At 60.8% G+C, this 57671-nt stretch carries 52 protein-coding genes, 1 tRNA gene and 5 pseudogenes (2 of these 58 only partly in view); 27 read left to right on the top strand and 31 right to left on the bottom strand.

All coding sequences use genetic code 11. The features are described from left to right. Window positions 1-935, bottom strand: partial view of a pyrroloquinoline quinone-dependent dehydrogenase gene (locus RX331_RS13715; RefSeq protein ID WP_317257060.1) — the 5' end (the start) only. Its footprint begins 1099 nt before the window's first position; the window shows 935 of its 2034 coding nt (coding positions 1-935); it begins with the start codon at window positions 933-935; its stop codon lies off the left edge, out of view. Window positions 936-991: 56 nt separating this feature from the next. Beyond that, window positions 992-2452: a caspase family protein gene (locus tag RX331_RS13710; RefSeq protein ID WP_317257059.1), complete on the bottom strand. Its 1461-nt coding sequence runs from the start codon at window positions 2450-2452 to the stop codon at window positions 992-994. 226 nt (window positions 2453-2678) lie between these two features. On the opposite strand from RX331_RS13710, the gene RX331_RS13705 reads away from it, so the two are divergent. After that, window positions 2679-3086: a hypothetical protein gene (locus tag RX331_RS13705; RefSeq protein WP_317257058.1), complete on the top strand. Its 408-nt coding sequence runs from the start codon at window positions 2679-2681 to the stop codon at window positions 3084-3086. On the opposite strand, the gene RX331_RS13700 is transcribed toward RX331_RS13705, so the two are convergent. Next, a complete protein-coding gene (locus RX331_RS13700; protein ID WP_317257057.1) occupies window positions 3083-4876 on the bottom strand; it encodes a ShlB/FhaC/HecB family hemolysin secretion/activation protein in 1794 nt (597 codons plus the stop codon). The genes RX331_RS13705 and RX331_RS13700 overlap by 4 nt on opposite strands. Before the next feature lie 130 nt (window positions 4877-5006). On the opposite strand from RX331_RS13700, the gene RX331_RS13695 reads away from it, so the two are divergent. From RX331_RS13695 to RX331_RS13680, 4 genes are all read left to right on the top strand, one after another. Then, a complete protein-coding gene (locus tag RX331_RS13695; RefSeq protein ID WP_317257056.1) occupies window positions 5007-6113 on the top strand; it encodes a FecR family protein in 1107 nt (368 codons plus the stop codon). Between the two features lie 76 nt (window positions 6114-6189). Then, window positions 6190-8916, top strand: coding sequence for an EAL domain-containing protein (locus RX331_RS13690; RefSeq protein ID WP_317257055.1), 2727 nt, complete (start codon window positions 6190-6192; stop codon window positions 8914-8916). 174 nt (window positions 8917-9090) lie between these two features. Next, a complete protein-coding gene (locus RX331_RS13685) occupies window positions 9091-10287 on the top strand; it encodes a GNAT family N-acetyltransferase (RefSeq protein ID WP_317257054.1) in 1197 nt (398 codons plus the stop codon). After that, the gene (locus RX331_RS13680; protein ID WP_317257053.1) at window positions 10288-11232 is read left to right on the top strand and encodes a cupin-like domain-containing protein; all 945 of its coding nucleotides are present in this window, start codon (window positions 10288-10290) and stop codon (window positions 11230-11232) included. It begins immediately after the preceding gene. A gap of 9 nt (window positions 11233-11241) precedes the next feature. Here the strand turns inward: RX331_RS13680 and RX331_RS13675 are convergent, their stop codons facing one another. Together RX331_RS13675 and RX331_RS13670 are read right to left on the bottom strand one after the other, a co-directional pair. Beyond that, window positions 11242-11880 (bottom strand): NIPSNAP family protein, encoded by a 639-nt coding sequence (locus RX331_RS13675; RefSeq protein WP_317257052.1) that lies wholly within the window; start codon window positions 11878-11880, stop codon window positions 11242-11244. Window positions 11881-12042: 162 nt separating this feature from the next. Further along, on the bottom strand, window positions 12043-12708 hold the full coding sequence (locus RX331_RS13670) for a DsbA family oxidoreductase (RefSeq protein ID WP_317257051.1): 666 nt from the start codon (window positions 12706-12708) through the stop codon (window positions 12043-12045). Between the two features lie 164 nt (window positions 12709-12872). On the opposite strand from RX331_RS13670, the gene RX331_RS13665 reads away from it, so the two are divergent. Beyond that, window positions 12873-13667: a thioesterase family protein gene (locus RX331_RS13665; protein WP_317257050.1), complete on the top strand. Its 795-nt coding sequence runs from the start codon at window positions 12873-12875 to the stop codon at window positions 13665-13667. Here RX331_RS13665 and RX331_RS13660 read toward each other — a convergent pair. Both RX331_RS13660 and RX331_RS13655 read right to left on the bottom strand, forming a co-directional pair. Beyond that, on the bottom strand, window positions 13655-14476 hold the full coding sequence (locus tag RX331_RS13660) for a helix-turn-helix transcriptional regulator (RefSeq protein WP_317257049.1): 822 nt from the start codon (window positions 14474-14476) through the stop codon (window positions 13655-13657). The genes RX331_RS13665 and RX331_RS13660 overlap by 13 nt on opposite strands. Window positions 14477-14529: 53 nt before the next feature. After that, on the bottom strand, window positions 14530-15351 hold the full coding sequence (locus RX331_RS13655; RefSeq protein ID WP_317257048.1) for a helix-turn-helix transcriptional regulator: 822 nt from the start codon (window positions 15349-15351) through the stop codon (window positions 14530-14532). Window positions 15352-16252: 901 nt separating this feature from the next. Here RX331_RS13655 and RX331_RS13650 point away from each other — a divergent pair. The 4 genes from RX331_RS13650 to RX331_RS13635 all read left to right on the top strand — a co-directional run bounded on the left by RX331_RS13650 (window position 16253) and on the right by RX331_RS13635 (window position 20567). Then, window positions 16253-18040 carry a ThiF family adenylyltransferase gene (locus RX331_RS13650; RefSeq protein WP_317257047.1) on the top strand — a complete coding sequence of 596 codons (1788 nt, stop codon included), beginning with the start codon at window positions 16253-16255 and terminating at the stop codon, window positions 18038-18040. Continuing rightward, complete coding sequence (locus RX331_RS13645; RefSeq protein ID WP_317257046.1) at window positions 18037-18513, top strand: Mov34/MPN/PAD-1 family protein; 477 nt, start codon at window positions 18037-18039, stop codon at window positions 18511-18513. The genes RX331_RS13650 and RX331_RS13645 overlap by 4 nt, the downstream gene beginning before the upstream one ends. A gap of 577 nt (window positions 18514-19090) precedes the next feature. After that, window positions 19091-19543 (top strand): hypothetical protein, encoded by a 453-nt coding sequence (locus tag RX331_RS13640; protein WP_317257045.1) that lies wholly within the window; start codon window positions 19091-19093, stop codon window positions 19541-19543. Beyond that, complete coding sequence (locus RX331_RS13635) at window positions 19536-20567, top strand: serine/threonine-protein kinase (protein ID WP_317257044.1); 1032 nt, start codon at window positions 19536-19538, stop codon at window positions 20565-20567. The genes RX331_RS13640 and RX331_RS13635 overlap by 8 nt, the downstream gene beginning before the upstream one ends. A 124-nt stretch (window positions 20568-20691) precedes the next feature. Here the strand turns inward: RX331_RS13635 and RX331_RS13630 are convergent. Then, window positions 20692-21218: pseudogene (locus RX331_RS13630) on the bottom strand (IS110 family transposase); the annotation flags it as partial. 213 nt (window positions 21219-21431) lie between these two features. Here RX331_RS13630 and RX331_RS13625 point away from each other — a divergent pair. Further along, a pseudogene (locus RX331_RS13625) lies at window positions 21432-22453 on the top strand (IS110 family transposase). Window positions 22454-22728: 275 nt separating this feature from the next. Here the strand turns inward: RX331_RS13625 and RX331_RS13620 are convergent. Beyond that, window positions 22729-23619, bottom strand: a complete 891-nt coding sequence (locus RX331_RS13620; protein WP_317258117.1) for a LysR substrate-binding domain-containing protein — start codon at window positions 23617-23619, stop codon at window positions 22729-22731. 139 nt (window positions 23620-23758) lie between these two features. On the opposite strand from RX331_RS13620, the gene RX331_RS13615 reads away from it, so the two are divergent. From RX331_RS13615 to RX331_RS13595, 5 genes are all read left to right on the top strand, one after another. Further along, on the top strand, window positions 23759-24508 hold the full coding sequence (locus tag RX331_RS13615; protein ID WP_317257043.1) for a glucose 1-dehydrogenase: 750 nt from the start codon (window positions 23759-23761) through the stop codon (window positions 24506-24508). A gap of 19 nt (window positions 24509-24527) precedes the next feature. Further along, on the top strand, window positions 24528-25373 hold the full coding sequence (locus RX331_RS13610) for a transketolase (protein WP_317257042.1): 846 nt from the start codon (window positions 24528-24530) through the stop codon (window positions 25371-25373). Then, complete coding sequence (locus tag RX331_RS13605) at window positions 25370-26380, top strand: transketolase family protein (protein WP_317257041.1); 1011 nt, start codon at window positions 25370-25372, stop codon at window positions 26378-26380. The genes RX331_RS13610 and RX331_RS13605 overlap by 4 nt, the downstream gene beginning before the upstream one ends. A gap of 168 nt (window positions 26381-26548) precedes the next feature. Next, window positions 26549-27574 (top strand): TRAP transporter substrate-binding protein, encoded by a 1026-nt coding sequence (locus tag RX331_RS13600; protein WP_317257040.1) that lies wholly within the window; start codon window positions 26549-26551, stop codon window positions 27572-27574. A gap of 5 nt (window positions 27575-27579) precedes the next feature. Then, entirely contained in the window at window positions 27580-29463 is a 1884-nt protein-coding gene (locus RX331_RS13595; protein WP_410708193.1) for a TRAP transporter large permease subunit, read from the top strand. A gap of 628 nt (window positions 29464-30091) precedes the next feature. On the opposite strand, the gene RX331_RS13590 is transcribed toward RX331_RS13595, so the two are convergent. The 4 genes from RX331_RS13590 to RX331_RS13575 all read right to left on the bottom strand — a co-directional run bounded on the left by RX331_RS13590 (window position 30092) and on the right by RX331_RS13575 (window position 32843). Further along, window positions 30092-30164, bottom strand: a tRNA-Met gene (locus RX331_RS13590). 257 nt (window positions 30165-30421) lie between these two features. Further along, entirely contained in the window at window positions 30422-32203 is a 1782-nt protein-coding gene (locus RX331_RS13585) for an SIR2 family protein (RefSeq protein WP_317257038.1), read from the bottom strand. A gap of 71 nt (window positions 32204-32274) precedes the next feature. Further along, entirely contained in the window at window positions 32275-32541 is a 267-nt protein-coding gene (locus RX331_RS13580; RefSeq protein WP_317257037.1) for a pyocin activator PrtN family protein, read from the bottom strand. After that, window positions 32541-32843, bottom strand: coding sequence for a hypothetical protein (locus RX331_RS13575; protein ID WP_317257036.1), 303 nt, complete (start codon window positions 32841-32843; stop codon window positions 32541-32543). The genes RX331_RS13580 and RX331_RS13575 overlap by 1 nt, the downstream gene beginning before the upstream one ends. Window positions 32844-33308: 465 nt before the next feature. Here RX331_RS13575 and RX331_RS13570 point away from each other — a divergent pair, with 465 nt between their 5' ends. Together RX331_RS13570 and RX331_RS13565 are read left to right on the top strand one after the other, a co-directional pair. Then, complete coding sequence (locus tag RX331_RS13570) at window positions 33309-33632, top strand: hypothetical protein (protein WP_317257035.1); 324 nt, start codon at window positions 33309-33311, stop codon at window positions 33630-33632. After that, window positions 33629-33802 (top strand): hypothetical protein, encoded by a 174-nt coding sequence (locus RX331_RS13565; protein ID WP_317257034.1) that lies wholly within the window; start codon window positions 33629-33631, stop codon window positions 33800-33802. Before RX331_RS13570 ends, RX331_RS13565 begins: the two co-directional genes overlap by 4 nt. A 216-nt stretch (window positions 33803-34018) precedes the next feature. Here the strand turns inward: RX331_RS13565 and RX331_RS13560 are convergent, their stop codons facing one another. Beyond that, entirely contained in the window at window positions 34019-36025 is a 2007-nt protein-coding gene (locus RX331_RS13560) for a hypothetical protein (protein ID WP_317257033.1), read from the bottom strand. A 212-nt stretch (window positions 36026-36237) separates the two neighbouring features. Between RX331_RS13560 and RX331_RS13555 the strand changes: the two genes are divergently transcribed. After that, the gene (locus RX331_RS13555; RefSeq protein ID WP_317257032.1) at window positions 36238-36480 is read left to right on the top strand and encodes a hypothetical protein; all 243 of its coding nucleotides are present in this window, start codon (window positions 36238-36240) and stop codon (window positions 36478-36480) included. An 824-nt stretch (window positions 36481-37304) separates the two neighbouring features. Here RX331_RS13555 and RX331_RS13550 read toward each other — a convergent pair. From RX331_RS13550 to RX331_RS13520, 7 genes are all read right to left on the bottom strand, one after another. Beyond that, a complete protein-coding gene (locus RX331_RS13550) occupies window positions 37305-37571 on the bottom strand; it encodes a hypothetical protein (protein ID WP_317257031.1) in 267 nt (88 codons plus the stop codon). A 2-nt stretch (window positions 37572-37573) separates the two neighbouring features. Beyond that, window positions 37574-37909: a hypothetical protein gene (locus RX331_RS13545; RefSeq protein ID WP_317257030.1), complete on the bottom strand. Its 336-nt coding sequence runs from the start codon at window positions 37907-37909 to the stop codon at window positions 37574-37576. Window positions 37910-38016: 107 nt separating this feature from the next. After that, complete coding sequence (locus tag RX331_RS13540) at window positions 38017-38685, bottom strand: hypothetical protein (RefSeq protein ID WP_317257029.1); 669 nt, start codon at window positions 38683-38685, stop codon at window positions 38017-38019. Beyond that, window positions 38678-39022, bottom strand: coding sequence for a hypothetical protein (locus RX331_RS13535; RefSeq protein WP_317257028.1), 345 nt, complete (start codon window positions 39020-39022; stop codon window positions 38678-38680). Before RX331_RS13535 ends, RX331_RS13540 begins: the two co-directional genes overlap by 8 nt. Further along, a complete protein-coding gene (locus RX331_RS13530; RefSeq protein WP_317257027.1) occupies window positions 39015-39596 on the bottom strand; it encodes a hypothetical protein in 582 nt (193 codons plus the stop codon). Before RX331_RS13530 ends, RX331_RS13535 begins: the two co-directional genes overlap by 8 nt. 1 nt (window position 39597) lies before the next feature. Beyond that, entirely contained in the window at window positions 39598-39864 is a 267-nt protein-coding gene (locus RX331_RS13525; RefSeq protein WP_317257026.1) for a hypothetical protein, read from the bottom strand. Window positions 39865-39881: 17 nt separating this feature from the next. Further along, the gene (locus tag RX331_RS13520) at window positions 39882-40694 is read right to left on the bottom strand and encodes a terminase small subunit (protein ID WP_317257025.1); all 813 of its coding nucleotides are present in this window, start codon (window positions 40692-40694) and stop codon (window positions 39882-39884) included. Window positions 40695-40708: 14 nt separating this feature from the next. On the opposite strand from RX331_RS13520, the gene tnpA reads away from it, so the two are divergent. From tnpA to tnpC, 3 genes are all read left to right on the top strand, one after another. Next, entirely contained in the window at window positions 40709-41110 is a 402-nt protein-coding gene (gene tnpA / locus RX331_RS13515; RefSeq protein ID WP_317252346.1) for an IS66-like element accessory protein TnpA, read from the top strand. Further along, window positions 41107-41454: an IS66 family insertion sequence element accessory protein TnpB gene (tnpB, locus tag RX331_RS13510; protein ID WP_135176416.1), complete on the top strand. Its 348-nt coding sequence runs from the start codon at window positions 41107-41109 to the stop codon at window positions 41452-41454. Before tnpA ends, tnpB begins: the two co-directional genes overlap by 4 nt. Before the next feature lie 93 nt (window positions 41455-41547). Continuing rightward, on the top strand, window positions 41548-43140 hold the full coding sequence (gene tnpC / locus RX331_RS13505; protein ID WP_317258116.1) for an IS66 family transposase: 1593 nt from the start codon (window positions 41548-41550) through the stop codon (window positions 43138-43140). 46 nt (window positions 43141-43186) lie between these two features. Here tnpC and RX331_RS13500 read toward each other — a convergent pair whose 3' ends face one another. Together RX331_RS13500 and RX331_RS38785 are read right to left on the bottom strand one after the other, a co-directional pair. Then, window positions 43187-44644: an IS4 family transposase gene (locus RX331_RS13500; RefSeq protein WP_317252632.1), complete on the bottom strand. Its 1458-nt coding sequence runs from the start codon at window positions 44642-44644 to the stop codon at window positions 43187-43189. 80 nt (window positions 44645-44724) lie between these two features. Beyond that, window positions 44725-44853 (bottom strand): terminase small subunit, encoded by a 129-nt coding sequence (locus tag RX331_RS38785; RefSeq protein ID WP_410708192.1) that lies wholly within the window; start codon window positions 44851-44853, stop codon window positions 44725-44727. A 386-nt stretch (window positions 44854-45239) separates the two neighbouring features. Between RX331_RS38785 and RX331_RS38780 the strand changes: the two genes are divergently transcribed. Beyond that, window positions 45240-45560: a DUF6804 family protein gene (locus tag RX331_RS38780; protein ID WP_410708191.1), complete on the top strand. Its 321-nt coding sequence runs from the start codon at window positions 45240-45242 to the stop codon at window positions 45558-45560. Here RX331_RS38780 and RX331_RS13495 read toward each other — a convergent pair. Continuing rightward, complete coding sequence (locus RX331_RS13495; protein WP_317257024.1) at window positions 45557-46024, bottom strand: hypothetical protein; 468 nt, start codon at window positions 46022-46024, stop codon at window positions 45557-45559. The genes RX331_RS38780 and RX331_RS13495 overlap by 4 nt on opposite strands. Before the next feature lie 63 nt (window positions 46025-46087). Further along, the gene (locus RX331_RS13490; RefSeq protein WP_317257023.1) at window positions 46088-46819 is read right to left on the bottom strand and encodes a hypothetical protein; all 732 of its coding nucleotides are present in this window, start codon (window positions 46817-46819) and stop codon (window positions 46088-46090) included. A 52-nt stretch (window positions 46820-46871) separates the two neighbouring features. On the opposite strand from RX331_RS13490, the gene RX331_RS13485 reads away from it, so the two are divergent. Next, window positions 46872-47129, top strand: coding sequence for a hypothetical protein (locus RX331_RS13485; RefSeq protein ID WP_317257022.1), 258 nt, complete (start codon window positions 46872-46874; stop codon window positions 47127-47129). 355 nt (window positions 47130-47484) lie between these two features. Here the strand turns inward: RX331_RS13485 and RX331_RS13480 are convergent, their stop codons facing one another. After that, complete coding sequence (locus tag RX331_RS13480) at window positions 47485-49428, bottom strand: DUF5906 domain-containing protein (RefSeq protein WP_317257021.1); 1944 nt, start codon at window positions 49426-49428, stop codon at window positions 47485-47487. A gap of 6 nt (window positions 49429-49434) precedes the next feature. Next, complete coding sequence (locus RX331_RS13475) at window positions 49435-49884, bottom strand: hypothetical protein (protein WP_317257020.1); 450 nt, start codon at window positions 49882-49884, stop codon at window positions 49435-49437. 1026 nt (window positions 49885-50910) lie between these two features. On the opposite strand from RX331_RS13475, the gene RX331_RS13470 reads away from it, so the two are divergent. Beyond that, complete coding sequence (locus RX331_RS13470) at window positions 50911-51918, top strand: hypothetical protein (protein ID WP_317257019.1); 1008 nt, start codon at window positions 50911-50913, stop codon at window positions 51916-51918. A 230-nt stretch (window positions 51919-52148) separates the two neighbouring features. Here RX331_RS13470 and RX331_RS13465 read toward each other — a convergent pair whose 3' ends face one another. Together RX331_RS13465 and RX331_RS13460 are read right to left on the bottom strand one after the other, a co-directional pair. Then, window positions 52149-52670 (bottom strand): hypothetical protein, encoded by a 522-nt coding sequence (locus RX331_RS13465; RefSeq protein WP_317257018.1) that lies wholly within the window; start codon window positions 52668-52670, stop codon window positions 52149-52151. Between the two features lie 369 nt (window positions 52671-53039). Next, window positions 53040-53519: pseudogene (locus tag RX331_RS13460) on the bottom strand (metallophosphoesterase family protein). 146 nt (window positions 53520-53665) lie between these two features. Between RX331_RS13460 and RX331_RS13455 the strand changes: the two are divergent. Then, window positions 53666-54585: pseudogene (locus RX331_RS13455) on the top strand (IS3 family transposase); the annotation flags it as partial. A gap of 258 nt (window positions 54586-54843) precedes the next feature. On the opposite strand, the gene RX331_RS13450 reads toward RX331_RS13455, so the two are convergent. Then, window positions 54844-55866 carry an IS110 family transposase gene (locus RX331_RS13450; RefSeq protein ID WP_317257017.1) on the bottom strand — a complete coding sequence of 341 codons (1023 nt, stop codon included), beginning with the start codon at window positions 55864-55866 and terminating at the stop codon, window positions 54844-54846. Window positions 55867-55933: 67 nt separating this feature from the next. On the opposite strand from RX331_RS13450, the pseudogene RX331_RS13445 reads away from it, so the two are divergent. Then, window positions 55934-56177, top strand: a pseudogene (locus tag RX331_RS13445) (integrase core domain-containing protein); the annotation flags it as partial. A 1475-nt stretch (window positions 56178-57652) separates the two neighbouring features. On the opposite strand, the gene RX331_RS13440 reads toward RX331_RS13445, so the two are convergent. Then, window positions 57653-57671: the 3' portion of a hypothetical protein gene (locus tag RX331_RS13440; protein ID WP_317257016.1), read on the bottom strand. Its footprint extends 683 nt past the window's final position; the window shows 19 of its 702 coding nt (coding positions 684-702); its start codon lies beyond the right edge, outside the window — the gene reads right to left on this strand; its stop codon occupies window positions 57653-57655.

Here is a 57671-nt window from a genome sequence, read left to right as displayed (position 1 = left end):
CAGACATCGTGATGCACGGTCTGATACGACCATACGAGCTCACCGGTCTCGGCGCGCAGCGCCACCACGGAGTTGGCGTGCGCGTTGTTGCCGGGCCGCTTGCCGCCCCAGAAATCCGGGCTCGGCGAGGACGTCGGCAGGAATACGAGGCCCCTCTCCTCGTCCGCCGACATCGGCGCCCAGACATTGGCGTGGCCGGCGCTGATGCCGCTGCGATCAAGCGGATCAAAGCTCCAGCGCGCGTGCCCGGTACGCGCATCGAAAGCGCGCACGGTGCCATGAGGCGCATCGACCCGGCGATTGTCCGCGATCGCCGAGCCGACGATGACGGTGTCGCGCGCCATCACCGGCGCCGACGTGAGCTGGAATTCGCCGGGCCATTCCAGCGGCATGCCGATGTCGATCTTGATCTCGCCATTGGCACCGAAATCGGCGCAAGGCGCGCCGGACCGCGCATCGAGCGCGATGACGCGCGCATCATTGGTGCCCATGAAGATACGCGCGCGGCAGACGGCGCCGTCGGCCGCCTTGGCATCGACCCAATAGGCGACGCCGCGGCAATTGTAGCGGTTGGCCGGGCGCTGATTGGTCGAAATTTTCGGATCGAACCGCCACTTCTGCGCCCCGCTGGCCGGATCGAGCGCGATGACTTCGTTGAACGGCGAGCAGAAGATCAGGCTGTCCTCGACCAGCAGCGGGGTCGCCTGAAACTTGGAGCGCCGTATCGCCTCGGGCGGCCGGCTGTCGAGATCGCCAGTGCGAAATTCCCAGGCGCGGACGAGGCTGTCGACATTATCGGGCGTGATCTGGGTGAGCGGCGAAAACCGCGATCCGCCGCGATCGCCGCCCCAATGCTCCCAGGCCGGCGCCGGAAGCGAAACACAGACGCATAATATGACAACGAAGAAAGCAAGCAGACGAACTGGATTTCGCATTCCACCCCCCGCAAGCGCGTCGCAACGCTTGCGGGATCAATTATCCTATCGCTACCTCAGTAGCCACCCCTGCGATAGCCGTCACCATGCTGGCCGCCGCCATAGTGGCCGCCGCGGCCGCCGCCAAAACCACCGAGACCACCGAGACCGATGCCGATACCGATGCTGACCGGCGGCGGTGGCGGCGCATCGTAGACGACGCGCGGCGGCGGACGGCGGACGACCACCTCGTCATCATCGGGATCGCTCCGGCGCGGCGGCTTGCGATCGGCCCGCTTCTTCGGAGGATCGGGTTCGACGCGCCGAACCGGCGCATTGACCTTGATCGGCTGCTGCTGCGGCGGCTGCGCGTTGCAGGGACAGGTCAGCGCGACGTTTTGCGGGATCGCGGCGTTGGCGGCCGCGACAGCCGGCGTGAACTCGGGCCGGTTGCGCAGCCGCTGTTCGAGCTTGCGGGCGGTCGCGCTGAGATCGGTGTCGGGGAATTTCGTCAGGAAGGAGCGATAACCCGACGCGGTGTTGATCAGCACGGCATCGTTCCACGCCACCATGCGACGGTGCCGGACCAGCCATTCGCGTGCCAGCCGCCCGAGCGCCGTCTGCGGATAAAGGCCGGCAAACGCCTCATAGGCCTCGTCGGTGCCGTCAGCCACGATCAATTCGTTCGCCGCCTCGACCGGCTTGCCGTTCAGGTCGCGCGTCCACTCGGCCACCGTCTTCTTGGGTGCCGCGGCGGGCTTCGGTGCGGCGACCGACGTGCCTACAAATCGGAAATCCTCGGTCAGCGAAGAGCTGTCCCACGGGGTCTGCCGCCCCTCGGTGACCTTGTTCACTGCAAGACGCACCCGCTTGAAGGTCTCCTCGATCGGAATGTTCTGCTCCCGGCCCGCCGCCAGCAGCGCAGTCGTATACGGGCTGTTGGAACCGCTGCCGTCCTCTGCAACCGCACCGGGCGAGGTCGAGAACGACAGGAACGTGCCGGGCGCACCGACCTTGGCGTCGACCAGCGCAAGGCCGCTGCCGGCCGTCTTCAGTTCCGGGAATGGATTGTTGCGGCAGGCGTCGAGCATCAGGATTCGCATCCGGCTCGGCACCGAGGTCAGCGTATTCAGGATGTCGTTGAGGCGAACCGCCTGGAGCGGAATGTCGGCCTCGCGCTTGGCGTCGATATCGACCGGAATCAGGAAATTCTCGCCGTCGACCTGCAGGCCGTGGCCGGCATAAAACACCAGGGCAACGGTGTCGGCGCCCTTGGCCGCCACCTTGCCGGCGAATTCGCTGACCGCCTCGCGGATCTGATTCTGCGAAAGGTCGGAGGCGGTCGACACTTCGAAGCCGGAATCGGTCAACAATTGCGTGACCGCCCTGGCGTCATTGGCGGGATTGGGCAGCGCCGGCACCGAGCGGTAGGCGGACTGGCCGATCACCAGCGCGAGACGGCCCTCGGCGAAGGCCGGGTGTGCTCCCAGAACAAGCGCGGCGGGAATCATCAGCTTGAGCAGCGCGTGACGGAACATGATGCCAGCTCCAGACAATACAGGTTAGCGATTGGTCACGGCCTTGCGGCCAAAGGTTCAGGCCGGCCGCGCAATGAGAGGTGTGACAAGAAGCCCGATTCAGCGGCGATGTTGTCGCAGGCCCAGGTCCTGCGAAGTGATGTGAATCACAGTCGCGGGATCGTTATGTTGACAGGACCGCAATGGCCTGTCCGGAACGCTGCCTTCGGGCTAAGAACAACCTTGGATGCGGCGGATCGGGTTTCACATAGCGCTGGTAGCGGGCGCAGCGCTGGCGCTTGCGGGTTGCGGCTTTGCCGACACCCGCTCGCCGGTGCCAGAATTCATGCGCGCCAAGGCGCCCGAGCCGGCTCCGCTCGAGCCGCCGCCCAACGTCAAGCGCTTGCTGAAAGAAAAGCTGGACTCGGTATTCGTGGCGGCCTCGCAACCGAGCGATGTCCGCGTCTCCGAGCCGCGTCCCAACCTCCGCGGCCCCGGCTGGACCGCATGCGTCAAGGCCGAGGTGGTTTCGGTGACCGGCAAGCCGCTGGGCACGCAGACCTATCGGATCGAGATTTCCGACGGGGTGATCGCCGATCGCCGGCAGATCGAGCCGGAAGATACCTGCACCAGCGAGAACTACGAACCGATCTAGAGGCAGCGGGTCGCTGCGCGGACCGGACAAAGCTTCAGCGCGCTCGACAGCGAGAACAGCACGCGTGCGCCGCGGGTCGGATTGTCCGGCGCGCGATAGCTGAGCGGCATCGCGACGCCGATGTCGGCCTGCAGGCCGTCGAGCATGAAGAAGCGGACGCCGGCGCCGGCCGAGACGAGCGTGATGCCATCGCTGGGGCGATACCCGTCATTCCAGGCAACGCCGCTGTCGACGAAGCCGTAGAGCTGATAGCCGCTGAGATATTGCAGGCTAGTCTTCTGGTCGAAGCGCAGTTCGACGGAACCCGCAAGGCCGTTGTCGCCGCTGATCTCGGCGCTGCCATAGCCGCGCCCGAACGCGAAACCACCGAGATAGAATTGCTGCGAGGTGAACAACGGGCCGGATGCGGCTTGGCTGGCCGCGGCCAGTTTCAACGACCAGGCATCCGCCAGCGCCTGGTAGCGCGTGAACCAGAAGTTCAATGCGGAGAAATTGCCGGATGCGCCGACGCGCGACAGATAGTCGTCGCCGCGGTGCGACGCACCGAAGATATCGAGACCCTGGCGATAATTCACCGTCAGATAATTGGTGCCGCCGAAATTGTCCTGCAGGCGGTAGTCCGCCGTCAGGCTCGCCGTGCGGATGCGATCGGCATAGATCGGGCCGAAGACGTCGTTTTCGTTGGCATTGGTGAAGCCGGCGGCCGCAGTGAGCGTCAGCGCGGATTTCTGCGACTGCAAGGGCACGACGCTGCCGCGTATCTCGAACGATTCAGTCTTGATGTTGTCGCTGTAGAGGTGACGGTAGTCACCGGGCCAGACCTCGCTGTAATAGCCCGACGCGCCGATGCGGGCGCCATCGGTGCCGACCGGCATATCGTAAGATAGGCGGCCGAACGCAAGCTGGCGCACATCGCCGGGCGTGGTCGAGAGATTGACCACAAACGAGTCACCTGGCGTCAGATAGGAATTGAACGCGGCCGTGCCGTAGCTTTGCCACGGACCGACCGACGACGATCCCAGATTGTCGAAGCCGAACGACGTGAAGACGTGCCAGGTTTTAACGGAGAGGATCAGGCGGAATTGGCCGCTCGCGGTGCCGATCTCCTCGATCGCGGTGTCCTCGATCCGCACGCCGGGCCGGCCGTTGATCAGCAGCAATTGTCGTTCGAGCGTCGCGAGCCGCGACGGCCGTTCCGCCAATACAGCGTCCAGCATCGAGCGGACGCCAAATTGTCCGGCAGCATCTCCTTTCAGCGTCAGATCCGTGATGCTCCCTTCAATGACCTGAATGCGCAGCCGCCCACTCTGGATGTCCTGCGGCGGAACAATTGCCCGGCTGAGGTGAAAGCCAGCGGCGCGATAGGCGTCGCTGACCGCACCGGCGATCGCCGCCAGATCTGCCTGCGATACTTTTTTTCCGAGATAGGGTTGATACGCGCTCACCAGCCTGCCCTGCGGTATCGCAATGGCGCCGCTGATCGCGACATGCCGCAGCACAAAAAGCGGCTTGGACTCCCCCTGCCGGTCCGCTCCTGCGAATTGCGCCGATGGCAGTCGAGGCCGTCCACTCGCGCCCTGGCTCGTTTGTTGATCCTCGAAGCGCTTTTCGGTCTGCCTCGGATCATAAGCTGGCTGGTTTGCGTGCTGCGCATGTGTCGGAAGACACGCGGCAGTCCACAAACCGAGGCTGAGCAGCGGCAGGCAATATCGGACGACGACGGTTGCACCCGCGCTTCTCCGTACATCTACGGAGAGGAACCTCTTCTCATGCGCGGAACTGCTAGCCATCTGATTTTTAATAGTTTTTTATGGTTAATGGATGGTTAACGCGTCCCGCGCAGTACACGCTTCTCGCTCACTCAATCTTGAAACATTTCCGATAGCATGCCGGGACAAAGCGGTAATCGGAGAGAGTTTGATGCGTGCGATTCCTCACGTCGCAAGAGCCTTGGCGGCGGCTTTCATCCTGTCGACGGCCCCGGCCGCTTTCGCTGCCGATGGCGACGCGTGGACGGTCAGCAAGTTCTCGGGCGAGGTTTGGGTCGGCGGCTCGGGCGTGCAGCAGGCATCGCTGAAGCAGGAGGACGTGCTGAAGCCGGGCCACACCGTGCGCACCGGCCGCAACGGACGCGTGCTCCTGAGGCGCGGTGAAGAATTGATCATGGTCGCGCCGAATTCCGAGATCGGCATCCCCAGCGAGAAGAAGGACGGGCTCGCGACCACGATCGTGCAAAAGGCCGGGTCGATCCTGCTCGACGTCGAAAAGCGCAATGTCAAGCATTTCGAGGTCGAGACGCCCTATCTCGCCGCCGTGGTGAAGGGCACGCAATTCCGCGTCACCGTCAACGCCGGCAAGACCACTGTCGACGTGATCCGCGGCCAGGTCGAAGTTTCCGATTTCAAGTCGGGCCAGATCGCCCAGGTGATGGCGGGCCAGCATGCGACGGCCTTCGCCAACGGCAAGCCCGGCCTGTCGCTGGGCGGCACTGGGACGTTCAGCCCGATCGAGCAAGGCAAGCCCCGCGCGCCGTCGATCGAGCGCATTCCGGTGCCGCGCAACGGCTTCGCCGCGCCACGCCATGCAGCTAACGGGCAGAACATCGCGCCAAGCCGGACTGCCGTCGCGCATTCGCAAGGACATGGCGTGACCCGCATCTCATCCTCGATCGGAGAAGTCCGCCTCAACGTTCACCGCGTGACCAATGGTCTGGCTCATGACAAATCGGCAGCTCATGGCGGCGGGCGCAAAGCCGCCGGGAGCGAGACGGTCTGGAGCTCGTCCGATGGCAGCACATCCACCAATAGCCCGGCCAATAGCGCCAACAGTGCGGCAGGCGTAGCCGGCACTTCCAGCGTCAGCGCTGCGATAGCGACTTCCAGCGGCTCCGACGGCGGCGGGAACGGCAAAGGCAACGGGAATGGGAATGGGAACGGTGCCAATGGCAACGGCAAGGGTAACGGCAACGCCAATGGGCACGGGAACGGCAATGGGCATGGCAACGGCAATGGCCGAGGCAGAAGTTAGAGCCAACCACAACTGAAGCCCCACGCACGCCATTGTCGATGGCGTCACATCTCGAAGCACCAGAATGGTGAGCTAAGTGAAACGATACCGCGCGCATGTGTTCGCGATGATTGCATTGGCAATCGTCGTGTTGGGCGGATGGCATAACGGCCTGCGCCATGACTTGGCCGATCTGAGATTTGCCTGGCAGTCGCGCCAGGCCAGCGGCGATGTCGTCGTCATTGCAATCGACGCCCCGTCGATCGACAAGGTCGGCGTCTGGCCGTGGCCGCGCCAGCTTCACTCCGAACTGCTGCGGCAGCTGCAGAAGGCGGACGCGAAGGACATCGCGCTCGACGTCGACTTTTCCACGCCATCGGACGCCGCATCCGACCGCAACTTCGCCGAGGCCTTGGAGAGCGCGGGCGGATCGATCGTGCTGCCGTCCTTCCAACAGCCCGGCGCCGACAGGAAGCAGCTTCACGTTAACCGCCCGCTGCAGCAATTTGCCGAACATTCATGGCCTGCGCTGGTCAATGTCGAGGTCGGGCCGGACGGCCTGGTTCGCCGTTATCCGTTCGGCGAGAAGATCGATGGCAAGTTCGTGCCCTCGATGGCAGCCGTGTTCGCCGGACAATATGCGGAAAAGCGTGCACCCTTCCTGATCGACTTCAGCATCCGGACCACCGGGATTCCCAAACTATCCTACGCCGACGTCCTGCGCGGCGATGAAGCGACGCTCCGCAAGCTGACCGGCAAGAAAGTCATCGTCGGCGGTACCGCGCTCGAGCTCGGTGACCGCTTCAGCGTCCCCAACGGCGTGATTCTGTCCGGCCCGGTGCTGCAGGCGCTTGCCGTGGAATCGCTGCTGCAGAACCGCGCGCTGCAATGGACCTCGGGCATCGTCACGGCGGCCGGCCTCGCGCTGCTCGTTCTCGTCATGCTGGCAACGTGGCGCCGCCTGTCCGCCGGCAGGCGGATGACGCTGCTCCTTGCGATGGCCGTCGCGGTGGAAGCCGCCGCATTCCTGTTGCAGGCGATACTCCCGATCATTCCGGACACCGCGCTGTTTCACATCGCTATCGTGATCTACATCGCCGCCGTCGCGCTCGACGAAATCGATATTCGCAATCTGCTCGGCCGGGTCGCCGAAAGCCGCTTCCAGCGCGTAGCGATGTCGCTGGGCGACGGGCTGATCTGCACGGATTCCCGTTACATGATCACGGAATGGAATCCCGGTGCGACGGCGATTTTCGGCTACCAGCCCGAAGAAATGATCGGCCGTCCCTTCGACGAGATCTGCTCCCGGGGCGAAACCGTCGCAACCGCCGCCTTTTCGATCAGGGACGCCGCGGCACTCGCCGCAGGAAGCGTGATCGAATTCGATGGACGGCGCAGCAATGGCGAGGTGTTCCCGGTCGAAGCCAGCTTCTCCGGCTGGCAGGGCACCGACGGATTCCAGTTCGGTGCGATCCTGCGCGACATCTCGGTGCGCAAGCGTGAAGCCGAACGCATCAGATACCTGGCTGAGCACGATACGCTGACGGGGCTGATCAACCGAAACACGCTCCACGACCAGCTTGAGGCGAAAATATCTGCGGCCGAAGCAGGCAGCCGCGACGTGGCATTGCTGGTGATCGGGATCGACGGATTCCAGCAGATCAACGACATGCTCGGCCACACCTGCGGCGATCTCGTGCTTCGCGCCATTTCGAAGCGGCTGACGGCAGCCATTCCACCGACGGGCCTGCTCGCGCGCTTGAGCGGAGACGAATTCGCCATCGCCGTCGCCACAAGCGACGTTGGAGAAGATCTCGGCCGCTTTGCTGAACAGATCGGCGACAGTTTTGACGCGCCGCTGCTGGCCGGAAACCGCCACCTCCGCGTCAAGGTCAGCATCGGAGCCGCGGTTTGCCCGGGCGATGGACGAACGGCCGACGAACTGCTCAGCAACGCACATATGGCCCTGAGCCGTGCCAAGGCGACCAACCGCGGCGGCTATGTGCTATTCGAGGATTCGATCCGCCGCGAGCTGGAGAAGCGCCTGACGCTGGAAGCCGAACTGGCGCTGGCCGCGGACCGCAATGAGTTCGAACTGTTCTACCAGCCGCAATTGCATCTGGCCGATGGCCGCCTGGTCGGCGCCGAAGCCTTGATCCGCTGGCGTCATCCGATACGGGGCCTGGTCTCGCCGGGCGAGTTCATGCCTGTCGTCAACACCTCTCCGATTTCCGAGCGGATTGCCGAATGGGTGCTGCAAGCCGCCTGCGCCAAGGCAGCCGCCTGGGAGCGCGCGGGACACAAGCTGCGCATTGGCGTCAACCTCTCGCCCTCCCAGATGGAGTCTGGTGGCCTTGCCATCTCGGTCGCGCAGGTGCTCGCCAATACCGGCTTGGATCCTACCAGCCTCGAGCTCGAGGTCACCGAGGACATCCTGCTCCACGATGAACAGGGCGCGCTGAATACGTTCCGCGAGATTCAGGAGCTCGGCGTTCGCCTCGTGTTCGATGATTTCGGCACCGGCTTTGCCAGCCTCAGCTATTTGAAGAAATTCCCGCTCGACGGGCTGAAGATCGACCGCTCCTTCGTGTTGGGCCTATTGACCAATCCGGACGACGCCGCAATCGTCAGCTCGACAATCGGCCTTTCCAAGCAACTGGGCCTGTCCGTCATTGCCGAAGGAATCGAGGACCGGGCGACGGCCGACTTCCTGGTCCGGATGGGCTGCGAAGAAGGACAGGGCTATTGCTTCGGCCGCCCGATGCCGGCCAGCGAGTTCGATGCCAAATTCCTGACCGCCCCGGCCACCGCAGAGGTGGCCTGACGGCCGCGCGGCCTGGCCAGGCTGAACAGACCGTTAACGCGACCGCTCAAATCGCAGCGTCGCAGCAACGCTATTTTCCACCTCTTTCCACTAGCCTTGCCCCCGTGAACGCGAAGGCCGTGACGCCCCGAAGGCGCCGTCGGCCGCATAAGTCGCGAACGGGGATACGGGGAAGTGGCTGACATAGCCGACACATCGACAGTACGTCGTGCGTCAAGCACGGACGCGAACGCACGTACGGCGGAATCCGGCGCGGCGCTGATGCCGCTCGCCGGCGTCTCCGCCGCCCAATGGCGCGCGTTGTCCGAGCGTGCCGCCGAGCCGAACGGCTATTATCTGCCCGAATGGGAATTGGCAGTGAACGCGTCGGCGCGCGGTCGCGGTGGCGCCGCCGCGCTCGGCGCATGGCGCGATGCCTCGCGCCTGATCGGCCTCATGCCCGCGATCTCGATGTGGCGCGCCTACAAGATTCCGCTGCCCGCGCTGGTCAGCGCCGATCCCTATGGCACACTTTGCACGCCGCTGCTCGATGCCGAGATGGCCGAGGAAGCCGTGACGAGCCTGCTGCAGCAGGCGAAGCAAGCCGGCGCGCATGCGCTGATCTTCCGCGCCACCTCGCTCGAGGGCCCTGCCATGAAGGCCTTCACCGACGTGCTGCATCGCGCCGGCATGCAGCCCCTCGTGCTGCAGTCGCATGTTCGCGCCTGCCTCGATGCCTCGGCTGATGGCGACGAGGTGCTGCGCGAGTCGCTTGGCACCAAGAAGCTGAAGGAGCTGCGTCGCCAGCGCAATCGCCTCGCCGAACACGGCGCCGTGCAGTTTGACGTGGCCCGGACGCCGGCCGAAACAACCACAGCCCTCGAGACATTCCTCGAGCTGGAAGCCAGCGGCTGGAAGGGCCAGCGCGGCACCGCGCTCGGCCAGAACGATGGTGATGCGACCTTCATCCGGCGGGCGGTCCCCGCCTTGGCCGACACCGGCCAGTGCCAGATCGTGAGTTTGCGCGCCGGCGGGACGCCGGTCGCGGCAGCCATCGTGCTGCGCCATCGCAGCCGCGCCTTCTACTTCAAGCTCGGCGTCGACGAGCGCTTTGCAAAATTCTCTCCCGGCGTTCAGCTGACGCTGGATCTGACCCGGCATCTCTGCGCCGACCCCGATATTTCGACGGTGGATTCCACCGCGAGTCCTGATCATCCCATGATCAATCCGATCTGGCGCGGGCGCCTTGCGATCGGCGACGTCCTGATTCCGCTGCGGCGGAACGATCCGGTGGTTGCGCTGATCCGCGCCGCGCTCGCATTGCGCGGCACCATCCGCGAGCCAGCGCGCCGCCTCGTCCACTTCGTCAGAGCCCGGCAGGAGAAATCCTAGATGAATACGCTTACAGCCGTCGCGCCGGTGATCACGGCCGACCGCGACGCGCTTCGCCGCGATTTTCCGATAAAGCCGTTCGCAATCCGCCACAAGCTCGCCGGCCATCCGCTGCTGACGCTGCCGCGCATCGCGCAGCTGGCGTCCGAACTGCCGCGCGATCTGATCGAATATAATTCCGGCAAGGTCGCCATCAGCCAGGATCCGGATGCGATCCCGGCCGTCGACTTCGACCCGATCGAAGTGGTGAAAAGCATCGAGACCGCCGGCGCCTGGATGGTGCTCAAGCGTGTCGAGAATTCGCCGGCATATCGGGCGTTGCTGGAGGATACGCTGCTGTCTGTCGCCCGCGCGCGTGGCTTCAACAGCCTTCTCGATGCCGGCTTCGAACAGGTCGAGGGCTTCCTGTTCGTGTCCTCACCGAATTCGACCACGCCGTTCCATCTCGACAGCGAAGACAATTTCTTCGTGCACATCCACGGCGAAAAATACTTCACGATCTTCGACAACACCGACCGCTCGATCGTTTCCGATGACGAGATCGAGCGCTCGATGACCAAGCATCGCAATTTGAAATACGCCGAGTGCATTGCGCCGCGCGGGGTAGAATTTCATCTGTTCGCGGGCGACGGATGCTATGTGCCGTACCAATGGCCGCACTGGGTGCGCACCGCGGACTCGTTCTCGATCTCGATGGCCATCACCTGGAAGACGCGCGAAGTCCGGCGAATGAACGATCTGCACTTCTTCAACTCGATGCTGCGCGGCATTGGCCTGCCGCAGCAACCGCCAGGCGAGCAGCCGATTCGCGACGCCCTGAAGCTTATGTTCTATCGGACGGTGACGACCGCAATCAAGCCGCTGCGCGCCTCGATGGCGATGCGCCGCATGCTGCGGCGGATCGCGCTCGGCAAACGCGCGAATTATTATTTGAAGGGCACCTGAGCGTCCACCTCACTGTAGCGGTGAATGCGGCGCCGGCAGCATGATGGTCGAGTGCATCTCTTCCAGGAAGCCCGGCCCCTTGCTTAAGAATTCCTGCCACGCCGGATCCTTCATCGCGTTGCCGCGGGCCTCAGTGCGCGCGTTCAGGCTAGGATAGGCCCAGATGTGGCAGGCCTCGTTCGGTTGCCCGGCTTCAGTGGTCCAGAGGCCGACGATCTTCGAATATTTTTCACGCTCCGGGAGCACGACCGTGAACGCGTCGAGCCACTGCTTGAGGCCGCCCGCCGCCTTGGCGCGGTAGTTGCGGAGTTCGTAGACATTGCCCGTCGAGGACGGGGCGACCGGAGACCGCACCGCGTTCATCAGACGGACCTCCTGACGCACCAGCAAAGGACGGATCAGCGGAACATACTCGCCGGTCCAGCGCGGATTCTGGGCTAGCTCCGCACGCAACCGCGCACGCTCATCAAAGCTGTTGTAGCTCCACATATGCAGGACCTGGTTAAGCGGTCCAATTTCGGTGAACCAGTAGCCTTCCAGCTTGCCGTAATCGTCCTTGCGGATCTCGCGCGAGATCGTGCTCGCGGCCTTGACCATGTCGCCGAGCGTGCCGGGCTTTACGGTGTAGGTTCGCAGTTCGTAGATCATGACGCCTCCCCAGTTGTTGTTGTGTTCCCCGGATGCTGCGCAGCGCGTTCGGGATCGCGCTTCGCGCGACTCCTACGGTGCGCTGCGGGTCCGGGGTCCATCGCGGCGGCTGGTCCCGGCTCGGCGGCGCAGTGCGCCGCACCGCGTCCGCTACACGCAAAATCACTCCGCCGCCTGCGCGTTGATTTCGCCGGAAACCTGCCGGATCGCGCGGGCGAGTTGCTCGGCGGGCTGCGCGCCAGAGACGGCGTATTTCTGGGCGAAGACGAAGGTCGGCACGCCCGAAATGCCGTTGTCCGAGGCTTCCTGCGCCTGGACCGAGATCATCGCGACATCCTCGTCGGTGGCGAGGCGCCTGCGCACATCGTCGGCGTCGAGGCCGACATCGGCCGCGGCCTGCACCAGCACGTTCACGTCGGTCAGATCGCCGCCATCGCGAAAATACAATTCCATCAGGCGCTGCTTCATCTCGGCGGCCTTGCCTTGCGGTTCCGCCCAGTGGATCAGGCGGTGGCAATCGATGGTGTTGGGCTGCCGCTTCACCAGCTCCGGCCGGTAGGTCAAGCCCTCCTCGCCCGCGGCCGCCACGACGCGGCCGGCAATGCCCTTGTAGGCCTCCACCGAACCGAATTTGGTGGTGAGATATTCTTCGCGGCTGATGCCCTCGCGCGGCACCCAGGAATTGAGGAAGAACGGCCGCCAGCGCACCTCGACGGGAACATCCGGCACCAGCGCCAGCGCGTTCTCGATCCGGCGCTTGCCGATATAGCACCACGGGCAGACCACGTCGGAGACGATGTCGATCTTGAGGGGTTTTAGGGTGCTCATCGGGGGCGTCCTCGCTGAATGATCGCGGGAAGGTAGTCCGATCCGAGGGGGAGACAAGGGCGATATCGGCATGTCTCGTATCACTTCACCTCCGCGGTTATTGTGGCGCCCGCCCGGCCTTTCTAGAAACTCCGCACCATCGATTTGAACCGCGGAGCCACGCAATGACCGCCATTTTCAAGCCTGAAGGCGCCCTGTTTCGCGCCACCGAACATGCCGGCGGGCCTTGGTCGCCGGATATGCTGCAGGGCAGCGCCACCGCGGCGCTGATGACGCGCGAGGTCGAGCGGATTGCTGGGGCATCCGGCTTTGCGGTCCGCCGCCTCACCTTCGACCTCTGGCGACCGGCTGGCCTGCGTGCCTTCGGCCTTGCGACGGACATGCTGCGCGACGGCCGCAAGGCCAAAACGATCCAGGTGCGCCTGACGGACGGCGATGTCGAGATCGGCCGCTGCACGGCGCTGCTAACCGTGCAAGGCGGCGAGTCCCCCGCCGATCCCTTCTCGGAAGACGGTGCTGACGCCGCGCCGGAAACCGGCACGCCGCCGCCAGCTTTCGCCCAGAAATGGAGCCGCTATTTCCAGAACGTCTCGGTGCGGCTGATCGAGGGCGCGCTGGAGAAACCCGGCCCCGCGGCGGCGTGGATGCGGCTCGACGTGCCGATGGTCGAGGGCGAGGCCAACACGCCGCTATTGCAGGCGGTGCAGGCCGCGGATTTTGCCAGCGGCGTCGGCCAGATCGTCGACATGCGGGAATGGACCTTCATTAATCCCGAGATCAGCCTGTACTTCTTCCGCCCGCCGGAGGGCGACTGGATCCTGATCCGCTCGCGCACCCGCGCCGGCGCCGACGGCGCGGGGCTGACGATGGCGAGCTTAAGCGACCGCAAGGGCCCGTTCGCCGAAGTGCTGCAGGCCATGACCTTCGAGCGCCGCGCCGCGCAGGCTCAGGCGTCCTGAGCCGCGAGCGCGGTGAGCACCGCCTCGGAAGCGGTGTCCGCCGGCATGAACATTTCGACGCGCAATTCCTGCAGCGTGACGTCCTGCGGCGTGCCGAGCGTCAGCACCGCTCCGATAACGCCGATGCTGATGTCGCCCTTCTTGAAGCGCACCTCGCAGAGCGGACCCGGCGTTTCGCCATCGCCGAGCTTGGGCGCCGGCATATCGGGCAGCTTCAGCAGCTCTCGCCACGTCGATTGCAGCGCCAGATCGAGCGGCGCGGCCATCGCTTCATGGCGGGCGCGCGCCAGCAATGCTGCCGCGACATCAGGCCAATCCACCACGAAGGGACGAAATTCGTCTGGAGCGAGAAACATTCGCATGTGATTGAGCGGCCGCGTCATGCGCGCTTCGCCGAGCAGCATCGTCATCAGCCGCGCGGCGGCGCGGTTGGCCTGCATCACGTTCCAGCGTCGGTCGGTGACGATGGCCGGAAACGGCTCGTGCCGGCGCAGCAGCAAATCGATCGCGCGCTTGGCGTCGGCAACTTCGGGCGCAGAAAGATCGCGCTCGCCATATTGCCGTGCGAAGCCGCCGGCTTCCAAGAGCGCGTTGCGGTCACGCAAGGATAGACCGAGTGCAGTGGCCAATTGCAGCAGGATGTCGCGGCTACCCGCGGCCTTGCCGGTTTCGACATAGCTTAAATGCTTGATCGAGATGCCGGCCTCGAAGGCGAGATCGGCTTGGCTCATGGCGCGGCGGCTGCGCCAGCCGCGCAGGAGATCGCCGACCGGATTGATCGGCAGCGGTGCATGTTGGCGCGAGTCCATGCGGCGATTATGCGGAGCGGGCGCGCGAGTGTAAACGGCTCGTGACGCCGCGCCTAACCGAGATTGGCCGCAATCTGCCGCATCCGCGCGGCGGTCAGATCGTCGGCAGGAAAGAAAGTCTCCAGCGCCAGCTCCTGCAGCGTGATGTCGACCGGCGTGCCGAACACCATGGTGGTCGAGATGAAGCTCAGCACCTCGTCATTGCGGCGCAGCTTGAAGGGGATCGCGACATTTTCGGCCGAGATGGGACCCGAACGTGCCGGCATCCGGTAGGCCTTCAGCTCCTGATAGAGCTTGAGCAGTTCGGGATCGGCGGTCGCCTCGCATTGCCGGTGCAGCCGCTCCAGAAGATGCGCGCTCCATTCGGCAAGGTTGACCGTGCGCGGCGCGAGTCCCTCGGGGTGGAAGGCCAGCCGCAAAATGTTGAAGGGCTGCCCGAGCAGATGCGGTGGCAAGCCTTCGAGCAGCGGCGCCACCATGCGGTTGGCCGTCACCAGATTCCAGTGCCGGTCATAGGCCAGCGCCGGATTGGGTTCGTGCGCCTTCAGCACCAGATCGATCGCCTGCCGCGCCGATTTCAGCGCGGGATCGTCCAGCGAGCGTTGCGGAAAGGCCGGCGCAAAGCCCGCGGCAACCAGGAGCACGTTGCGTTCACGCAAGGGAACCTCCAATCGCTCGGCGAGCTTCAGCACCATTTCCCGCGACGGCGCGGCGCGGCCGGTTTCGACGAAGCTGAGGTGACGCGCGGAAATCTCGGCGTCCCCCGCCAGATCGAGCTGGCTCAAGTGACGGCGTTGGCGCCACTCGCGCAGGTGATCGCCGACATGGAGGGGCTTGGCTCGTTCGGCTCGCGCCGTGGCAGCATGTGCGTTCATGGTGGAAAATCTACCATGCGAATTTCCGCCATTCCATTACGTCCGAGGTAATCGATATTGATGCCTAACGACCTGAATGTGCAGGAGTTTGTTTCGCCAGCTCTGACCGTTACCAACACAAATACCAACATCTCGAAGTCAACTGCCAACAAGAGAAAACTTGGCCCGCCGATTGGCCACCGGAATGAAGCGAGCGCCCCCGCCCTAACGCCGCCTCGATCCCGAAGCCCCCAAGAGCACGTCAATTATGGCGAGGTCCGCGTCGGCTCTATTCAGCCTGCGCGCTGGCGTCGGCGGCACCATCACCAGGGTTGGGCCTGACACCTTCCCGACAACCGCAGCACTCTGGCGATCAAACTGCAGCCACTCATCGATGAGGTCTGGCTATCGGGCCAGTTGAGTCGAGAACCGCCAGTAACAGCGCCATCTGGAAATCGCAGCGAGGCGGCTTCTAGGTTAGAAGTGACCTCTAAAATCCGGGCTCCGGGAATAAGCGAGGGTCGAACCTTCTTGCCTGCGCGCTGTAGCGCCCAAGCCCACAATTTTTCCCGTGGATTGCCGAGGCTTTTGCTTGAGTTGTGACGATTGCGGAAATACTACCGGTTGCAGTTGATATTCCGACTTGGAGAAGGACAACGACCCCGCTGCAGTGCAGCGACGGGCAAAGTCCCCTGCAATTTGGTCCCTAATCGGGGCAAAGTAGGTCCCCTACTCGGCGCCTCCGGCGCCGAGGTGTTTAGACAGAGACAAAAACAGAGAAGGATCAGGTGTCATGGCTAAACCGCCCCATCCGGCGCACCCGCAGCATCCGGACGTGCCTCCGGGCCCTCCCAGCGAAACACCAGGCAAGGGCCCGCCGCGCCCCACCACGCCGCCTGATCATCGTCCTGTGGGTTAATAGTTGGCCAAGCACAAAGAACCCCGCGCAGACCACGATTGGTGGACGCTCTGGCCGACGGTTCTCAACGACGAACTAGCAGCGTTCGCACGTCTGGGGATTTCTCCCCGCACGATCCAGAAACGAAATGGGGTGCTGATTCTCGAAGCGGACTGGCCGGCGCAAGGCCAGTCCGCTTCGATGTTGTTGCGGATCGGATATTCCCCGCTCCACCCCTTTTTCCGTCCAGCGGTGGCCGCTCCAAACGCGAATTTCGATCGTCATCAAAATCCGTTGACGCGCGAGTTGTGCCTGCTCACGCAGGAAGCGGGTCAATGGAATTCGAACCAGCTTGTGGCCGATTTCATTCAGGAGCGGCTGGACCAGCTTCTGCGCACCCTTGCAGCAAGAAATGAAGGGCGTTGGGAGGATGCGGCCAAGCTCGAGGAGCAGGTTCCCGACCCCCTAATGCCTTACTTCACGGGCCTCGCGGAAGATGACTCGGTTATCCTCTTTGACGGACAGGCCACGCTGCCGGCTGCGCGGCACGGTCTGATGGAGGTCGTCTACACTGATCGCGAAACCTGGAGGAACCCCGCTGCGTTCGAAGGTGTGGTGCGACAGCTGAAGGACAGCCAGGGCGCGTCTACTGGCAAACGGTTCGGATTTCCGAACGAACCGAAAGACGCGCAGGTGATTACCGGACGGTGGGTCAAGTTCACGCCGCCCCCGATCACGGACGCCGGAGAATTGCTGCGCTTGGCCGAGGAAGAGCTTGGACGCCACGCGGTGCTGCAGCCGGGCAGCGTGCAAAAACTCAACGAAACTACGCAGGGCCCGTTCTCGATCACGGGCATCGCGTTTCCAGACGAAGCCGAATACGGCTCGCAGAAAAACGGCGCCGGGTGGTTGTTTCTGGTGACAAGGCGCGGTCCCACGGGAGACGCGGAAACTAGGTTGATTCTCGGGGAGCGGGCCGGGAAGGACGATGTGTTTTCGCGGCTCCCCGTCGCGAGATCTCTTCTCACGAAGAAGGTGCTCGTTGTCGGTTGCGGTGCCATCGGCGGTTTCGCTGGCCTCGAACTGGCCCGCGCTGGGGTCGGGGAAATTGAGATCCTCGACTTCGACACCGTTCAGCCCGGCAACAGCCTGCGCTGGCCTCTAGGCCGTTCCGCTTGGGGAAGCGCGAAATCAATCGCTCTCGCCAAGTTCATCGCCGCAAACTATCCGTGGACTAAGGCCATTGCCGTCGGCACCAGAATCGGAGCGGCTGAAACCGATCCGGACCGCCTCCCCGGCGACCAGAAAGGCCATGTTCTGGCGCCGATATTCGATCTACTGCGTGCCGCCCATGTCGTAGTCGACGCCTCGGCCTCACCGGAGGTCCACCTTGCGCTGTCGCACTACTGCCGGCGGTTCAGTGTACCGTATGTGATGGGCTACGCCACACTCGGCCTGGCGGGCGGTATCGTTGCCCGCCACGTTCCCGATTCCGAAGGTTGCTTTGTGTGTCTCCAAGAACACTTGAAGGACAAGCAGGAAATACCAAGGCCCCGCGTCGATGATGCAGGTATCGTAATCCCGGTCGGATGCAATGCACCGACGTTCACCGGGGGCGGCTTCGACCTGCAGGAGATCTCGCTGGAAATTGTGCGCACCGCAGTCGGGCTGCTCTCGGATGGGACCTATGATCCTGGCGGTTGGGAGGTAGCCGTACTGACGCTCAAGGGCGATGGAGGCGTGCGAATGCTGCCTCACTGGGAGGGGTACCAGTGCCCGGCACATCCGAGATGCTGCGGAGCCAGTCTGTGATCGTCTGGCTCTCTTCACATGTTTTGCAGTCGATGTGCAGATACGCGCGAGATCTGTCCCCGCTTGAGAACGGCGGGATCCTTCTGGGGTGGCGGTCAGGCCAGGACCGCGTCGTTGCGGATATGCGCGGGCCCGGGCCGCACGCGCTCCATGGCAGGCATTGCTTTGTTCCGGATCACGGCTGGCAAGTAGCGGAAATCAACCGTGCGTTCCAGGCGAGCCGCGGCGATCTCGATTATCTCGGTGATTGGCACTCGCATCCGGACGGCGTCGCCGAAATGAGCGATCTCGATTCGGCAACGCTCCTTCGGATAGCCCGACGGGTGAGTGCACCGCTGATGCTCATCGTGGCCGGGAGCGAAACGGAGTGGACACCGCAATGCTGGAAGGTGCAGGTCGTCCGTCCGTTAATTCGGCAACGATTGATTGCCACGCCGCAGGAGCTCAAAATTTTTGATCCTCCCTCCGTATAGCCGAGGTCAGGAAAATTTAGCGGCGAGCTTGACGACGACTCAAAGGGCTGCATCGATGAAGTGACCATGATGGCTATCGGAGTAAGACGGTGTTTCGATACGCTCACATCGGTCTTACCGGCAGGCCTCAAGCTTGGGAGGATCGCCATCAAGGCCGCAGTAGCTTTGGCCGCTCTCGCTGCGATCGCAGTTTTTGTGTTCTTGGATCTGGATTGTTCGCGAGTATGGCTACTGGATCTGCATACCTTTGGGCTAGATCCCAGCTTGCATCTTCGCGCCGTTGTCTTTCGTTCCGGCGCTCATCGTGGCGACGATGATAGTCATCATTGCCGCGTTTTTTTGCAGGTCCCGCTCTTCTGATGGCGCCATTTTCCCCCTTGCGCATGACGCACTTTCCGGCGTGGTATATTTTGTCCTTGCCGGGTGCGTGGCGATAGCTGTGTATAGGGTGACTCGCGCGGGACCCTAAGAATTCATAACAGCGCATGCCGCCGAGCGATCAACTCGAAGTTGATCTAATTTGACTTTCTATGCCTTCGTGAACGAGAATCGGTGAATCAGAGGCAAGGAGTCGATCTTGGCAGGTTTAGGATTTAACATCAGCAAGGGAGCGATCTGGTTCTGCGCCCTTGAGGGTTCGGTCAATTACCCGACCTATGCCGAGCATGGGCGGCAACGCTTCAATCCGGACCAGTCTCGTCCGGACCTAGCCAACTACTGCAAACAGACGTTCGGCGAACTGATCGACCGCTTTCCTTCGTTCAAGATTGCCTACCGCCTAACCCTGAATGCCAAAAGCGCCGATCAGGTAGCCTATCATTGTTTTCCCTTCGGCATCTTAAACCTAGTCGCCCATGAGCGTGGGCTCCAAGTCAAGGAATACACGACGCCGTCATTCTCGAAGAAGGCGCTCGGCTACACCGGAGACAAGCTCGACGCCTGCGACACGCATATCGGCGGCCGTCCAGCGAAGTGGGACCGCGACGCGAAACTGGCCGCGCTCAGTGCCTGGATGGTGCTTGGTGACTGATCTTGCCACGTTTATCTTGCAACCCGGTCAAGTCGTCCTCAACAAGTATGAGGTGATACGCCCGCTCGGGGCCGGCAACTTTGGCCAGGTCTTCCAGGTACTCAACCAAAACCTTCAGCAACACTCTGCGCTGAAGGTCGTCTTCGTGGCGGACCCGGCGGCGCACCGGGCGGTTGTCGAAGCTCAGGTTATGAGCCTGTGCGGCCACGACCACGTTGTGAAGATACTGACCGCCAACGTCTTCGAGGACCATGTCCTCATCGAGATGGAATACATCCACGGCGGCTCCCTTGGGGACCGTCTCAACCGCGAGTTCGTGCCGGTCGTAGACTCAATCAACTATGTGAAGCAGATTCTCTTCGCTCTGGAGTTCGCCCATAGCCGCGGGTTCGTACACCGCGACGTGAAGCCCGGAAACATCATGCTCGGACCAAGATACGCGAAGCTTTCCGACTTCGGCACAGCGATGCATCCCGCCTCCGGCATCGCCGCCACCGAACTCTTCTATAGGCCTCATGCCCCTCCGGAGGCCGTCAATAACCTCGAATTTTCGCCCCTGAGTGATGTCTATGCGGCCGGAATGACCTTGCAACGCGCCGCGAATAACAGGCCCATGTGGGGCGACCTACGCAAAGACGAAGCCGCATTCCGTCAGGACATCCTTGATGGAAAGCTGGCTGGCCGACTCGGACACGCGCAGTGGGTGCCGCGCTCACTCAAGACCGTCCTGAACCGCGCGTGCGCAAGCGACCCGGGCAAACGCTTCCAGAGCGCCGTCGCTTTCCGCCAGGCGCTCGAAGGCCTGAGCCTAGTGCGGCCGTGGACGCGGATTTCGGCCGATGAGTGGAGTTGCGAGCATGGCGGGCGATCGGAGTTGTTGCGTTACGTCCTAAAGGGACATCGGGTCGAGCACTTGGTCAATGGGCGCCGAAAGCTAGAGAACTGCAAGTCATACGCTACCGAGCGTGAAGCCCGTCAGGGTTTGGAGCGCGCAGTCGCCGAGCTCACGAGCGGTTCACGCTGAGGGTGGCTAAATCATCCGGGCCGCCGGCCGACTTCGTCAGCCCCAACGCACATTGGATCGCACGCGCATGCTCTCTAAAGTTTGCATGTAGAGGGTGATGACTAGAGCAGAAGCGCTCACGGGCTACCTCGGGGAGCCGGTCGTCGGCTCTATCTGCGACGACCTCCAACAGTTGCTCGACACCCCTGCGCCCGACAGGGGCGACAATCCCGAACTCGGCCAGATAGGCGCGGATTGAGTTGATCACGGCAGTCTGCTGGCGGATGAAGAGATGGCGCGCACGATGAAGCATCAGACAGCTCTGTTGCTCAACCATTTTGGTCGGCACGAACCGCATGTTAGGTCTCGTGACCGCCTCGCAAATCGCCTCCGCGCCCGTGGTGTCGTTCTTCTGCCGCTTGACGTAGGGCTTCACATAGCCGGAGGCATCAATCGCACCGCATGCCCCAACGCCTGCAGCTCGCGGGACCAATAGTGCGATGAGGCGCACGCCTCGATGCCCACCAGGCATGGCGGCAGTTTCTGGAAAAATGCCAAGACCTGCCGGCGTCTCAACTGCCGGCGCAGGACCACTTGGCCGGCCGCATCAACGCCATGCACTTGAAAGACTGACTTGGCGATATCGAGACCGATTGTCGAAATCGACTGCATAGCTAGCTCCTCCGAATCGTGGGAGCCTTAAAACGGCGCCCATGTCTTGGCACTCTCGTGTCCGTGGAGGAGCCGTCCACATGGGGTAATCGCGGGAGCGCGTCGCCCCTGAATCAGTCCGACCGACAATGGAAGCTGGTGGCTGTTCCCCGATAGGATGGAAAACGGGCTCACGACTGGACGCCGGGCCCAGGCATCGAATGGAGAACAGCCATGGAAGAATATATTGGTCTCGATGTGTCGATGAAAGAGACGGCGGTCTCGATCCGCCGAGCAGGTGAACGGATCTGGCGCGGCAAGTGCGCATCTGATCCCAGCATTGTCGCCGAGCTCATCCGCAAGCGGGCGCCATCCGTGAAACGCGTGGTATTCGAGACCGGACCCCTGTCGGTTTCTATCATTCTCTGCGCACCGAAGGGTTGCCGGCGATCTGCATCGATGCGCGCCATGCTAAAGCGGCGCTCGACATGGCAACGAATAAGACGGACGCGAACGATGCCGATGGGCTGGCGCAGCTCGCGGAAGTCGGGTTCTTTCGTGAGGTGCGTGTGAAGGGATTCGACAGCATGCTGACCCGCACGCTTGTCGCAGCGCGGACGCGGCTGGTCCGAATCACTACCTAGCTTTCCAACCAGATCCGCGGTGTCATGAAAACCTTTGGTCTGCTCGTTCCCGCCGGAAAGGGAAGCACCTTCGAGAAGAATGTGCGGAGCCTTCTTGCCGACCAGGACAGACTTGCCTCTATCGTGCTACCGATGCTGGAAGCTTGGCGTGGCATTCGCGTCCGCGCCGCCGAACTCGGACGCCAGTTGGTGCGGGACGCGCGCCAGAGTCGGGCTTGCCGCATCCTCATGTGGATTCCTGGCATCGGTGCAATCACCGCAACCGCCTTTACCACGGCTATTGAGGAGCCTGACAACTTCAGGAAATCCCGATCTGTCGGTGCGTGGATCGGCCTAACAACGCGCCGCTACCAATCCGGAGAAGTCGATTATAACGGCCATATATCCCGACGTGGCGACCGCCCCTTGCGAGGGCTTCTCTACGAAGCGGCGGCGGTCATTCTGACGCGCAGCTCAACCCACAGCACTCTGCGCACGTGGGGTCTGCAGCTCCGGGAGAGGATCGGCTTCAAAAGAGCTGCCGTGGCTGTGGCGCGCAAATTGGCGGTAATAATGCATACGATGCTTAAGACCGGCGAGCTGTTTGATCCGAATGCCGGAGCCGCCGAATAAGTCCGGATAGCGTTCAGAACCTGAACGCCTAAGGCGTCCCTGCCGGGACGTGAGCCGAGCCATTCCGATGATGCTGTTGCACTGCTGACTCAGCAAAGTGCGTCGTCCACATTGAAGGCTCGTCCCGCGAAGCTCCATCATGCGGCGGCCAATGTCGACCGCGAAGACAACCATGCACCCGGCAGCGTCTCCTCAGCGAAAAATTATGTGCTTGACGCCCCGGCAGCGATTAGACAACAGCATCAAAAGCCGACGTCACGAGTGGCCGAGATTGCCTAAATCTTCTTGTCGGTCTGCGCGAGTTCAGATGTGATCCAGTCCACAAAGGTGCGCGAGGCGCGGCGCTGACGGCTCGCGCGAGGGAAAACGAGATGATGGCCAACATAGCGGATGTCGGTCGAACGACCGGCCAGCGGCGCGATCAGGCGCTGCGATTCGATTTCGCGTTCGGCCAGTCGAGTTGACTCCAAAGTCACGCCAACGCCGCCGCATGCCATGGCTATTGCGAGGAAGCTCCGATCAAATCGCATTCCGTGGACCGCAGGAGGCTCAAGTCCGTTCGCGTTAAACCATTGATGCCACTGAACTTGCTTCACGTCTGAGCGGATTAACACCTGGCTCAACAGATCTTTTGGCTGGCGAATCTTCTTCGCGATCTCGGCAACGCATAGCGGGGTCACAGTCTCCTCACCAAGTGGGATCACTTCGAGACCCTCACCACGAGGCGTACCGTAGACGATGTCCAGATCGAAATCGTCGTTGGTGAAGCGGGCGTACTCGGTGTTAGCGGCGAGGCGAACCTCCAATTTCGGTTCGGCGGCGAAAAACCGGGTCAAGCGCGGCGCCAGCCATTGCGCTGCGAAACTTGGCGCACAATGCACCCTCAAGAGGTGCGGCCCGCGACCAGCAACTTCTTCGATACCACGTCGCAGATTATCGAAAGCCGCGCCGGCATGACGCATCAGGTTTTCGCCCGCCGGCGTCAGACGGACGGAACGTGCACTCCGCTCGAACAGCGTAGTGCTCATCGAGCTCTCGAGCTTGCGGATAGCGTGGCTTACTGCGCTCGGAGTCAAACGCAATTCGTCAGCCGCGTCGCTGAAGGAGCCGGTGCGCGCAGCCGCTTCGAAGGCTCGGATAGCCGAGATCGGGATGCTCGACAGCAGCATACCCATGAGTGAACCAGATTCATATATCCAAGACAACAGCGCGTTTGTCCCTGAAGCGCCTCGGACCTAAGAATGGGATCAAGAGGACCGGCTGCCCACCGCAGCGTCTGGGAAGAATAGACACAGGGAGGATCGAATGCTGCTTCGCGGCAAAACAGCAATTATTACAGGTGCGGCTTCGCCCCGCGGGATTGGCCTCGCGACCGCCAGACGGTTTGTGGAAGAAGGCGCTCGCGTTGCCATCCTTGATATCGATGGGCCCGCCGCAAAAGCCGCTGCGAAAAGCCTGGGCGACGCGCATATCGGGGTGGCCTGCAACGTAGCCGATCAGGCCTCTTGCTTGAAAGCAGTCGAAACCGTCGCCGGCATCTTCGGTCAGATCGACATCTTGATCAACAACGCCGGCATTACTCAACCGGTGAAGTTCCTCGACATCAAGCCCGGCGACTGGGACCGGATTCAGGACGTCAATCTCAAAGGCATACTGTTTCTGTCTCAGGCGGTGATCCCTTACATGCAGAAGCGCAAGTCCGGATCGATTGCGTGCATGTCGTCGGTGTCAGCCCAACGCGGGGGCGGCATTTTCGGTGGTCCACACTACTCGGCAGCAAAGGCGGGCGTCCTTGGGCTTGCCAAGGCGATGGCGCGGGAATTCGGCGCTGACGGAATTCGCGTCAACTGCGTCACGCCCGGATTGATCGGCACCGACATCACGTCCGGCAAACTTACAGACGAGATGCGGGCAAAGATCCTGGAAGGCATTCCGCTCGGAAGACTCGGGGAAGCGAACGATGTCGCGGGAATCTATACGTTCCTCGCTTCGGACCTTTCCGCGTACGTCACCGGCGCCGTGATCGACGTCAATGGCGGGATGCTCATTCACTAAGGGAGCGATGGAGAGAAGGATGTCCACGACTACGCTTGCCAACGCGCCGACCCTAGCGCAGCGCGCGCGCAACATTCGCCGTAACGCCCTGCGCATGGGCGAAGTTCAAGGACAAGGGTACATCGCGCAGGCGCTCGACATCTCCGACGTGCTGGCGGTCGCCTATTTTCACGCGATGCGCTACCGGCCCGAGGAGCCCAACTGGGAAGATCGCGATCGTTTCCTTCTTTCCAACGGTCACTACGCCATCGCCCTTTATGCCGCATTGATCGAGGCCGGCATTATCCCCGAAGCCGAACTGGAGACGTATGGCTTCGACGAAAGCCGCCTTCCGATGTCCGGCATGGCCTCCTACACGCCCGGCATGGAAATGTCCGGCGGATCGCTGGGCCTCGGACTGAGCATCGCGGTCGGCATGGGCCTGGGCTTGAAGCGGAAGGGCTCCAAGAGCCGCGTCTTCACGCTGTTCTCGGACGGAGAGCTCGACGAGGGTTCGAAGTGGGAGGCGATGATGTCGGCGGCACACCACAACCTCGACAATCTGATCGCGATCATCGACGTCAACAACCAGCAGGCCGACGGCCCCTCAAAGCAGATGATGGGATTCGAGCCGCTGGTCGACAAGCTCGAGGCTTTCGGCTGGTTCGTACGCCGGGTCGACGGCAATGACCTCGACGCCGTCGTGGCCGCCTTTGACGCGGCAAGTTCGCACCCCGAACCGCAACCGCGCGTGATCGTCGCCGACACGCTCATGGGAAAGGGAGTTCCATTCCTGGAGCAGCGAGAAAAGAACCATTTCATTCGGGTTGAGGCGCACGAGTGGAAACTGGCGCTGGCAGAACTCGATGCGGGAGACAAGTCATGAAGCCGACAATCTCATCCACGCCCGGAAAACCGCGGCTCACCACTTCTGCGATGATCGCGTCGATCGCGGCAGAAGGCCAGAACACCAAGCCCGCGCCCTTCGGTCACGCACTTGTCGAACTGGCCCGGAGCCGTCCCGAGGTCGTGGGACTCACCGCCGATCTCGGCAAGTACACGGACCTGCATATTTTCGCGAAGGAGTTCCCCGACCGCTACTACCAGATGGGCATGGCTGAACAACTGCTCTACGGGGCGGCTTCGGGCATGGCGGCCGAAGGGTTCATGCCCTTTGCCACGACTTATGCGGTGTTCGCTTCGCGCCGGGCCTATGATTTCATCCACCAGACGATCGCGGAAGAAGACCGCAACGTGAAGATCGTCTGTGCCTTGCCCGGTCTCACATCCGGTTACGGCCCAAGCCACCAGGCGGCGGAAGACCTCGCCCTGTTCCGCGCAATGCCAAACATGACCGTGATCGATCCCTGCGACGCTCATGAAATCGAGCAGATCGTTCCGGCCATCGCGGCCCATCATGGGCCGGTCTACATGCGCCTCTTGCGCGGTCAGGTGCCACTTGTATTGGACGAGTACAATTATCAATTCAAACTCGGCAAGGCATCACTCATTCGCGACGGTCGGGAAGTCCTGCTCATCTCCTCTGGGATCATGACGATGCGGGCGCTGGAAGCCGCAAAGGAACTCGCCGACGACGGGGTGGATGCGGCCGTGCTGCATGTACCGACGATCAAGCCCCTCGATCACGAAACAATCTTGCGCGAAGCCGGCAAGCCCGGTCGCCTCGTCGTGGTTGCAGAGAACCATACAATCATCGGCGGCCTTGGCGAGGCGGTCGCAACAATGTTGATGCGATCCGGCGTTTATCCGACCTTCCGTCAGATTGCATTGCCCGACGAATTTCTTGCCGCTGGGGCGCTTCCCACGCTGCATGATCGCTACGGCATTTCTACTGCCGAAGTTGCACGGCAGATCAGGGAGTGGCTGCGCTAAGCGCGCAGCGCCATTCGTCAAGTCCGATTGAGGAAACATCGCCTGCGCGGCATCGCCGCGGAGAACGATGGCCACTGCCCTGACGGCCGGCGCCCGAGAACCGGCCGGAGCTGCAGACAAGTGCCGCTGCCGATGAACATACCGATTCGTCTCAACAAGGAGGAAGCAATGACCCAACGCAAACCGACTGCCATAACTCGTCGCAAGTTGCTCCTGGCCGGCGCAGCCTTTCCGTTATGCGCAGTACTCAGCCGCCCCGCCGCGGCGGCGGAATTTACCTACAAGCTTGCGACCGGGCAGGACCCGACCCATCCGGTGAATGTTCGAGCCAAGGAGGCTGCCAATCGCATCAAGGAAACGACGGACGGGCGCCTGGAGATCAATCTGTTTCCGGCCAATCAGCTCGGCTCGGATACGGATCTGCTGACGCAGGTCCGCAACGGTAGCGTCGAGTTCTTCAACCTGTCCTCGCTGATCCTCGCCACCCTCGTGCCGGCCGCCGGGATCGTGAACCTCGGCTTTCTCTTTCCGAACTACGATGCGGTCTGGAAAGCCATGGACGGCGAGCTCGGTGCCTATATCCGCGCGCAGATCGCCAAGACGCCGATCATGACGGTCTCCAAGGCCTGGGACAACGGCTTCCGCCACATCACGTCGTCGGGCCGGGAAATCAAGTCGCCGGAAGACCTCAAGGGATTCAAGCTCCGGGTGCCGGCCGCGCCGAACTTGACTTCCTTGTTCCTTGCTCTGGGAGCAGGCCCGGCGCCGATCAACTTCAACGAGGTCTATTCCGCGCTGCAGACCAAGGTCGTTGATGGTCAGGAGAATCCCCTACCGATCATCGCGACGGCGCGCCTCTACGAGGTGCAGAAGACCTGCAGCCTGACGGGCCACGTCTGGGACAACTACTGGATTCTCGGCAACAAGCGCGCCTTCCAGAAGCTGCCGCCGGACGTGCAGGCAATCGTCACGCGCGAGTTCGACCGCTCTGCCAATGACGAGCGGAGTGACATCGCAAAGCTCAGCGAATCCCTGCGCACCGATCTGACCGCAAAGAGAATGCAGTTCCTCGAAGTGGACCGATCGATCTTCCGCCAGGCGCTGGCGAAGACGAGCTTCTATGCCGACTCGAAGGCCAAGTTCGGTGAAGAAGCCTGGGCGCAGCTCGAGAAGACTGCCGGCAAGCTGGGATGAGCACCATGGAACACGGACACATAGACGGAGCGACGCTTGCCCTCCCAGAGCCGGCTTCCGGGTGGCGCAAGGCCATTGTGAGCCTGAACAAAGCTCTCAAGCCTGTCGTCGCCATTCCTGCCTCGCTACTGGTCGTTGCCGAGGTGATCGTGCTTTTCGTAGGCATAATCTCCCGCTACGTACTCCACGCGCCGATCGTCTGGTCGGACGAGCTTGCTGGCATTCTGTTCTTATGGCTCGCGATGCTGGGATCGGTTGTCGCCTTCCAGCGAGCTGAGCACATGCGGATGACGGCAATCGTCGGCATGATCCGCCCCGAAGCCAGATTGTTCCTTGACGTCTTCGCGACGGCCGCATCGTTCGCGTTCCTGCTTTTGGTCATTCACCCGGCGTACGAATTTGCGGCCGACGAAGTGTTTGTCACCACGCCCGCCCTGGGAATCGTCAACACCTGGCGCGCCGCTGCGCTACCCGTCGGCATTGGCTTGATGCTGATCGTCGCAACGCTGAGGCTGGCGGCCGTCGCGAACCTCAAGCACCTTGTCGCGGCCCTGGCTGCCGTGGGAGCGCTGATCGCAGCCCTCGCGCTACTCGCGCCGGTCCTGAAACCGCTCGGCAATCTCAATCTGTTGATCTTCTTCGTGCTCATCGTGGGCGCCATGGTTTTTGCAGCGGTGCCGATCGCCTTCGCGTTCGGCCTGGCGACCATCGGCTACATCACGCTGACGACCAGCACGCCGGACGTGGTTGTCATCGGCCGCATGGACGAAGGCATGAGCCATCTCATTCTGCTGGCGGTGCCACTGTTCGTGTTTCTCGGCTTGTTGATCGAAATGACCGGCATGGCCCGCGCCATGGTCGGGTTCCTCGCCAGCCTGCTCGGCCACGTTCGGGGCGGCCTGCAGTATGTGCTGGTCGGTGCGATGTACCTGGTCTCGGGCATCTCGGGATCCAAGGCGGCCGACATGGCGGCAGTAGCGCCCGTGCTCTTCCCCGAGATGACCAAGCGCGGCGCAAAGCGCGGTGACCTCGTCGCACTCCTGGCGGCCACCGGCGCTCAGACCGAGACAATCCCACCGTCCCTGGTGCTGATCACGATCGGATCGGTGACCGGCGTGTCGATCGCGGCGCTATTCACAGGCGGGTTACTCCCGGCCATCGTGCTCGCGATCGGGCTGTGTGCGGTCGTATGGTGGCGATACCGTGGGGAGGACTTATCGCACGTCCAGCGGGCGACTGGCAGTGAAATTGGTCGTGCCTTCCTGATCGCGATCCCCGCCATCGCCCTTCCTTTTGTGATCCGCGCCGCGGTTGTCGAAGGGGTCGCGACTGCCACCGAGGTCTCGACGATAGGCATCGTCTATTCCATTTTGGCTGGGCTTCTCATTTACCGCCAATTCGACTGGCGTCGCCTCTATCCAATGTTGGTTGAGACCGCAGCTCTCTCCGGCGCGATCCTCTTCATCATCGGTGCGGCGACTGGAATGGCATGGGCTTTAACCCAGTCGGGCTTCTCGGCATCGCTTGCGAAGTTCATGACCTCCTTGCCTGGTGGCGTGCCGGTATTTCTGATCGTCACCATCATCGCGTTCGTCATCCTGGGGAGCGTCCTCGAAGGCATTCCTGCCATCGTGCTCTTTGGCCCGCTGCTTTTCCCCATTGCTCGTCAAGTCGGCGTGCATGAGGTCCACTACGCAATGGTCGTCGTTCTGGCGATGGGAATTGGTCTTTTCGCGCCGCCATTTGGCGTCGGCTACTACGCGGCCTGCGCCATCAGCCGGATCCATCCCGACGAAGGCATGGGTCCGATCGTGGCATACATCGTGGCGCTGCTGATCGGCACGCTTATCGTCGCGGCAGTGCCATGGATTTCCATCGGGTTCCTGTAGGCACGCGAAAGTGCGAGGTGCGGAGGTCATCCGCACCTCCGTTCTGCCCAGCCTGGGAAGGATAGAAGGTGAGTCTTGACGAGCCAGACGGCCTGTTCGAGCAGTTCTTTGCCCTAGTTGAGGTAACCGTTCGCCTTCCTCCGCGTACGCTGCGACGCGTTCAGAGACATACGTGACTACGGATCACGCATCGATAAGATCGGCGCGCGGCTTCTAACGCCTGACCGGAGTTGCTTTCGGACCGATTCCCAAACACTTTGGTATTAACTAGGCTGGATCCGGGATCCGGAAGGCGGAAAGGCCCAGCTTCGTATCATGACACAGCTTGCGGCACGTCACCGAGTATTCGCTCCAGGTCAGTTGTCTTTGGCCCACCTCCTCAGGAAGAGCATTAGGCGGCAGACGCTCGATCGGCCGAGTACTCACGCTACCAATTGCCGTGCTGGGACCTCCACTTCTTCTGAAGGTTCCGAGCTGAGGGGAGCTCTTTCCTCGTTCAACTTCTGTAGTGATCCCATGATACCTCTCGAAAAAAGAGCGAAACGATAGTCAGGATCAGGCCAACAAAGATCGGCACATACACGATATAGAGCGAAATAACTTCGGTAACAGGATTAGATCAGCAACATGGTCGCGGGTACGGGGGTCGAACCCGCCACTCGCCTTATGAGAGCCGGCCCCTTCCCTGCCGAGGCCCAGCGAGGAATTGGTAAGCGCGGCAGGACTCGAACCTGCGGTGACCGGAATCAAAATCCGCTGATTTATCCTTATTTTTCAAGGCCGCCGCCCGAACTTTCCCGCTATGTTCACCCGTTGATGATGCTAACGAAGTTCGCGCGTTCGGAACAAATGGAGCGCGTTTCACCAAACAAAAGCCCGGCACTTTGGCCGGGATTCTGTGGTCAGGAGAGAGATTTCAGAGCAGCCAACATCTCCGCACCGGCAGGTGTTCCGGGACTTACCATCGCATCCGTGCGGCAATACGCTTGAAGTTCTGGATGAAAAGTTCCAGGAATTCAGAGTCGCCTTTCGCAAAGCCCGCTTGTACGAGCTCTGCCTTCATCACCTCCGATTGCAGCTCCGATACAAGCCTTTCGGCATTGCTCTCATGCCAACCAATGCGGCCGACCGGCATCCACGCCCAACCGTTCCGTGCGTCGCCAGCCAGCTGCTTCTGCACGCCCGCCTTCTCCTCTTGTTCAAGATGGGCTAGCGCCCCCAGCATCTCAAAGCGTTCAAACAAGAGCTCGAAGTCGGGCGTCAGCCCGATGAAACGCTTACCCCACTCTGAAATCAGTGTCAGGAGATAATCGCTCAACGGCGTCTTGCGCTGCTCAAGCCCTTCGATCTGCTTCCAGGCATCGCCGTCCGCGCCGCGCCAACCATAGAGGAAGAGGGCTTGAACCGCACGGACGGGCTCCCGGTGCTTGCGGTCGATCGGGGCTTCGAAAAGCTGATGAAGCGCTTTCCAGCGACCGGCGCGTGTCAGGCCAAGCCCGCAGGCGGTGAACACCAACATGGCGGGATAGGATCGCAGCCCGAGATAAGAGACGATCCCACTCCCCACTTTATCTGCATGGGCATAAAGAGTTCGGATGATGTCCAGCACAATGGAAAGGTCGCCGTCATCGCCCCATCTGCCGACCACGCCGGCCATGCTCGCGAGCGCTTCGACTGCGGATTCGTATCTTTTCACGTACGCGCGAAAGGTTTCCCGATCCCAACTTGATGGCACGGCAAGCTCTGGACTATCCAGCCTCGCAAGAACATGGTCCATCTCCTGCGAAAATAACTCATCTAGTTGAATCCGGTACTCAGGCTTCGACAAAAAGCGCTTCGCGCTGTTGACCAGAAGCTCGATGCCGAGCGGATTTTGGCGCTGGCTCTTTTCAAGGATTTCAACACGCTGCTGCAGCGTCCGGAAGAAGCTGTCCGCGTCCGTCACGGGAATGATCCGGGCGCGCCGATGATCGATAAGCTCTTGCGCGCCGCTGCCTGGCGTGCCGCGCGCCGCCCAAAACATGGAGTAACGGCGGTTCGGTGCGCGAAGAAATGCTGCCCGGAGTGCATGATCCCATTCGCCGGACCAGCCGGAGACGATCAGGCCATGCTCGTCGAGAATGCGGTCGAGCAGCGCGTCGTAAGGCGCGGGATAACCGCTCAGCTCGGCTTCCGTGTTGAGAATGCGCGCATCCTTGTAGTCGCCGTGAAGCTTAAGGATATAGCAAGAACTATGCGTGATCGGTTCCGCGCCAGACAGCGCATCAACCGAGGAGACGATGGTGGGCTCAATGCCGCGCTCGCGCAGCGCGTTTTCCATCAGGCGGTCGAAGTTGGTCGTGATAATCACACGGACAAAACCGCCTCGCACCAAATCGGCGACGGCATTGTGGGCAGCAGTGGGGATCTTCCGCCCCTCCTCCCGGTCTTCGTCTGTCGGCTCGATATAGCTGTGCAGGATCGAGCGCCGTTCTTCCGGCGATGAGGCCAGCTCCTCAAGCAGCGTGGAGTAGTTTGGCTCATCGCCGGTCTTTTCCCGGTACCACGCCGCCCAATTGGGCTGATCCTGAACACCCTGCGCCAGCGCAACGCGGCGGATCAGGTCGAGCGTGATTTCCCAGCCAGTCGGAATCTCGGCGGCCCTCGACAGGCCCGAGCCGAGAAGCACGGCGAAGACGCCCCTGTTCTCGTAAACCGAGAATGCAAGCTGCGTGAGAGGATCACCGGAAAGGATGCTCATGCGAAATTGTCCACTACCACGCTTAAAAAGAGCCCGGCCGACGGCCGGGCTTCTGTTCAGAACAAAGGCGCTTATCGGCGTCCCTGCAGTTGATCAAGCTCTTTTTGCGCTGCCGCGCGGCGATCGTCAATCCACTTCGCAAGGTCTAACAAGTGAACGCCGCGCGCGGCCTTCTGGCTCGTCTCGATCCTGACCACCGGCAAGTCGATCTCGCCATCGGTTGCCTTCCTGGTGAACTGGACCGGCGTCAGGTGGCTGAAATAGTCCTTGCACACCAATTCCAGCGGAATGATCGCCGCGCCCTGGTACTGCGCCATAAGTAGGAACGCGGTGTTCATCAAGCCGCGATCTCCAGAGGCTCTAGGAAGCAATCCAAGCCATTGCCGTCCAACCAGGCCGAGACCCGTTGCAACATCTGCGCACCCACCTGCGTAGACGCCTCATACAACGACATGGATTTCGCAAGGCGCTCCACCGGTGCTATCGCCCACAGGATTGCCTCGTGCTCTTCATCGGGCCGCGCGGTTTCCGGAATGGCGCTGATCTCCGCTTGCGCAAGCCGCGCGGCCACCTGAAGCTTGCTGAATTTTGAAATCAGATAGCCGTCGCCGCGAGTGACGGTGTTAGCGAAGGTCGACATGGCAATCCATCCTTTCATGGTTGCGTTAGGATGCAACCTTATTTCATGTACACGAAACGATGTCAAGTATCATGTACATGAAAAAGCGGCATTGACTAAATTTCGTGTACATGCAAATTGCCGGGTTATGGGTCGGAAGAAACTATGGGGCGAAAATATCAATCTCACTTTGCCTGAAGGGGCAAAGGAGAGGATGGATGCCGTATTGGAGCCGGGCGAGAATAGGCTAGACATGATCCGCTCCGCGATTGATCGAGAAGTAAGTCACCGAGAGCAAACCCAGACGCGGAAGAAGTCCCCATCTCGGAAGAAAGAATAGCAGGCGTCTATACTGAAATCGGTCTTTACCCGAGTCGGCGGGCCGCTGGCCGCAGGCAAGATCGCATCACTTGTTGCTGTTATCGAAACTTGTTGCGATATTCGCATCGGTTGGAAACCTGCAGGCAAAAATGTTCGGAACGACTAATGACCAAGCTACCATTAGAACCGCGCCTCGATTCATACCGAGGATCAAAGGAAAATCTGCAGCGAAAGGCGGCCGAGCATAATGCCATGGCACGGCGGGTGGTTGATCACCTCAACACTCTAATCGCAAATGATCCCGCCGACATGCAACAATATCTCTACCACGAGATCGCTCGCGATCTTGGATTGACCGTTGAAGATGTCGCGTCAGTGGTCATGTATGGTGGCCATAACGGAATTACCGTCGGTGTCAGCGAAGATGGGCGACGAGCGCTGGCCCCATACAAAAGTAGCGCCATCCGCAGAGAGGATTCCCACCAATGAGCGAGAAGATCCAACTAGCCGACGGCGACGAAATCATCTTCAAATTCGAAAATGGCAAGTGGAAGATGCACGTGAAGTACAAGAGTGGAGGTACTTCCGGACGCTTGACGCCCTATAACTCGCTCGATGAAGCGGTTGCAGACTTAAAGCAAATGCTCGCCAGTGGGTAAGTCCACGTACTCCAGGTCATGCCAAGCGGGCAGCCACTCTTCGTTTAATCGGGGTCATGCTAAGGCCGCGTGGCCTTTTCTTCATATCCGAGTAGATACTTCAGCGCCGAAACATCCTTTCCCTCCACTGCCGCCAAGCGGTAATTGAAACGTGTTGCGATCTTCGCAAACCGCTGGCGTACCGTTTCCAGCCTAGCTTCCAGTCGGCGCGCGCAACTACGAAAGTCGCGTCAGGGTCCAGCCAACCGTCCCCGTAAAGGCTGCAGTTGTATTGATATTGAAGCTGCCGACGGCCTTGGAAGAAACCCAGAATAGCTGATTGGCTGGAATGTCCAGCGCAACAACATAGTTCGTGCTCGGCTGATTAACCGGGAAGGTGACGGTGCGCTGTGTGTTTCCAGAGAACGAAACCGTGCCGGAAAGATCCTGTGGCCGGTCGGTGGAATTGATGCGAATGTTGTTGGGGTTCGATATCGGAGTGGGCGTTCCGACGAACATGTTTCCATGAAGCTCTGGCGCAGCAAACGGCGCTTGTTGGTTGGCGTTGACAAAGATAACGCCTGCTTGGGACATAGACTCGAACCTGCAGTTTATGATCTTCAGTCCATCTGGAGCGGTATTTGCGTTGCCTAAAACGCCATTAAAATACACGCCATATGACCCGCTCTCGAAGGAAACGCCATCAATTACGATATTGTTCGAGCTATAGAAATTTGGACTCGTTCCAGGATAAATAGATACTGACCGAAGATTGCCGTTGATCAATCCACCAATAACCCGGCATTGGTTTGCAGCTCCGTCAAATAGGACGCCGAAGGGGACCAGATCGGCCGTCGTCGTGAATATCTGGGGATCCTGAACGACGTTCCAGAACGACCCGGTCGAACTATTTCCCGGAGTGCTTTCCGTTATGTAGATACCGATGTAGTTGGCGTTCGTTGTCTGGCCGGCTTTAATCACCGGCTTTATGATGCGAACGCAGCCCGCTCTCGCGAGCTTGAACGCACCGAGCACTGCATTCTTGTTCTGGTGGTCGAACGAAAACCCTTCCAGGTCCATACCACCGGAATAACCTCCCCCCGTGACGGTGAATTGCCAAATCGCACCGTTGGTCGTGAAGATCGCTCCGTGAGCTCGAACCTTGGTGCGCCACAACAGTGGGACCGTGATCGCACACGAAGTGGCGAACGTATACGTCTTGTGAGAGGCAACTGCCCCCTCGGCACCAACCGTATTGACGTAGTCGAACAGGCGAGCCCACATCAAAGCATCGTTGCCCGCATCAGTCGAGAGTTGAAACATTTCCGGGGTCACGATCGGCTCAAGCAATTTGACCCAGCGTCCGCTCGCCAGTTGGAACGCACCCGGCTGCGCGGGATCAGAGGCAACCTGGACATAGGTCGCCCCGCCATAATCACCGATCGCCAACTTCCCCCGCGTGCGAATGATCGTCTGATCAGAAGTAGCCGCCGTGTCCGCAGCAAGCGCTGTCGCGGTATCGTACGTCGGCACTAAATCTCTTCGGGTTTTAACTAGCCCCCAATATTGGCCGCCTGCGTCCTGAAACGCGCCGGGGCTGCCGTTTGTGCCCTTGATATAGGTGGCACCGCCGCCATCGCCGGCCGTGGTAAGGCCATGGGTTCGAATGACGTTCACGCCTGCCGGAATGATCGCCGCTGCGGCTAGCGTACGCGTATCGTACTGATGCGCCTGATTGCCCAGCGCGGACGCGGAAGCCGCCGCCTGATCGCGCGCGACCTCCGTCGCGGTACGGTTGAGGCTGACGTTGATGACATCGTTGATAAGCTGGTCCGGATCATAGTCAGGCGTGGAGGCCGGGATCAGGATCGCGCGATCGATCCGCTCGCTCAATTGCTGATCGCGCATGGCCGAGAGGTCAAGCGCCGCCTCGATCGTTTCCGCGAAGTATGCGCCCTGATTTTCAAGGTCAGTTTCTTGCGTGAACGGCGCATTCCGCAGGATAGTGATCTTCTGGCCAACGGCCGGGGCAGTCGTCATGGTGATTGACCCGCCACCCGACAGGCCGACGCCCGAGACCGAATAGTCCGCGCCGAGCGTCAATTCCGTCTCGATACCATTCGCGTCGGCGTGGACGACCCTGATATGTGCCTCATCGAGAATGCGGAAATCATAGTTGAATACTGTCGCCGAACCGTTCCCGATGTAAGGGCCAGATCGGTTTTCTTCGCTCGCAACGGTCATGTGGTCCTGCCAATTTCTGAGATCGGTGGGACGATGAGCCGCTAACAGTTATTTCTTCCAATTTTCCTCAGGTGCGCCCTGCCAGCGTGAACCGGTGAGGCTTGCTCCCATACCTGTGGATGATTTAGCAGATTCCACTTTCGTTGGATTGCACGCCTCCTTCCGCCCTGGTTGCATCCGCGTGCGAATTAAACCAGGGGGGAGATTAGGAAATGAAACAGATCATCTTGGCCGCCGCTTTGGCTCTCAGCGCGACCGCCGCGCATGCGCAGCTTTACGGTACCGGCTCGAATTCGCGCAGCCACACCATTTCGCCGTACGTCAACAGCCAGGGCACCTATGTCGGGAGCTCTCACGCGACGAATCCGAACAGCACGCAGATGGACAACTACTCCACACGCGGCAATGTGAACCCGTACACCGGCGCAGTCGGGACCCGGACCCCGCGATATTGATTATGAAGGCATCTGTACTGTTTGCGGCCCTCGCGACGCTGGCCGGTCTAGCATCAGCCATCGAGTGGTGGCGAGCTAGCACCGTGAAGCCAGCCGCGCCAATACCACCCGCTCCACTTCCTGTTTCCGCGCCCCCGGCGGCCGATCGGCCGCCAGGAATTCCGGCGGGTGGGATCTCCATGTTTGGCATGCATTCGCAGGCCCAACGCAGCGGCGAGATCAATAGCCGGGCAGCTTTGTATTCAGGTATCGGAGTGATGTTCAGCGGAGTGGCGTCTATCCTTGGCGCTCACGGCTACTGATGAGCCTGCGCGTGCACGCCAGCGCGCGCAGGCGGAAAATCCCGACGAGGAAAAGGCCGTCCGCTTAGGACATCGCTGCTCAGCCGTTGCCTAAATGTGAAACCTGCTTTCTACGTGGAAAGTCTATCGAAAAGACTCGCTCTAGTTGCGTTTTGCTGATCGAATTCAGATGCGTGTTGATTCGCGCCATCGCCTATCCGTGTCCTGGCTATACGCGGGGCCGCGGCCCGGAAAGGAGGTGATTGGAATGGCACGCATCGGTCGTAGCGCCATCAATGGGCGCTTCACCACGGTCAAAACGGCGCAGGGGAAACCCAGCACACACGTCGTTGAGACCATTAAAAAACCGAAGGGCAAATAGCCCCAAGTTTTTCGGCGGTGTCCGGCTCAGCCCCGGCCCGCCGTTTTTCTGTAAAGTGATTCGCGGAAAAAAGATTCCACTATTTTTTTATTCCGTTTCCTGACGCGCTGCAGTTTAGCCGGCAGCAGGGCGCTGCCGGAGACAGGCGCGCTGATCCCGCGTTACCGACCCGCCGCATCCGTCGCCAGATCATGGAGCTTCGCCGCGATGTTGGAATACCAAGAGCCGTACGCCGACCCTGCACCGTCGCCGTTGCCGCCAGCCGCTGCCGTCGCCGCGTATGCCATCAGCGTTGCGTCTTCGAACGACGGCTGACCGGCAAGGGCGTCGGTGAGCCGCCGCTGCAAAGCCTGCTCTTCGGCGGGGCCGACGAGGCCGGCCGAGGCAATTTGCCTGGCCTCACTTCGGAGTTTTTGAGCGAGTGACATTGCTAGTCCTTTCTCATTTCCATGTGCTCCGGGAAAACGATACGATAGCCCTGCGCGTAGCCTACATTTGGGATAGCGATGCCGACATTCTTCAGTCGCCTGCGAAGACGGCAAAGCTCAATTTTGAAGTCGTTATAGGTGTGGCTCTTCACGTCGAGGCCTCGATCCATCGCGGCGATGATCATCTCAGTTTGAACCGGCTGACCTTTGCCCTTGCACAGCGCACCAAGAATGCGAGCCTGCATCGGAGGGAGCTTGCAATGGTCGATCACGATATCCAGCGATGGAAAGCGTACAGCCTTCTTGCAGCACGGGCAGGAGATGGGGTCAATTTTCATGATGAACCGCGCGTAGCGTATTGTCTGAAGCCCGTTTAAACGTCAGGTCGCAATCACATCGTCAAGCGATAGCGCTGAGACGGGCTGCTTGCATAGCGCGCAACCGGTCATCGATACCCACGCCTCTTTGCCTCGGCAATCGCTTTCCGGATTAGTCTGATGTCGTTGCCCGCACCGCTCCTCTCCAGCGTGTACAACGTCCCAGGCGCGACAGTTTCGAGGTCAGCCACGAAACGACGCGCAATACCGAGATCAGCATCAGTGATACCTTCCGCATAGCAGGCGGCAAGCCCATCAGCCATGCGCTGCTCCACCTGTTCCGGCGTGGCTTCTGAGATGGTGTCGGCCTGCCGTTCCTTCACCACGGTCATCGCCTCAGCCAGATCAGCGATGTCCATGCCATGAGCCTTCGCGTCGGCTAGGACGCCATCCCGCGCGGCCTCGATCGCTCTGGAGCGCTCGCCACGGTCGTTGTCGGCGATTGCGCTGTTTGCGAAGCCGCCGAGAATTTCCGCCACTTCGTTTGCACCGCGATCGACCGCGTCATCTTTGAACAAGACGGATGCAACGTCGGGCTTGGCGGCATCGGCGGAACCGGCAGTGGACGAAGGGTCGCCGTTCGTGCCCGTTGCCGGCACCTTCACCGGCGCACCACCGTGCTCACCTGCCAAGCGCAGTTCGGCTGCGGTCTGCCCGGCCTTGAACCAGTCCGGTGGCTGCTGCGATTTCGGCGCGTCGTTTGGAAAAAGAACATGCGCGGCATTGGGCTCAGACATGAGGTGTCTCCTGAGATTGGAACTCGATCTGCGTCGCCGCCGCGATTGCTTTTTCGATGATACCTGGATCGTTGGCGATCATCTGGATCGCGATATCAATGTCGACGGCGTCAACCTTCCGGACGGTAGCTAATGCCGTCCTGCCGGCCGCCGACGCTGTCGCCTTGACAGCGGCGACGAGCAAGATTTTCCTCTCGGCTGCCGACGAGGGCACTTTCGACCCACCGCTCAGCCTAATTTCATCGACGATCTCGCCTCGGATTAGAGCGACTTTTTTGGCAATGAACCGGATAGCGACCATGACGTCATCGCCATCAAACTCCTCCATTTCAGACATCGGCATCGTCTGTCGCTTTGAGCAATTCCGACCACGCCACTGCGGCGACCACCGCGACCGGGCGTTGGTGTCGAACGTGCTTGTTCAGGCGATCGACGACCTCGCGCATCCGTGCGACGGCGATCTGGCTTATACCGCGCCTACCCACGACAGCGTCGCTGGGCTGCGCTTTGGCCTCCGCGAGAGCGCGCCAAAGATGCTGATCTACATCTAATAGATCGACAAGCAACGCATCGAACTTATCGACCAACTCATCCGCTTGGCTCGATAGCCGAATGATCTTAGCGGCATCATCGCGCGCGATCTGCAGATGATGAGCGCGCCGTTCCGCATCTCTCGCCTCGTCGGCCTCTCTCTTCTGCTCTACTGCTGTGAACCTTGCGCGATCCAATACCGCCAAGTCAGCAACAATCTGGCTGATCTGCGCATTGATGCCAGCGAGCGAGGCAACGGCGTCCTGGTCGCCGGACACCGCAGGCAGAGCAAGGTCCTGCGCCTCCTTATCCAGAGCCGCGAGCCGCTCCCGCGCGGCTCCGATCTGCGTCTCGACTTGGTAGATTGATGACGTATTCATATCAGCTAACTCCTGTCCATGCCTCAGCCGCAAGAGCGGCAACGGTCTTGCCGCCGTTCAGCCCCGGGTTTCCCATCAGCGCGTGAGCGTATAGAGCCAAGCGAATGCGGCCCGCGCGCGCGTGGTGATTTGCGGTGGGCTGCGCCTGCCGAATTTCGTTCTCAGCCGTATCAATGAGCGCCTTCGCCGCCAGGAACTGAGTGACGAGGCTGTCGAGCACGGCCGCTTGCGTCGTGATCGTTGTGATGTTCTGGGCAACTGTCGCCATTAGAGAGCCTTTCGTTCTCAGGTGGTTGGGTCGTAGTCGGTGGCGGCGAAGCCGCCGAACTGCGGCCACGGCGCCGGTTCAGGTGCACGCGGCATGATCGATTGGTACTGTTTCGGCGGCGGTGCTGGCGGTGACGGCGCGGCGGGTCCGGGCAGGCCTGTCGGCGACGCTTCCGACGCCGGTGCAACGTTCGCGGCGGGCATGGCCGGCTGTGCTGGCAAAGCTGCTGCAGTAGCGGGCGCAGCAAGCCTATCGTGCGCATTGGCACGATCCTTCGCCCGCGCAATCCTTTCGCTCAGCCCCTCGACGGCGCTGACCTCCAGCCGATCGTTGTAGAGCGACAGGTGGCGCGCAAGCTGATCCAGCGCCTTAGACTTGTCCGCTAGTTTGAGCGTAAGGTTCTCGTTGCGATCCCAACTCCAGCCGACGATCGCACGGCGCACGTTCTCAGACAGACCGGCAATGTGTGCAGGCGAGGTTATGCCGCTGACCGCATACCGCTTGCCGCCCATCTCAATGACGCCCTCGCCCTGGCGGCATTTCTCGCTGCCTGCTAACTCGCGAGCGATGCCGATCAAGTCGGCCGGGTCGTAGAACGCCATGGCGGCGATTTCTTTAAGGACGCGAGCGGCGTCGATCTCGGTTCTCTCGGATCGTTCGATCTTGGCCGCATCAATCGCGGCCTTTACCTCGGCGTTGCTCAGCAGCCGAGGCCCTTGCTTATCGGCCGTTCCCTTGGAGTAGCCAGCACGGATCGCTGTAAGCCCCCGGTGAGGGCCGCCTTCCCGGATTGTGCTCGGGCGTGAGATGATTTGCTCATTAATTTGCAAACAAATGAGCAAACGTGACGAGGGTTACGGTTCTGTCCGGTCCAGAGCGGCGACGGCGGTGGACCACTGCCGAGAAGCTTCGGATCGTGGAGGAGAGTCTGGCGCCTGGGGCCAGTGTTGTCGAGGTTGCTCGACGACATGATGTTCACCGCAATCTGGTCACGGCTTGGCGGCGGCAGGCGCGCACTGGCGTGCTCGCTTTCGAGCCCGGGCCGATGCAGCGTCAAGCTGACGAAGTCCGTTTTGCGGCAGTCTCCATTGCGCCAGAACGGCAACCGTTGACGGCACCCTCTGGGACCTGCGGTGCGATCGAGATCGAGTTCGCGGCCGGGGCTCGGATGCGGATCACGGGCGCGGTTGACGCGGCGACGCTGAGCGCAGTCGTGGCGGCGCTGACTGACGGACGGCCACGATGATCCCGTTGCCGGCCGGCGTGCGGGTATGGCTCGCGACCGGCTATACCGATATGCGGAAGGGCTTTCCGTCGCTGGCCTTGCAGGTTCAGGAGATCTTGCATCGCGACCCGTTGGGTGGCCACCTGTTTTGCTTCCGCGGTCGTCGCGGCAATCTCTTGAAGGTGATCTGGCATGACGGCCAGGGCGCCTGCCTGTTCACGAAGCGCCTGGAGCGGGGCCGCTTCATCTGGCCGAGCCCGGCCGAGGGCGTGGTGACGATCTCATCGGCGCAGCTCGGTTATCTCTTGTCCGGGATCGACTGGAGGCACCCACAAGAGACCTGGCGGCCGACCTCGGTCGGATGAGGCTTTGCGCTTCCCGGATCGTGATGGATGTGATTCCATCGCTTCGTGACCACATCTGAATCGCTTCCCACCGATCTTGCCGCCGCGCATGCGATGATCCGCGCGGAGCGCGCCGCGCGCCTTCAGGCGGAAGCGGTCGCGGCGAGCGCCAAAGCGGAAGCTGCCAACGCGAAGGCGACCGAGGCCCTGATCGGTTACCTCAAGCTCGAGATCGAGAAGCTGCGTCGCCAGATTTACGGCAGCCGCTCGGAGCGCAAGGCACGGCTCCTGGAGCAGATGGAGCTTCAGCTTGAAGAGCTGGAAGCAACCGCAACCGAAGCCGAGCTGGCGGCTGAGAGGGCGGCGGCTCGGACGCAGACCGTCAAGTCCTTCCAGCGCAAGCGCCCGTCGCGCAAACCGTTCCCCGATCATCTGCCGCGCGAGCGGGTCGTCGTCGCCGCACCGGAGAGCTGTCCCTGCTGCGGCTCATCGAAGCTATCAAAGCTGGGCGAAGATATTACCGAGACGCTGGAGGTCGTTCCCCGGCGGTGGAAGGTGATCCAGACGGTGCGCGAGAAGTTCTCGTGCCGGGACTGCGAGACGATCACCCAGCCGCCGGCGCCCTTCCACGTGACTCCACGCGGCTTCGCCGGCCCCAACCTCCTGGCCATGATCCTGTTCGAGAAGTTCGGCCAACATCAGCCCCTGAACCGGCAGAGCGAGCGCTACGCCCGGGAAGGCATCGATCTGAGCCTGTCGACACTGGCCGACCAGGTCGGCGCCTGTGCGACCGTCCTGCAGCCGCTTTATCGGCTCATCGAGCGCCATGTCCTCGCCGCCGAGCGGCTGCACGGCGATGACACCACGGTGCCGATCCTGGCCAAGAGCCAGACGGTCAAGGGACATATCTGGACCTACGTTCGCGACGACCGGCCGTTTGCTGGCCGGGCGCCGCCGGCCGCGCTCTATTACGCCTCGCGCGATCGACGGCAGGAGCATCCCACGCGGCATCTCCAAAGCTTCACCGGCATCCTGCAGGCCGACGCCTATAGCGGCTATAACGAGCTGTATGACGCCTCGCGCGCGCAGGGACCGGTCACGCCCGCACTCTGTTGGGCGCATGCCAGGCGGCAGTTCTTTGAGCTGGCGGACATCGCCGCCAATGCGAGACGCGGCAAGAACGCCACGGCGATCTCGCCGATCGCGCTGGAGGCGGTCAAGCGCATCGACGTGCTGTTCGATATTGAGCGCGGCATCAACGGCCAAAGCGTCGAAGAGCGGCTGCGGGTGCGCAAAGAACGAAGTGCCCTGCTTTTAACGGCATTGGAAGCGTGGCTGCGCGAGCAACGCGCTCGGCTGTCGAACTCGTCCGCGGTCGCCAAGCCGATCGACTACATGCTGCGCCGCTGGGACCGGTTCGCTCGCTTTATCGATGACGGGAGGATCTGCCTGACAAACAATGCGGCGGAGCGCGCGCTCCGCGGCTTTGCCCTCGGCCGCAAGTCCTGGCTCTTCGCCGGCTCCGAACGTGGTGCCGACCGCGCCGCTATCATGGCGACGCTAATCATGACGGCAAAGCTCAACGACATCGACCCGCAGGCCTGGTTGGCGGACATCTTGGCCCGCATCGCCAGCACCCCGCAAGGTCGGCTCGATGAACTGCTGCCTTGGGAATGGAAGAATACCCCTGTTCAGTCCGCTGCTTGATCGGACCATCGCGCCACGCGACTACCCGTGCGGCCCTCACCGGCTTTCAATTACCCACAAATTCTCCTCCAACCATGACGCCCAGCGCGATGTCGGTGAGGCGTGACAGCCCGCGCCACATGAGGGTATTGCCGGGCGGCGGATCGCTGGCGCGGGCGAGATAACCGCCGAGCCGGGCGATCTTGATCAGATAGTGCGAGAGCGTTTTCTGTCTTACTTTTGGTTTGTCGTTGACGAGGCGATCGAGCACGCAGATTTCAGTCGCAGTCAACGCGAGGGTTGGCGGTGCGTCTGGGGCGGAACGGTTGAGCATCGTCATCCAGAAGATCCGCCAGCTCAGGATGCAAAAGAGCGAGATCAGATTGGTCAGACGCTGGGCGGTCCTGAGTTTCGACTCCTCAGCTTTGCAGCCCGATTTGAGGATCTTGTGGAACACCTCGATCTTCCATCTCAAAGCATACCATTCGAGCTTCTCAATGGCGTCGGTGCGGGAACCAACAGGCAGGTCGGTGATCAGCTTCCAATCGATCTTCTTTCTGTTTTTCGGCGTCCCGCGCTCTTCGGCATGGATCACCGTCAGGGTCAGAGCGGGATAGCGCTTCTGCTTTCCGATCGGCGGCAGGACGCGAATCTTGCGATACCTGATCTCAAGAACGGCCTGGTCGGGATCGCCGTTGCTGTCTCTGACCCCGATGCGATGGAGCCCTTTGACGGCGACCTCGTCCATTTCGTCGGCGATCGTGTGATCCCCGTCTCCAGCCAAGCGGTCGACGCAGGTCCTGATCAGGAAATGCGTTCCGATCTCCTGTGCTGCGCAGAAAAGCTCGTAGATGTCACTCTCGCGATCACCGATATGGATGCATCGTCCCGGATGATCCAAGAGTTGCGTAGACTGCTTGAGATTTTCCAACCACCGGACGCTTTCCTTTTTCTCGATCGGAATCCGGGTCGGATTGATCTTCTTTTTAAGCGCTGCCGTCCCCTTGAATTTCTTCCGGGTCCAGAACTTAATGGCCGCCAGCCCCAGCGGCACACCCTCGATTGTAACTGCGAGGCTCGAATGCATCAGGATGCCGCAAACCGTGTGCGATCTGAGGCGGCCCGCCTTATCTCGTCCACTGTTTATGCGCTTGGTGATGCCGATCGCTTCTGACTTTTCGCGTTGATAGCTAAATTCGGTTGTGTCGTGTAGCACAAGAACGAGACCTTCAGCGGCGGCGGCACGATCACGTGTCGATTGGAAATGGCCGGCCAGAATGTCCGCTTCGCTGACCCGGTCATTAGAAAAGAAGCGGTAGGCTGCCTTGGTATTCGCCCAATCCTGGCAGACGAGCGGAATGCTTTGTCCCATGGCGCTTCCAATCTGCGTGAGCAGTTTGCGGAATCTGTCGCCGAGCCGCGCGTCCCTAAACTCGCATCCACTGGTCTCTCGATCAATCCAACATTCACCTTCCAAGGATCGCAAACAGCCTTTTGTCGATCGATCCCTTAATCTCAGCCCCATAGAGCACCCCCTCGCGAATCAGGTGCTCAGCAAGGAATCACAAGTGATTCTTTCGACTCAAGATTTCGCCGATCAGCGGATCAGTCCGAGTGGTCAAAGTTATGGGTAATTGAAAGCCTCACCGGACGGTTACGGATCGCCGCCTGGGTGGCGTTCAAATCCAGTAAAAATTCCTGGATAAATCGTTGCTGCTTTGCGGTTAGAGCCATGCGTCGAGACATGGCCCGGCAATGGTTGTTTCATAAACAACTACTGCATTTCCCTACATGTCAGTTCGCGGCGGTCGTCGGTGGCACACATTGCACACTAGTGCAGCACCTGAAATGAAGACTTCTTTCTGCAATCAACGGCTTATAATAAAGTGGTACACTTCTTTTCAAAAAATCCCAGTACGCACGAAGATATAGCCGGTTATACATCGACGTATCCGCGGCCTATATAGAGGTTTGCCCTCAGAGTGCGTCACTTGCCGATAGGCCTTTGATATCCACAAGACTTAGACAAATTGGGTGCTGCACTGGTGTGCCACCAGTGTGCAATTAACGTCACCCGGTGCGAATATGCGGCCGAACAAAAGTTGGGGCGGGGGGCTGGAATGAGAGGCGTCAATCGAATTCCGTGGTGGGTCTGGCCGATCACGGCCGCGCTCTTGATCATAGCCACGTTTAACTTGCCCTATGGATATTACACGATCCTTCGAATTGTGGTCTGTGGCTTTGCGGTGGTGGTTTTCTTTCATACCTGGGAGAACGGCACGCCCACTCGCATATGGCCGTTGACCTTTGTGGGGATGGCAATCCTGTTGAATCCGCTTGTGCCGGCCCACTTGGACCGCTCCACGTGGTTCTATCTGGACATAGGCGCGGCGCTTGTAATCGTTGCGCACTTATTCGCCGTGCGGATTAAGTCGACTTAGAAATCGGAATGATGTGAGTAGTCCGTGTCACGTCGAACCCGAACGCCGAACGCCTGATTGTGGTCGCATCGCCGGCAGTCGAACCAGTCCTGGCCCTCCGTTTTGTGCGAAAACTGCAAGATGCTGATTTTTCCTTCATTGAAGCACTTTGCGCACGCCCGGTGGTGCGGCTCCCCGCGAGATTCTGCAGGCTTCAGTTCGTAGGCAAAGGTACCGGCGCCGTAGTCCTTAAGCTGGTACCGGTTACGCTCGTCAGCCTTGCTCTTTATGGCGGCGAGTTCTTTCTCCAGTTCGTCAACGCGCTTCGACATTTCGAATTGCGCCTGCTGGGCGGACAGGATTTTCTCTTGCAACTCGATAACAGCAGCGTTCCGTGTGGCGGCGTCGTTGATGTCCTTCAGCGCTTTAGCCATGTCGAACGCTGTTTTCAGCGCGCTCGCGCCGGCCATTGCTTCACTGATCATCTCATATCTCCTCCGGATTGTGAGGACGGCGAAGCGACGCGAAGCCGCTCCGCCGACCGACTGTCATTTGCGATAGAGGGCCGGCTTGGCCTTGATACTGGGCCACAATTCGCGGATTTGCTGGCAGGCACCACGAATATCCCTCATTCGCACGCTGTGGTCCGAGGCCGGGCCGATGCGCTCACCAAGCCGCACGTCGGCGACGAAGAACAGATCGCGATCTATCGTTCCGAGGCCTCCGTCTTGCTGATCGAGCAGCATGTACATCATTGCAACCAGATACCGGGCCATGTCGCGACGGTTCTCGCCCCGCCGAGCCTTTGTCTCGTCACGCTTGCAGGCTCCGGGGTCGGGAGCCTTCGCGACCCGCAAGAGGCCAGCCCCGACGCGAGCACCGCCGCGACCGCCGCCGACCAGGAAATCCGGCTGGATCGAGACGGTAACGCCTTCGATGTTGATCGCGGGGAAGTCGGGCGCTTCGCTCAGGGCCATCCTGCGCATACCAAGGGCGTTCTCGCGCTGACTGAAAAGATCAATGATCTCCAGGCAACGCAGAGCATCCTCACGCCCCTTTGGCTTGATGGTTTGGTCCCGGGCTTTTATGGTTAACGCTTCCTTAACCCGAACTAGGGTTTCCTCCGAGCGTCGAGGGTCAGCATTGTATGCGCGTAGCGCCCGTAAAGCGTCACCATTCGCAGTCACGATCGGTGGTCGCGAAAATTTGCAATCGTGCAGCACGTTCTGCTGTCCGTTGGGGCGCATTATCAGATACTCGGCGAGCGCAGCAGCAGACATCCGCGGTTCCCGTCGCTCGCGGACGGAAGGATGGAGAACAGGACTTAACGACATGGACGAAGACCTTTCTATCGCAATTGATAACCATCGAACCCTGTGGCTGACCGAAATCTCGCGCGCCACGTTCGATGATCAAGCTCTCGATGAGCTCGGTGGAGATGGAGGTGTGTTCGTCGTCTTGGAGGATTGCGCTGAGGGCAGGTTTGAGGTGCTGGCAAAAGCGGCCTCAATTTGGGCCGGACAGAACTTGCTGAACCTGTTCGCTGCGAGCCTTCGCCGAACGCAAACTCACCTCTCGGTGGTTTCGTAATTATCGGCGTTGAACGTGCTATGTGGTCATCGTGCGCAAGACAGCCTCCGGCAGTAGGGCCTCTTGACCTTTCAGAATCAGGCGTGCAGTGATACTCCACACACGCTGAAGAAAGGCCAATACGGCCGCAGTCGTGATCGAGATGAAAGGCCGGGCGGCCTGGGGAGGATTTGCCCGGCTTTTCATTGGCGAATCAGCACCGCCGATTCGCAAGTATGATGGTGCGGATGGGCTCCGGAGTCCACGCGGGCTGCGACCGTTCCCCACATTTCGGTGCAAAAAAGTGCCTCTTAAAGGGGTTATTCACCGGCCCGTCGAGAATTCCCGTTGACCAAGCCGAACGAATCAAAGGCCCCTACCAGGGCAAGCCTACCAGCCTAATCCCTACCGCAACCGAACCGCCTGAGCGGCGGCTTATCTGTATGCCATTGGCTTTGAGGCGCTGCGAGAACGTGTTCACTGGCGGCAGAAAGCGTTCGTTGTGGCCCTCATCCAATGCCCAACCCTTGAAATTGGCGTAGAGTTTTCCGGTCGTGAGCCAACCACCGGCAGGCTCATGGTCGGCTTTGGCTGTCTGCCCTGCCAACCATTCGTTGACCGGGTCCAGCATGAGCCAGTTTTGCAGGGCTTCCTTAGAGGAAGCAGGTATCGTGTAGGTCTTGTTTCGGATCAGCCTTTGCGCGCCAGCGACGGCGAACTGAAGCAGCAAATGCAGTTCATCGCGTCGAATACGCTCCGCTATGTCAGGAATGATCTCGTCTTCCGGTATCGAGCGGTTAAATCTGACGACCACAAGACGACGCTGCAATCCACGGTCAAGGCCGCCGTTGAAACGAGGCAACGTGTTCGTGGTGAAGCAATGCAGCGCCCTGGGCGAGAAGGTGACAGCCGAGCGGTAGAGGTCGCGCCCCTCAAGCGGATCGCCGGTCACTGCTGCTTTGAATGCCTCGCCAGCGATTGCGCTAGCGGAAAGCTCGTCCGCGACATTTGCGGCCTTGCCGGCCAGATTGATGATACGCCGTTCATCTCCGAACGCTGCGGGCGGGATCGACGAGACAGAGCCGGCCGGCAAGAGACATGAGAGCAGGCGCGCGATCGTGCTCTTGCCATTGCTGGCGGTCTCGCCGAGGAACACGAAAGCCTTTGGCTGAGGCAGTCGCGTTGCTAAGCCAAGCGCTGCCGCACCCAACATCTCACCGAGAAGCTGCTGCTTTTCGGGCGCGTCATCATCGCCGCGGAATGCGCCCGAGACGAGGTTATGCAGGTACGAGCCGTCAGGCGGCTCCATGTCATCATGGGCTTTGAAATCAGCCGGGATCGTAAAGCGGAACCGATCGTCAGCGCTATGCGGCCGAAGGATTGGATCACCTGCCTCATCAAAGGTGACGACGCCGTTCGCGGCGTTGATCCCAACCGTCGTATGTTCGAAATAATCAGGCTTCCCGAGCTTCGCGCCCAACTCCGACAGGACGCCATCGATCATCCGCCGGCCGACCTTTAAGGGTGTTCCCTTGTCGCCAACGCGCGCACCATCGAACATATGAACCATAAGCCGCATGCGCTGTTCAGGTATCTCGGACCATTGGGTCCTCTCGAACGCCCAAAATCCGCCCTCGGCGCGCACAACGTGGCTGCCACGATCGCTCGACAACTCGCGGGCCAGAATGCCCGCAATCTCGACTTCGCTACCCCACACGACATGATGCGCGGGGACCATCTGGGCAAGTTGACTATCGGCCTGCACGTCGACAAGCGGTCGCGGCTGGACCGGGCCGTTGTCGTCACTCTGCTCTGGCCGTTTAAACTCATCCATCTCAGCGAGGCAGGCGGGCTTTGCCGGCGCGGCCTGCGGGCTAGTACCGACACGAGTTGCAAGCTTACTGGCGGGCGTCTCTGGCGCGGGCGATTTCGGAGGCGTCCACGGCCGGACGGTTTCGCGCATGAACTGATCGAGCCGCGCCTTGTCCCATCCATCGCGGATCGCATCAGCGGCGCTCTGGATGGCGTGCTCATCCGCGGCGGCCATGACGCGCACGGTGCATTTGAGCTTGGTCAGGATGTTCGCGATCTCATCCGCTGAACCGTCCACGCCGGGCCAGATCACGACGTTACGCCCGCGCAGCGGCGTCCAGTCGGTATGCTTGACGCCTTGCGTCCCGCCCGGCCAGGACACCACCACCCTGCCCGTCACCGTCGCCAACACGTCGCGGCTTTTCTGGTCCTCAACGACGATCGCCTGTCGGGCGTCGCCGATCGCCTCCAACCCGTAGAGCGGAAGGGTTTCAACAGGGGGATTCATCTTCGATCACCGCCTGCAGAGCAGCCGCCGGAAATTTCTGCGGCGAGCCGCCCACACATTATGCAGCACATCGTAACGATGGTGGATTTCTTCCTCCAGCCCGAGCCGCCGAACCACACCAATCAAACGCTGTTGCGTTTCCTCAGTGTCGCAGGGATGATCGATGCTGCCGTAGAGGAAATGTTGCTTCTTGAACTCGATCCGGGCCGCGCGATCGAGATCGAGCATGGGCAGAATTTGCACCGAGCCATCCCGCCGCTTGCGAGCTAGGGGATGATATCGCCGGTCAAAGACTACGAACGCACCGTCTTTCTCCGTCCAGTAGCCATAAGGAAAGAACACCCATCGCCTTGTGCGATGCAGCCTGCGTGCCTTTTCGGTGATCCGCGCATCGATTGTATCAAACGGATCGATATCGAAGACATTCCAATCGTCCTGATGAACGTGAGCGTTCATTGCGTGCCCTTACATGTTGCAAGGGCGGATCTGTTGTGCGAATATCGCAACTGCTACGGTGCGATTTCAATTAACGACCCGCCTCGGTTCAGAAATGGGCCGAGGCTTTTCGTTGCCTCGACCGGCGGGTTATGCAGCTTCGCTGGTTGAACGTATCGGCTTGGACAAGGCCGACGCGGCAAATGCGTCCAGGTCTGCGCTTGAGTAAATGACGCGGCGAGGTCCATCCTTACGGAAGACGGGCCCCTCGCCCTTACAGGCAAGCATTGCGAGAGTTGCGGGCGTGCGGCTTATGCCATGATGCTCCAACAGATAGTCGGACGCATCCTTGCGTGAAAAGTATCGAACGGCGCATTGCGAATGGCTCATCGGGAGCGGTCTCCGAAAGTTAAGATCGCGCCGAATATCAATTGAGATGGTTGTCTTTCAAAATTGGTGATCGATAATCAATGGTGATTATAGAAAACAACCATCTCCGGTCATGACTGGCGGCAACCTCAATTCTCGACCGGAGAAGCAATTTGAGCCGCGCTCGACCAGCCGCCATCCCCCCAGGATCATGGCCGCGCCGCATGCCCGCAGCGTTCGCAGCCGGCTATTGCGGGGAGTCCACGGTAGAGGCATTCTTGCAGAGGGTTGGGAGCGAGTACCCCCAGCCACGCGTTTTGGAGGGGCGGCGGAAACTATGGCTGAGGGACGATCTGGATGCAGCGATAGCCCCGGGCGTGCCAGGCGACATCGCAGAGGATTTGTGACTTTGCAGCTTCCCCGCCACGTTCGGATCAAGAGGCTGAAATCCGGCGCGACATCGTTCTATTACGAGGTCCCGACCAAATATCGCAACATGAAGTGCCCCGTACCTAGCGAGCCTTTAGGCTCTGACTTCGCGCTCGCGCGCGAGAAGGCTGACACCCTCAATGCCTGTTCGACGAATGGAACCGGCAGCGTAAGGGACAACCGATCGAGACACCGGCAGCGCCGAAGATCGGGACCGTCGATTGGCTATTCCGCGAATACAAGCAGAGCTTGGCCTACACCAAGAAAGTCGCCGTCCGCTCGCGACGAGACTACGAATGGGCCATGACCCTGCTTTGCGACGCTCTCACCAAAAGCGGTGACAGAGTTGGGTCTAGGCCGATCAGGACCATCACACCGCGAGGCGCGGACAAGCTTTATCAGAAAATAGTTATCGGCCCGAACGGGCGTCGCGACCGCACAGCCGAGAAAGTCGTGAAGTTATGCCGCAAGGCGTGGCGTGTTGTACATCGGCTGTTCCCCGACGAATTCGCAAAGGACGTGCCGAACCCCTGGTTAGGCGTCACACTCGAAAACCGGGTGAAGAAAGCGAAGCCGGCCGTCACGCGTGATGACGTCTATGACTTTGCGCACGGCTGCATCGCCGCGGGCGAGCCGGAAGTAGCCGCCGTAGCCGTGATCTGCTTTGAGTGGCTACAGCGCCCCGAGAACGTCATCGCCAGCTACATCAAATGGAGCGACTACCGCGCGCCGAGTGCGCCGACGATCATCCGGGTGGCTCATCACAAGACGGGTACCGTCGCCCCTCACCCTCTGGAGGAAGCGCTACCAGACGGCACCACGATCAAGTTCTACGCTGATGCAGAGGAAGTGCTGGCAGCAGTGCCGCGGCGCGGCGTGTCGATGATCCTGCGCGAGGTTTCAAAGGGCGTCGCCAAGCCGTTTGCCTTCCCGACGATGCAGCACAAGGTCCAGCGCATGCGAAAGAAGCTGGACCTCCCGGCGCACTTCACATTGGACGCCTGCCGGCATGGCGGCATGACCGAACTGGAGGAAGCGGAGTTGACGGACGGTCAGGGCCGCGCGCTGTCAACGCACAGGACACAACAGTCCTATGAGGGCTACGCGAAGCGCACCGCCAAGCGCATGCTATCCGCGACGCGCAAACGCCATGCGCACCGGCTGGCAGAACAGAACGAACCGGGGGATTCCGTTCGGAATGAGGCACCGGAAAGCGTTCGGAACGGCACCCCAGAACAAAAGAAGATTTCCACGTAATATCAACTGGCTGGGGCGGGAGGGATCGAACCTCCGAATGGCGGAATCAAAATCCGGCGCCAGCTTGGGTACGCACCCATGAATTTGGTCCTGCCCACGGGAGTTCAACCCGCGAAGTCCAGCGTTGAAAGCGGCGCGAGAAGGCGTAGTTTGCGATAACGAGAAGCACTTGTATCCTAGGGAGAGTAGACGGGCCTGTACTGGTGCCAGCAGCCGCTTCCAATTGAAACTTATCCCGACCCTTCGGTCTCGGAGCCCTCGCGACGGCGGTTTGGCACTTCGTTCAACAACCCGGCAAGTCGCAAGCCTTCCAGAACTCCGTTCAGCCGCTGCTCACGGATCATCGCGGCAACCATCGCAACGGCGTCCTGCAGTTGGATCGTGAAGTTCACGTGGGGCAATTGCTCAGACATCGCCTCGAACAATGTCTGCGGATTTGTGACGTGATCCCGGAGCGCAGACGCAGCGTCCTGCGCAAGGTAAGTCGCGAGATCGCCATCGGTCATCCCACCGAAATTGAAGTCATAGTGGGTACGGTCTTTTATCGATCGCCGAATCAGCTCGCCCTGCTGCTTTGCCTCCATGAACAGCAAGAACACCGCATCCGGCAGATTTTCGCGCGGCACTTTTTTCAAGGCAGCGATCCGGGAATAAATAGCCTTGCCGGCACGCTGGTTCCGCTCGAGTCGCGCCTGAGCCTCCGCGGCTTCATGCTCGCGCAGATTCTTCTCTCGCCGCCCTTTTCCAAACATTCTTGTGCCCTCCGGGCCGCGATATAGGTTGCTTCTCGCGCCATAGGAAAGATCAAAATCACCTCTGCGGGTGGAAATAGCTCCGCTGGATGCCGGACCGTGCGGGTCGACAGCCCAGGGCTGGGCAGATTCACGGTGGACAAGCCGACAACTCGGCAGCCCTCTCCGCTACTTAAAGCGGGCGTCCATCTGGGGTGATGGCGCTCGACCAGCCGTGGAGAACACGGAAAGCTTCGCTGAGCGTCGCCTAAAGCTCCCCTGACGAGCAGCACTCACCGCCCGCTTTTTACATATCTCGCTTAAGAGGAGTTCCGAGCTGGAGCGTTGGCCTTCACCCGGGAAGGCGTTGCCGAAATTGCGGCGGAGACTTCACTCGGCGCGGACTAAGGTCGTGAATGACGGCCGAAGGTCGCTTGAGGTTAGCTCCAAAGTAGCCAGTGTGACGGGCAGCCTGAAACGACGTGACCCAGCGCTACCAGGATTTAGATATAGCACGCCGTCAATCGTTTGGATCTGCGGTCGGTGCGAGTGGCCGGAAACGATTACGTCAATTCGGCAAACTGCTGGATCAATCTGCAGTTCCTGAAGGTCGTGCAAGATATAGAAGGATCGCTCCCCGAGCCGTACCACCTGAGTGTCGGGATAACGTTCCGCCCAGTCGCCGGTATCGATGTTTCATCTAACCGCAGTGACAGGCGCAATCCGACGGAGTCTGACGAGAACGTCCGCGCGACCAATGTCGCCAGCGTGGATGATATGCGCCACGCCGGCAAGCCCCTGCTCGGCCTCGGGCCGCAGCAGCCCGTGGGTGTCCGAGACGATTCCAATCCTCAGCACCGCAGCATCCATCAAGGCGCGCCTAACGGCGGTGTCCAACCAACTCGATCACGCATAACACGGCTAACCAGACGCATCGGCAATTGGAGCGCTGGTGACCTGCCACTGAGTATTTCCTCCAGAAGGAGTTAGAGTCCGCCCCGAAGAAGGACGGACGGATGAAGCGAGCAAGGTTCACGGAAGAGCAGATTATTGCTGTGTTGAAGGAGCATGAGGCCGGGGCGAAGACCGCCGATCTGGCTCGCAAGCACGGGATATCGGAAGCGACGATCTACAACTGGAAGGCCAAGTTTGGCGGCATGGATGTCTCCGAGGCCAGACGGCTGAAGGCGCTGGAAGATGAGAACGCGAAGCTGAAGAAGCTGCTGGCCGAGCAGATGCTCGATGCGGCTGCGCTACGCGAGCTTCTTTCAAAAAAATGGTAGGGCCCGCCGCGAAACGCGCTGCAGTGGCGCATCTGGAGGCCAAGATGGGCCTGTCGGAGCGGCGGGCCTGTTCGATTGTGGGCGCGGACCGGAAGATGATCCGCTACCGCTCCTGCCGGCCGCCAGACACCGAGCTTCGCGCCCGGCTACGCGAACTGGCCAACCAACGCCGCCGGTTCGGCTATCGCCGGCTATTCGTCCTGCTGCGGCGGGAGGGCGAGCCTTCGGGCATAAACCGGACCCACCGGCTTTATCGGGAGGAAGGGCTCACAGTCCGTAAGCGGCGGGCCCGCCGCAAGGCCACGGGGAGCCGGGCGCCGATCTTGGTGGAAGCGAAGCCGAACGCACGCTGGTCCATCGACTTCGTCTACGATCAGTTCGCCAATGGACGGCGCCTCCGCGTCCTCAACATCGTCGACGATGTCACCAAGGAATGCCTGGGTGCGATCCCGGACACGTCGATCTCCGGACGGCGGTTGGCTCGGGAACTGGCGATGATCGTCGAGCGGCGCGGCAAGCCAGGCTCGATTGTCTCCGACAATGGCACCGAGTTCACCTGCAACGCCATGCTGTCCTGGTGCAAGGACACCGGCATCGACTGGCACTTCATCGCGCCAGGCAAGCCGATCCAGAATGCCTTCGTCGAGAGCTTCATATATAGACGGCCCCGCGGATGCAAGGGATTTCAGCAGCACTATAGAAACCGGTCGGGTGCGTTCATGTATACGGCCTGTTAGTGCGACCGATACTATGGTCGCTGGCCCTGATGGAGATCGCGGATCGAGGCCTCATCAACGGGTCGCGCTTGTTGCGCTTAAAGCTCTTCGGGCTTGCTCGATCCCCAGCTCCGCCGGTGTCCATCATGCTGTCATTTGCCCTCACACCATTAGGTGGCCAACATACGCGGAAGGTCAGGCCGCGAGATTAGGCCGATAGAATTCCCCGGTCGTCATCATCGCCCAGACGATCCGGGCCAACTTGTTGGCAACAGCGATGGCGACGACCATGGGCCGACGCCGTTCAAGCAGGGCTTCGATCCAGCCGCCTCCAACCCGCGAGCGTGCCTTTGGGTAGCGAACGACGTTACGTGCTCCGATGACAAGCAAGTGCCTGAGATAGGAATCACCCTGTTTCGTAATCCGGCCGAGCCGATCCTTCCCGCCGGTGGAATTCTGCTTAGGCGTCAGGCCAAGCCAGGCCGCGAACTCCCGCCCGGAGCGGAACATTGTCGCGTCCGGCACGGTCGCGGCGAGAGCCGTGGCCGTTATGGGACCGATCCCGGGAATCGAGGACAGCAACTTCGCCATCGGATTTACTCGCTGGATCTGAGCCAGCTCGCGCTCGATGGTCTCGACCTGCTGGTCCAACTCCTTCAGTTGGTTCACAAGGACGGCTAGTGCGATGCGGGCGTGGGCCGGTAGCGTCAGTTCCTCGTCATCCAACAAGTCCACCAGACCATCCACCCGTTGCCGGCCTTGCCCGACAATGATTCCGAACTCAGCAAAGTGAGCCCGAATGGCGCAGGCTGTCATGGTTCGTTGGCGGACCAACAAGCCTCTTGCACGATGAAGCATCAAGAAGCCCTGGTTCTCGACGCTTTTGATTGGAACGAACCGCATATTGGGACGGGTGACCGCTTCGCAGATCGCGGCCGCGTCAGCGGCGTCATTCTTGGCTCCTCTTCGTACGTAGGGTTTAACATAGGCTGGCGGGATCAATCTCACATCATGTCCCAACTGCCGAATCTCCCGGGCCCAGTGGTGAGCAGTCGCGCAGGCCTCAATGCCGACTAGGCAAGGTGCGAGCGAGGAGAAGAACGACACGATCTCGCCTCGCCGGAGGCGTTGGCGACCGGCCACTTGGCCTTGGCCATCAACTGCATGGATGTGAAAGACGTGCTTCGAAATGTCCAACCCAATTGTCGCGACTTCCATTGGTGAATTGCTCCTGTTAGCGGGTTCGTCCATCGCCAGTATATCGCCGCGCCGAGGGAGCGGGGCCGTCTTCCCCATCAACGGTCGCATGCGCGATGAACTGCTCAACGAGACCCTGTTCTTCGATCTTGACGACGCCAGGACGAAGATTGCGGTGTGGGTTGCCTACTACAACAGCGACCGTCCGCACTCTTCGCTGAAATACCTCACCCCGGCGGCCTACGCTGCCACATTCACCGCAACGGGCGATCGGCAATCGACCGCCGATTTTGCTGCAAAACCACGTCGGCGCACCCAGCCCGCCAACGTGACAGACGCGCAAAACTCTAGTTCTCGGTGGTCCAAACTTCGGTCTCGCTGCAACAAACCCGGAGACTCTAACCGCCAATGGATGAAAATTCAGAGGCAGGTCACTGCTTTGATGCATGTCTCCCAAATTCACGTGCCGTGCCCCCACTTCTGAGAGCCGGCTCACATTGGCTGCCATGAGATTTTTCTTGATCTCCGGGTGCACACATCGTGCACACGCTGCCTTCTAACCGATTGAAAACTTGAACTCTCGCTCCAATCCATCATGGGCCAACTTGAGCTAGTTAGACCCAGAGAGATACAAGCCAATCAGCCCACGTGGGGCGTAGATCCGGATCGCGAGCCGCTTCTAGGCGACGGCCTGCGCTACAAATTGAAACTGAATTAGAAGATCTTCGACATCATCAATCGATGTTCCACGCGAGACGAGCGTGGTAATCTCAATCGTCCAATCTACTATCGGCGATGCATTGTACAGCACTTGGGCTCCCCCAGCGTCTGGTGTTCGGTTACTCTCTCGGAAGCTGACGTTTCCGATATTACATGATTGTAGGTGAGCTTGCTCCAACCGCCGTTCCAAGCCTAACTTATCTCGAACAATCCCAACGGTCGGTGAACTCACCCTTACCGCCACTATTCCGTTACGCGCCTTCCACTCGGAAAATGCAAAAATGCCACGCATTCTCACGTTACAGAATCGATCAAAGTCGTTGTGAGTGAGTCGAAAATTCCATTTTCCGGTCCGCCTTCCCTCTGCCCAACTGGCCTCTCCTACTAAGGCGCGAACTGACTTTTCAATGGACACCTGCTGATCTCGATCAATGAATCTCAATACCGCGGCGATGTGGTCGCGAACAAATGTGACGTAGTCGTCTAACGGAGCCTTTAATACTTGGTCATCAGCCGAGGACATTGAACGCTGAGATGACCCACCGCTCGTCAAGCTAGTCAACGCTCGACAACTTTCAGTGTCTCCGTGCCGGCGCCATTCACCAACGTGATCGAAGGAATCATTACCGCGCTACTGAGGACAAAATTCGGGAAGCATTGCAGAGTTGTGATCAGACAGCTTTGGAGACCGTCATTGAGGTCTACGCCGACTCAGGAGGCTTCAGACATTTAGAGGCCAACTTCAACGATTTTGTTCAGCCGTTCGTCTCTGCATCGATGTTGGATACGACCAGTTCGGGTGAACTATTGCATGCAGTGGGCGATAACGGACAAAACTGGGATGCTGCTGAAACGCCACGCTTGTTGACTAACACGATAGCCTCTCTTCGTCAGCAGGACTTCGCGGCGCCTCGGGCACGGGACGACTTCTATAATGAGATGCGACGGCACCACAGAATCCAATCCTTTGACAACTTGTGGCCGATTTTTGCCAGGGACGGCTGGACTCCGCCAGCTGCGCCCTAGGAAGCGCACCTGACTGAACAAAAGAACCCGGGCAACGCGGCCTTCTGCCGCGTTTCTGCCATCACCCGCTGGGCCGACGC

Source organism: Bradyrhizobium sp. BWA-3-5 (assembly GCF_032917985.1).
GTDB lineage: Bacteria > Pseudomonadota > Alphaproteobacteria > Rhizobiales > Xanthobacteraceae > Bradyrhizobium.
This window is presented reverse-complemented; position numbering and strand designations above follow the sequence as displayed.

Bases quoted from the DNA above. Each gene is read 5' to 3' on its own strand.
- RX331_RS13710 (WP_317257059.1), bottom strand. From the start codon at position 2,452: ATGTTCCGTCACGCGCTGCTCAAGCTGATGATTCCCGCCGCGCTTGTT.
- RX331_RS13705 (WP_317257058.1), top strand. From the start codon at position 2,679: ATGCGGCGGATCGGGTTTCACATAGCGCTGGTAGCGGGCGCAGCGCTG.
- RX331_RS13700 (WP_317257057.1), bottom strand. From the start codon at position 4,876: ATGGCTAGCAGTTCCGCGCATGAGAAGAGGTTCCTCTCCGTAGATGTA.
- RX331_RS13695 (WP_317257056.1), top strand. From the start codon at position 5,007: ATGCGTGCGATTCCTCACGTCGCAAGAGCCTTGGCGGCGGCTTTCATC.
- RX331_RS13680 (WP_317257053.1), top strand. From the start codon at position 10,288: ATGAATACGCTTACAGCCGTCGCGCCGGTGATCACGGCCGACCGCGAC.
- RX331_RS13675 (WP_317257052.1), bottom strand. From the start codon at position 11,880: ATGATCTACGAACTGCGAACCTACACCGTAAAGCCCGGCACGCTCGGC.
- RX331_RS13670 (WP_317257051.1), bottom strand. From the start codon at position 12,708: ATGAGCACCCTAAAACCCCTCAAGATCGACATCGTCTCCGACGTGGTC.
- RX331_RS13665 (WP_317257050.1), top strand. From the start codon at position 12,873: ATGACCGCCATTTTCAAGCCTGAAGGCGCCCTGTTTCGCGCCACCGAA.
- RX331_RS13660 (WP_317257049.1), bottom strand. From the start codon at position 14,476: ATGGACTCGCGCCAACATGCACCGCTGCCGATCAATCCGGTCGGCGAT.
- RX331_RS13655 (WP_317257048.1), bottom strand. From the start codon at position 15,351: ATGAACGCACATGCTGCCACGGCGCGAGCCGAACGAGCCAAGCCCCTC.
- RX331_RS13615 (WP_317257043.1), top strand. From the start codon at position 23,759: ATGCTGCTTCGCGGCAAAACAGCAATTATTACAGGTGCGGCTTCGCCC.
- RX331_RS13610 (WP_317257042.1), top strand. From the start codon at position 24,528: ATGTCCACGACTACGCTTGCCAACGCGCCGACCCTAGCGCAGCGCGCG.
- RX331_RS13605 (WP_317257041.1), top strand. From the start codon at position 25,370: ATGAAGCCGACAATCTCATCCACGCCCGGAAAACCGCGGCTCACCACT.
- RX331_RS13600 (WP_317257040.1), top strand. From the start codon at position 26,549: ATGACCCAACGCAAACCGACTGCCATAACTCGTCGCAAGTTGCTCCTG.
- RX331_RS13595 (WP_410708193.1), top strand. From the start codon at position 27,580: ATGGAACACGGACACATAGACGGAGCGACGCTTGCCCTCCCAGAGCCG.
- RX331_RS13585 (WP_317257038.1), bottom strand. From the start codon at position 32,203: ATGAGCATCCTTTCCGGTGATCCTCTCACGCAGCTTGCATTCTCGGTT.
- RX331_RS13580 (WP_317257037.1), bottom strand. From the start codon at position 32,541: ATGAACACCGCGTTCCTACTTATGGCGCAGTACCAGGGCGCGGCGATC.
- RX331_RS13575 (WP_317257036.1), bottom strand. From the start codon at position 32,843: ATGTCGACCTTCGCTAACACCGTCACTCGCGGCGACGGCTATCTGATT.
- RX331_RS13570 (WP_317257035.1), top strand. From the start codon at position 33,309: ATGACCAAGCTACCATTAGAACCGCGCCTCGATTCATACCGAGGATCA.
- RX331_RS13565 (WP_317257034.1), top strand. From the start codon at position 33,629: ATGAGCGAGAAGATCCAACTAGCCGACGGCGACGAAATCATCTTCAAA.
- RX331_RS13560 (WP_317257033.1), bottom strand. From the start codon at position 36,025: ATGACCGTTGCGAGCGAAGAAAACCGATCTGGCCCTTACATCGGGAAC.
- RX331_RS13555 (WP_317257032.1), top strand. From the start codon at position 36,238: ATGAAACAGATCATCTTGGCCGCCGCTTTGGCTCTCAGCGCGACCGCC.
- RX331_RS13550 (WP_317257031.1), bottom strand. From the start codon at position 37,571: ATGTCACTCGCTCAAAAACTCCGAAGTGAGGCCAGGCAAATTGCCTCG.
- RX331_RS13545 (WP_317257030.1), bottom strand. From the start codon at position 37,909: ATGAAAATTGACCCCATCTCCTGCCCGTGCTGCAAGAAGGCTGTACGC.
- RX331_RS13540 (WP_317257029.1), bottom strand. From the start codon at position 38,685: ATGTCTGAGCCCAATGCCGCGCATGTTCTTTTTCCAAACGACGCGCCG.
- RX331_RS13535 (WP_317257028.1), bottom strand. From the start codon at position 39,022: ATGTCTGAAATGGAGGAGTTTGATGGCGATGACGTCATGGTCGCTATC.
- RX331_RS13530 (WP_317257027.1), bottom strand. From the start codon at position 39,596: ATGAATACGTCATCAATCTACCAAGTCGAGACGCAGATCGGAGCCGCG.
- RX331_RS13525 (WP_317257026.1), bottom strand. From the start codon at position 39,864: ATGGCGACAGTTGCCCAGAACATCACAACGATCACGACGCAAGCGGCC.
- tnpB (WP_135176416.1), top strand. From the start codon at position 41,107: ATGATCCCGTTGCCGGCCGGCGTGCGGGTATGGCTCGCGACCGGCTAT.
- tnpC (WP_317258116.1), top strand. From the start codon at position 41,548: ATGATCCGCGCGGAGCGCGCCGCGCGCCTTCAGGCGGAAGCGGTCGCG.
- RX331_RS13500 (WP_317252632.1), bottom strand. From the start codon at position 44,644: ATGGGGCTGAGATTAAGGGATCGATCGACAAAAGGCTGTTTGCGATCC.
- RX331_RS38785 (WP_410708192.1), bottom strand. From the start codon at position 44,853: ATGGCTCTAACCGCAAAGCAGCAACGATTTATCCAGGAATTTTTACTG.
- RX331_RS38780 (WP_410708191.1), top strand. From the start codon at position 45,240: ATGAGAGGCGTCAATCGAATTCCGTGGTGGGTCTGGCCGATCACGGCC.
- RX331_RS13495 (WP_317257024.1), bottom strand. From the start codon at position 46,024: ATGATCAGTGAAGCAATGGCCGGCGCGAGCGCGCTGAAAACAGCGTTC.
- RX331_RS13490 (WP_317257023.1), bottom strand. From the start codon at position 46,819: ATGTCTGCTGCTGCGCTCGCCGAGTATCTGATAATGCGCCCCAACGGA.
- RX331_RS13485 (WP_317257022.1), top strand. From the start codon at position 46,872: ATGGACGAAGACCTTTCTATCGCAATTGATAACCATCGAACCCTGTGG.
- RX331_RS13480 (WP_317257021.1), bottom strand. From the start codon at position 49,428: ATGAATCCCCCTGTTGAAACCCTTCCGCTCTACGGGTTGGAGGCGATC.
- RX331_RS13475 (WP_317257020.1), bottom strand. From the start codon at position 49,884: ATGAACGCTCACGTTCATCAGGACGATTGGAATGTCTTCGATATCGAT.
- RX331_RS13465 (WP_317257018.1), bottom strand. From the start codon at position 52,670: ATGTTTGGAAAAGGGCGGCGAGAGAAGAATCTGCGCGAGCATGAAGCC.
- RX331_RS13450 (WP_317257017.1), bottom strand. From the start codon at position 55,866: ATGGAAGTCGCGACAATTGGGTTGGACATTTCGAAGCACGTCTTTCAC.